The sequence below is a fragment of the Cupriavidus necator genome, from assembly GCF_016127575.1.
GTDB classification, from domain to species: Bacteria; Pseudomonadota; Gammaproteobacteria; order Burkholderiales; family Burkholderiaceae; genus Cupriavidus; species Cupriavidus necator_D.
In genome coordinates this window covers 2478843-2534124 of sequence record NZ_CP066018.1, presented here as the reverse complement: position 1 = coordinate 2534124, position 55282 = coordinate 2478843, and the positions used below count along the sequence as shown (strand labels likewise).

57 protein-coding genes, 1 tRNA gene, 1 pseudogene and 1 riboswitch (2 of these 60 only partly in view) are annotated in these 55282 nt (G+C 67.5%); of the genes and pseudogenes, 38 read left to right on the top strand and 21 right to left on the bottom strand.

What is annotated here, in order from left to right; translation table 11 throughout:
- The 4 genes and pseudogenes from pdxH to I6H87_RS11820 form a co-directional block, all read left to right on the top strand.
- Positions 1–159, top strand: the end of a protein-coding gene (pdxH, locus tag I6H87_RS11835) for a pyridoxamine 5'-phosphate oxidase (protein WP_010813711.1). 480 nt of this gene lie to the left of the window's left edge; 159 of the gene's 639 nt are visible here — the last part of the coding sequence; its start codon lies beyond the left edge, outside the window; its stop codon occupies positions 157–159.
- 232 nt (positions 160–391) lie between these two features.
- Positions 392–1633 (top strand): SAM-dependent methyltransferase, encoded by a 1242-nt coding sequence (locus I6H87_RS11830; RefSeq protein WP_010813712.1) that lies wholly within the window; start codon positions 392–394, stop codon positions 1631–1633.
- Positions 1634–1648: 15 nt separating this feature from the next.
- Positions 1649–2701: a DUF72 domain-containing protein gene (locus tag I6H87_RS11825; RefSeq protein ID WP_011615842.1), complete on the top strand. Its 1053-nt coding sequence runs from the start codon at positions 1649–1651 to the stop codon at positions 2699–2701.
- A 170-nt stretch (positions 2702–2871) separates the two neighbouring features.
- Positions 2872–3561, top strand: a pseudogene (locus I6H87_RS11820) (CoA-binding protein); the annotation flags it as partial.
- Positions 3562–3619: 58 nt separating this feature from the next.
- On the opposite strand, the gene msrA reads toward I6H87_RS11820, so the two are convergent.
- From msrA to I6H87_RS11795, 5 genes are all read right to left on the bottom strand, one after another.
- Entirely contained in the window at positions 3620–4162 is a 543-nt protein-coding gene (gene msrA, locus I6H87_RS11815) for a peptide-methionine (S)-S-oxide reductase MsrA (protein ID WP_010813715.1), read from the bottom strand.
- A 78-nt stretch (positions 4163–4240) separates the two neighbouring features.
- The gene (locus I6H87_RS11810; RefSeq protein ID WP_010813716.1) at positions 4241–5776 is read right to left on the bottom strand and encodes a class I adenylate-forming enzyme family protein; all 1536 of its coding nucleotides are present in this window, start codon (positions 5774–5776) and stop codon (positions 4241–4243) included.
- Complete coding sequence (locus I6H87_RS11805; RefSeq protein ID WP_011615843.1) at positions 5773–7026, bottom strand: acyl-CoA dehydrogenase family protein; 1254 nt, start codon at positions 7024–7026, stop codon at positions 5773–5775. Before I6H87_RS11805 ends, I6H87_RS11810 begins: the two co-directional genes overlap by 4 nt.
- Before the next feature lie 88 nt (positions 7027–7114).
- Positions 7115–7936, bottom strand: a complete 822-nt coding sequence (locus I6H87_RS11800; RefSeq protein ID WP_010813718.1) for an alpha/beta fold hydrolase — start codon at positions 7934–7936, stop codon at positions 7115–7117.
- Positions 7933–9003: a 2,5-dihydroxypyridine 5,6-dioxygenase NicX family protein gene (locus I6H87_RS11795; RefSeq protein WP_010813719.1), complete on the bottom strand. Its 1071-nt coding sequence runs from the start codon at positions 9001–9003 to the stop codon at positions 7933–7935. The genes I6H87_RS11800 and I6H87_RS11795 overlap by 4 nt, the downstream gene beginning before the upstream one ends.
- A gap of 156 nt (positions 9004–9159) precedes the next feature.
- Between I6H87_RS11795 and I6H87_RS11790 the strand changes: the two genes are divergently transcribed.
- Positions 9160–9717 (top strand): flavin reductase family protein, encoded by a 558-nt coding sequence (locus tag I6H87_RS11790; protein WP_011615844.1) that lies wholly within the window; start codon positions 9160–9162, stop codon positions 9715–9717.
- 17 nt (positions 9718–9734) lie between these two features.
- Positions 9735–10190, top strand: coding sequence for a MarR family winged helix-turn-helix transcriptional regulator (locus tag I6H87_RS11785; protein ID WP_010813721.1), 456 nt, complete (start codon positions 9735–9737; stop codon positions 10188–10190).
- Here I6H87_RS11785 and I6H87_RS11780 read toward each other — a convergent pair.
- Positions 10187–10669 (bottom strand): Lrp/AsnC family transcriptional regulator, encoded by a 483-nt coding sequence (locus I6H87_RS11780; RefSeq protein ID WP_010813722.1) that lies wholly within the window; start codon positions 10667–10669, stop codon positions 10187–10189. The two genes, I6H87_RS11785 and I6H87_RS11780, sit on opposite strands and share 4 nt — an antisense overlap.
- A 158-nt stretch (positions 10670–10827) precedes the next feature.
- Here I6H87_RS11780 and kynB point away from each other — a divergent pair, with 158 nt between their 5' ends.
- The 3 genes from kynB to kynA are packed head-to-tail and all read left to right on the top strand — an operon-like array spanning position 10828 to position 13668.
- Positions 10828–11478, top strand: a complete 651-nt coding sequence (kynB, locus tag I6H87_RS11775; protein WP_010813723.1) for an arylformamidase — start codon at positions 10828–10830, stop codon at positions 11476–11478.
- Positions 11479–11513: 35 nt separating this feature from the next.
- Positions 11514–12770 (top strand): kynureninase, encoded by a 1257-nt coding sequence (kynU, locus tag I6H87_RS11770; RefSeq protein WP_011615845.1) that lies wholly within the window; start codon positions 11514–11516, stop codon positions 12768–12770.
- A 13-nt stretch (positions 12771–12783) separates the two neighbouring features.
- The gene (gene kynA / locus I6H87_RS11765) at positions 12784–13668 is read left to right on the top strand and encodes a tryptophan 2,3-dioxygenase (protein ID WP_010813725.1); all 885 of its coding nucleotides are present in this window, start codon (positions 12784–12786) and stop codon (positions 13666–13668) included.
- A gap of 25 nt (positions 13669–13693) precedes the next feature.
- Here kynA and I6H87_RS11760 read toward each other — a convergent pair whose 3' ends face one another.
- Positions 13694–14503: an IclR family transcriptional regulator gene (locus tag I6H87_RS11760; RefSeq protein WP_010813726.1), complete on the bottom strand. Its 810-nt coding sequence runs from the start codon at positions 14501–14503 to the stop codon at positions 13694–13696.
- A 247-nt stretch (positions 14504–14750) separates the two neighbouring features.
- On the opposite strand from I6H87_RS11760, the gene I6H87_RS11755 reads away from it, so the two are divergent.
- Positions 14751–15944 carry an acyl-CoA dehydrogenase gene (locus I6H87_RS11755; protein ID WP_010813727.1) on the top strand — a complete coding sequence of 398 codons (1194 nt, stop codon included), beginning with the start codon at positions 14751–14753 and terminating at the stop codon, positions 15942–15944.
- A gap of 151 nt (positions 15945–16095) precedes the next feature.
- Here the strand turns inward: I6H87_RS11755 and I6H87_RS11750 are convergent, their stop codons facing one another.
- Complete coding sequence (locus I6H87_RS11750) at positions 16096–16734, bottom strand: peroxiredoxin (protein WP_010813728.1); 639 nt, start codon at positions 16732–16734, stop codon at positions 16096–16098.
- Between the two features lie 256 nt (positions 16735–16990).
- Here I6H87_RS11750 and I6H87_RS11745 point away from each other — a divergent pair, with 256 nt between their 5' ends.
- The 3 genes from I6H87_RS11745 to I6H87_RS11735 all read left to right on the top strand — a co-directional run bounded on the left by I6H87_RS11745 (position 16991) and on the right by I6H87_RS11735 (position 18369).
- Complete coding sequence (locus I6H87_RS11745) at positions 16991–17317, top strand: ElaB/YgaM/YqjD family protein (protein ID WP_010813729.1); 327 nt, start codon at positions 16991–16993, stop codon at positions 17315–17317.
- Between the two features lie 168 nt (positions 17318–17485).
- Positions 17486–17866 carry a phage holin family protein gene (locus I6H87_RS11740; RefSeq protein ID WP_010813730.1) on the top strand — a complete coding sequence of 127 codons (381 nt, stop codon included), beginning with the start codon at positions 17486–17488 and terminating at the stop codon, positions 17864–17866.
- Positions 17863–18369 (top strand): DUF3318 domain-containing protein, encoded by a 507-nt coding sequence (locus I6H87_RS11735; protein ID WP_011615846.1) that lies wholly within the window; start codon positions 17863–17865, stop codon positions 18367–18369. Before I6H87_RS11740 ends, I6H87_RS11735 begins: the two co-directional genes overlap by 4 nt.
- A gap of 21 nt (positions 18370–18390) precedes the next feature.
- Here the strand turns inward: I6H87_RS11735 and I6H87_RS11730 are convergent, their stop codons facing one another.
- The 11 genes from I6H87_RS11730 to ybgC form a co-directional block, all read right to left on the bottom strand.
- Complete coding sequence (locus I6H87_RS11730) at positions 18391–21291, bottom strand: EAL domain-containing protein (RefSeq protein WP_051398489.1); 2901 nt, start codon at positions 21289–21291, stop codon at positions 18391–18393.
- A 118-nt stretch (positions 21292–21409) separates the two neighbouring features.
- Positions 21410–21485 (bottom strand) — tRNA-Lys (locus I6H87_RS11725).
- 56 nt (positions 21486–21541) lie between these two features.
- On the bottom strand, positions 21542–22657 hold the full coding sequence (locus tag I6H87_RS11720; protein WP_011615848.1) for a YeeE/YedE family protein: 1116 nt from the start codon (positions 22655–22657) through the stop codon (positions 21542–21544).
- Positions 22658–22683: 26 nt separating this feature from the next.
- Positions 22684–23367 (bottom strand): 7-cyano-7-deazaguanine synthase QueC, encoded by a 684-nt coding sequence (gene queC / locus I6H87_RS11715; RefSeq protein ID WP_011615849.1) that lies wholly within the window; start codon positions 23365–23367, stop codon positions 22684–22686.
- Between the two features lie 127 nt (positions 23368–23494).
- On the bottom strand, positions 23495–24253 hold the full coding sequence (gene ybgF, locus I6H87_RS11710; protein ID WP_010813735.1) for a tol-pal system protein YbgF: 759 nt from the start codon (positions 24251–24253) through the stop codon (positions 23495–23497).
- A gap of 24 nt (positions 24254–24277) precedes the next feature.
- On the bottom strand, positions 24278–24784 hold the full coding sequence (gene pal, locus I6H87_RS11705) for a peptidoglycan-associated lipoprotein Pal (RefSeq protein WP_010813736.1): 507 nt from the start codon (positions 24782–24784) through the stop codon (positions 24278–24280).
- Positions 24785–24799: 15 nt separating this feature from the next.
- Entirely contained in the window at positions 24800–26173 is a 1374-nt protein-coding gene (gene tolB / locus I6H87_RS11700) for a Tol-Pal system beta propeller repeat protein TolB (protein ID WP_010813737.1), read from the bottom strand.
- A gap of 208 nt (positions 26174–26381) precedes the next feature.
- A complete protein-coding gene (gene tolA / locus I6H87_RS11695; protein WP_051398490.1) occupies positions 26382–27404 on the bottom strand; it encodes a cell envelope integrity protein TolA in 1023 nt (340 codons plus the stop codon).
- 36 nt (positions 27405–27440) lie between these two features.
- Entirely contained in the window at positions 27441–27884 is a 444-nt protein-coding gene (gene tolR, locus I6H87_RS11690) for a protein TolR (protein WP_010813739.1), read from the bottom strand.
- Between the two features lie 71 nt (positions 27885–27955).
- A complete protein-coding gene (gene tolQ, locus I6H87_RS11685) occupies positions 27956–28639 on the bottom strand; it encodes a protein TolQ (protein ID WP_011615851.1) in 684 nt (227 codons plus the stop codon).
- Positions 28636–29040 (bottom strand): tol-pal system-associated acyl-CoA thioesterase, encoded by a 405-nt coding sequence (gene ybgC / locus I6H87_RS11680; RefSeq protein WP_010813741.1) that lies wholly within the window; start codon positions 29038–29040, stop codon positions 28636–28638. Before ybgC ends, tolQ begins: the two co-directional genes overlap by 4 nt.
- Positions 29041–29195: 155 nt before the next feature.
- Positions 29196–29341, top strand: a riboswitch (ZMP/ZTP riboswitch).
- 124 nt (positions 29342–29465) lie between these two features.
- On the opposite strand from ybgC, the gene glyA reads away from it, so the two are divergent.
- The 16 genes from glyA (at position 29466) to I6H87_RS11600 (ending at position 45332) form a co-directional block, all read left to right on the top strand.
- On the top strand, positions 29466–30713 hold the full coding sequence (gene glyA / locus I6H87_RS11675; protein WP_010813742.1) for a serine hydroxymethyltransferase: 1248 nt from the start codon (positions 29466–29468) through the stop codon (positions 30711–30713).
- Between the two features lie 156 nt (positions 30714–30869).
- The gene (gene nrdR / locus I6H87_RS11670) at positions 30870–31337 is read left to right on the top strand and encodes a transcriptional regulator NrdR (protein WP_010813743.1); all 468 of its coding nucleotides are present in this window, start codon (positions 30870–30872) and stop codon (positions 31335–31337) included.
- A gap of 168 nt (positions 31338–31505) precedes the next feature.
- Complete coding sequence (gene pilV, locus I6H87_RS11665) at positions 31506–32099, top strand: type IV pilus modification protein PilV (RefSeq protein ID WP_010813744.1); 594 nt, start codon at positions 31506–31508, stop codon at positions 32097–32099.
- Between the two features lie 16 nt (positions 32100–32115).
- Positions 32116–33135, top strand: coding sequence for a PilW family protein (locus tag I6H87_RS11660; RefSeq protein WP_010813745.1), 1020 nt, complete (start codon positions 32116–32118; stop codon positions 33133–33135).
- Entirely contained in the window at positions 33132–33740 is a 609-nt protein-coding gene (locus I6H87_RS11655; protein WP_011615853.1) for a pilus assembly PilX family protein, read from the top strand. Before I6H87_RS11660 ends, I6H87_RS11655 begins: the two co-directional genes overlap by 4 nt.
- Positions 33741–33775: 35 nt before the next feature.
- Positions 33776–37618, top strand: a complete 3843-nt coding sequence (locus tag I6H87_RS11650; RefSeq protein WP_011615854.1) for a pilus assembly protein — start codon at positions 33776–33778, stop codon at positions 37616–37618.
- The gene (locus I6H87_RS11645) at positions 37615–38070 is read left to right on the top strand and encodes a type IV pilin protein (protein ID WP_011615855.1); all 456 of its coding nucleotides are present in this window, start codon (positions 37615–37617) and stop codon (positions 38068–38070) included. The genes I6H87_RS11650 and I6H87_RS11645 overlap by 4 nt, the downstream gene beginning before the upstream one ends.
- Complete coding sequence (locus I6H87_RS11640) at positions 38061–38603, top strand: GspH/FimT family pseudopilin (RefSeq protein ID WP_010813749.1); 543 nt, start codon at positions 38061–38063, stop codon at positions 38601–38603. Before I6H87_RS11645 ends, I6H87_RS11640 begins: the two co-directional genes overlap by 10 nt.
- Before the next feature lie 128 nt (positions 38604–38731).
- Positions 38732–39124: a type IV pilus modification PilV family protein gene (locus I6H87_RS11635; protein WP_011615857.1), complete on the top strand. Its 393-nt coding sequence runs from the start codon at positions 38732–38734 to the stop codon at positions 39122–39124.
- Positions 39121–40026 (top strand): PilW family protein, encoded by a 906-nt coding sequence (locus tag I6H87_RS11630; RefSeq protein WP_011615858.1) that lies wholly within the window; start codon positions 39121–39123, stop codon positions 40024–40026. The genes I6H87_RS11635 and I6H87_RS11630 overlap by 4 nt, the downstream gene beginning before the upstream one ends.
- The gene (locus tag I6H87_RS11625; RefSeq protein WP_011615859.1) at positions 40020–40625 is read left to right on the top strand and encodes a pilus assembly protein; all 606 of its coding nucleotides are present in this window, start codon (positions 40020–40022) and stop codon (positions 40623–40625) included. Before I6H87_RS11630 ends, I6H87_RS11625 begins: the two co-directional genes overlap by 7 nt.
- Entirely contained in the window at positions 40622–42472 is a 1851-nt protein-coding gene (locus I6H87_RS11620; RefSeq protein ID WP_011615860.1) for a pilus assembly protein, read from the top strand. The genes I6H87_RS11625 and I6H87_RS11620 overlap by 4 nt, the downstream gene beginning before the upstream one ends.
- On the top strand, positions 42469–42927 hold the full coding sequence (locus tag I6H87_RS11615) for a type IV pilin protein (RefSeq protein ID WP_010813754.1): 459 nt from the start codon (positions 42469–42471) through the stop codon (positions 42925–42927). The genes I6H87_RS11620 and I6H87_RS11615 overlap by 4 nt, the downstream gene beginning before the upstream one ends.
- 7 nt (positions 42928–42934) lie before the next feature.
- Complete coding sequence (locus tag I6H87_RS11610; protein ID WP_010813755.1) at positions 42935–43483, top strand: GspH/FimT family pseudopilin; 549 nt, start codon at positions 42935–42937, stop codon at positions 43481–43483.
- A 52-nt stretch (positions 43484–43535) separates the two neighbouring features.
- Positions 43536–44651, top strand: a complete 1116-nt coding sequence (gene ribD / locus I6H87_RS11605) for a bifunctional diaminohydroxyphosphoribosylaminopyrimidine deaminase/5-amino-6-(5-phosphoribosylamino)uracil reductase RibD (protein ID WP_011615861.1) — start codon at positions 43536–43538, stop codon at positions 44649–44651.
- Positions 44652–44711: 60 nt separating this feature from the next.
- Complete coding sequence (locus I6H87_RS11600) at positions 44712–45332, top strand: riboflavin synthase (RefSeq protein WP_010813757.1); 621 nt, start codon at positions 44712–44714, stop codon at positions 45330–45332.
- A gap of 9 nt (positions 45333–45341) precedes the next feature.
- Here the strand turns inward: I6H87_RS11600 and I6H87_RS11595 are convergent, their stop codons facing one another.
- A complete protein-coding gene (locus tag I6H87_RS11595) occupies positions 45342–45584 on the bottom strand; it encodes a hypothetical protein (RefSeq protein ID WP_010813758.1) in 243 nt (80 codons plus the stop codon).
- Between the two features lie 467 nt (positions 45585–46051).
- On the opposite strand from I6H87_RS11595, the gene I6H87_RS11590 reads away from it, so the two are divergent.
- The 7 genes from I6H87_RS11590 (at position 46052) to I6H87_RS11560 (ending at position 51013) form a co-directional block, all read left to right on the top strand.
- The gene (locus tag I6H87_RS11590) at positions 46052–46348 is read left to right on the top strand and encodes a hypothetical protein (protein WP_010813759.1); all 297 of its coding nucleotides are present in this window, start codon (positions 46052–46054) and stop codon (positions 46346–46348) included.
- 13 nt (positions 46349–46361) lie between these two features.
- Positions 46362–46955, top strand: a complete 594-nt coding sequence (locus I6H87_RS11585) for a hypothetical protein (protein WP_231881361.1) — start codon at positions 46362–46364, stop codon at positions 46953–46955.
- Entirely contained in the window at positions 46952–47197 is a 246-nt protein-coding gene (locus I6H87_RS11580) for a hypothetical protein (RefSeq protein WP_010813761.1), read from the top strand. The genes I6H87_RS11585 and I6H87_RS11580 overlap by 4 nt, the downstream gene beginning before the upstream one ends.
- 294 nt (positions 47198–47491) lie before the next feature.
- Positions 47492–48601: a bifunctional 3,4-dihydroxy-2-butanone-4-phosphate synthase/GTP cyclohydrolase II gene (gene ribBA, locus I6H87_RS11575; RefSeq protein WP_010813762.1), complete on the top strand. Its 1110-nt coding sequence runs from the start codon at positions 47492–47494 to the stop codon at positions 48599–48601.
- A 72-nt stretch (positions 48602–48673) separates the two neighbouring features.
- The gene (ribH, locus tag I6H87_RS11570) at positions 48674–49174 is read left to right on the top strand and encodes a 6,7-dimethyl-8-ribityllumazine synthase (protein WP_010813763.1); all 501 of its coding nucleotides are present in this window, start codon (positions 48674–48676) and stop codon (positions 49172–49174) included.
- Positions 49167–49685 (top strand): transcription antitermination factor NusB, encoded by a 519-nt coding sequence (gene nusB / locus I6H87_RS11565; protein WP_010813764.1) that lies wholly within the window; start codon positions 49167–49169, stop codon positions 49683–49685. The genes ribH and nusB overlap by 8 nt, the downstream gene beginning before the upstream one ends.
- 146 nt (positions 49686–49831) lie before the next feature.
- Positions 49832–51013 (top strand): pyridoxal phosphate-dependent aminotransferase, encoded by a 1182-nt coding sequence (locus I6H87_RS11560; RefSeq protein ID WP_010813765.1) that lies wholly within the window; start codon positions 49832–49834, stop codon positions 51011–51013.
- Positions 51014–51093: 80 nt separating this feature from the next.
- Here I6H87_RS11560 and I6H87_RS11555 read toward each other — a convergent pair whose 3' ends face one another.
- Positions 51094–52152 (bottom strand): lytic transglycosylase domain-containing protein, encoded by a 1059-nt coding sequence (locus I6H87_RS11555; RefSeq protein WP_011615864.1) that lies wholly within the window; start codon positions 52150–52152, stop codon positions 51094–51096.
- A 647-nt stretch (positions 52153–52799) separates the two neighbouring features.
- On the opposite strand from I6H87_RS11555, the gene ubiD reads away from it, so the two are divergent.
- Both ubiD and I6H87_RS11545 read left to right on the top strand, forming a co-directional pair.
- The gene (gene ubiD / locus I6H87_RS11550; protein ID WP_011615865.1) at positions 52800–54329 is read left to right on the top strand and encodes a 4-hydroxy-3-polyprenylbenzoate decarboxylase; all 1530 of its coding nucleotides are present in this window, start codon (positions 52800–52802) and stop codon (positions 54327–54329) included.
- 108 nt (positions 54330–54437) lie between these two features.
- A protein-coding gene (locus I6H87_RS11545; RefSeq protein ID WP_011615866.1) for an acetoacetate--CoA ligase crosses the window boundary here: on the top strand, positions 54438–55282 show its beginning. Its footprint extends 1186 nt past the window's final position; 845 of the gene's 2031 nt are visible here — the first part of the coding sequence; its start codon is at positions 54438–54440; its stop codon lies off the right edge, out of view.

Below are 55282 nucleotides of genomic sequence, written 5' to 3'. Positions count from 1 at the left end.
TTCGGCGAAAACCCGCCGCGCCCGCCGCACTGGGGCGGCTACCGCCTGGTGCCGACCGCGCTGGAGTTCTGGCAGGGCCGCCCGTCGCGGCTGCACGACCGCATTGCCTTCCGCCTGCAACCCGGCGGCGACTGGCAGATCGTGCGGCTGTCGCCCTGAAACGGTTGGCACGCGCCTGAACATGCGCCAACTACGCCGAACGGGTCGGTAGTGGGGTCTTCTGGGCGGTGCGCTGCACAAGCTGCGGAATTGGACTAAAGTGAGACCGGCGTCGCTTGGTTACTCTTTTCTTGCAGCGCTCGATACGGATTGGGCAAGGTTCCAGCTCAGTACCAACCTTGCCTGATGCGTCGGCCGCAGCGTGTGCCGCAACCATCGGGAGGTAAAGCGCATGTTTTTCAAGCAAGCCCTGGAAAAGCAACTCGACAACTGGATCGCCGACCTGCGAGAGAATGCCAATCTGCCGGTCAGCTTGCGGCTGTGGAATGGCATCGAATACCCGCTCGGGCACTTCGACAAGCCGGCTGTCACGCTGACCGTACGCGAAGCCGCGGCCCTGCCGCTGCTGCTGACGCCGAGCCTGGACAACCTGGGCGAAGCGTATGTGCAGGAGAAAATCGACTTCGAGGGCAGGCTGACGGACATCATCAAGGTCGCCTACGGCTTCTCGGCCGCGGCCACGCACCGCGCCGGCGGCGCGCTGTTCAAGGCGGCGCAGCACTTCGCGCATACCAAGCAGGAAGACAAGAACTCGATCCAGTACCACTACGACGTCTCCAACGACTTCTACCAGCTCTGGCTCGATCCCAACATGGTCTACTCCTGCGCCTACTTCGAGCACGGCGACGAAGACCTGGCCACGGCGCAAATCAAGAAGATCGACCACATCCTGACCAAGATCCGGCTGCAGCCTGACCAGACGCTGCTGGACATCGGCTGCGGCTGGGGCGCGCTGGTGCTGCGCGCCGCGCAGAAGTTCGGTGCGCGCTGCGTGGGCATCACGCTGTCGCAAAACCAGTTCGACCTGGCCACCGAACGTGTCAGGGCCGCGGGCCTGTCCGACCGCATCGAGATCCGGCTGCAGGACTACCGCGACACCGCCGGCACCTTCGACCGCATCACCAGCGTCGGCATGTTCGAGCATGTGGGCAAGGACAACCTGCCCGGCTACTTCAGCCGCATCCGCGAACTGCTGGCCGACGACGGCTATGTGATGAACCACGGCATCACCTCGCCCGACCCCGACAACGGCGCGACGCCGATGGACGGCGCCGAGTTCATGGACCGCTATGTGTTCCCGCAGGGCGAGCTGCCGCATATCGGGCTGGTGCTGCGCACGCTGCAGCAAGGCGGCCTGGAAGCCTTCGACGTCGAACTGCTGCGCCGCCACTACGCGCAGACGCTGCACTACTGGGCCGACAACTTCGAGGCCCGCGGCGACACCATCCGCAGCCTGGTCGGCGAGAAGAAATACCGCATCTGGCGGGTCTACCTGGCCGGCTGCGCACATGCCTTCGAGACCGAGAAGATGTCGATCTACCAGGTGCTCTGCCACAAGGCCGGGCTGCCGGCCGATACCCTGCCGTGGTCGCGCCGCTATATCTACGACCAACCCATTGGCCGCAACGACTGAAGGCAACGCCGGCGATTGACTGAAGACCTCTTTGGCGGGCTGCTCCAGCCCGCCCCACCTGCCCCTGCGGAGCCGCCCGCCGCCCCCTCCGGCAAACCTGCGCGTGGCAAGAGCGTGCAACCCGCACAGGCGGACGAAACCCTGTGCGCGCTCGCCGCGCAGCTGCCATCGAACCTGTACTTCGGCACATCCTCCTGGGCCTACCCCGGCTGGAACGGGCTGGTCTATGACGGCGAGTACGGCGACAGCCTGCTGTCACGCAAGGGCCTGGCCGCATATTCGCGCCATCCGCTGCTGCGTGCCGCCGGCATCGACCGCGGCTTCTACGGGCCGATCCCGCTGGCGGACTACCTGTCCTATGCCGCGCAGGTCCCCGACGGCTTCCGCTTCCTGGTCAAGGCGCCCGCCAGCGTCTGCGATGCCTGGCTGCGCGGCTCCGACGGCGCCGGCCGGCTGGCCAACGCTGCCTTCCTCGATGCCGAGATCGCGGTGCGCGACTTCATCGTGCCCGCCACCAGCGGGCTGGGCAGCAAATGCGGGCCGCTGCTGTTCCAGCTGTCGCCGATGGGTCCGCTGGCCGACAGCGCCGTGTTCCTGGAGCGGCTCGATGCCTTCCTGGGCGCGCTGCCGGCACTCGATCCGTCGATCACCCCGCATGCGTGCTACACGGTAGAGCTGCGCGACCCAGCACTGCTGACGCCACGCTATATCCGGCTGTTGCGCCGCCACGGGGTGCGCTTCTGCCTGTCGGCACGCGACCGCCTGCCGCCGGTGCCGCGCCAGGCCGCGGCGCAGGCGCTGATGGACGAGGAAGCGCCAGGCCCGCTGGTGCTGCGCTGGATGCTGCATGGGGGCCGGCCCTACGCCTACGCGGAAAAGCTGTACGCACCCTTCGACCGCATCGTCGACGACGACCCCGACACCCGCCATGCCATTGCCGATGTGGTGGTACGCACGCTGCGCGCGGGGCAGCCTGCCATCGTCATTGTCAGCAACAACGCCGAGGGCTGCGCGCCGCTGAGTTGCGTGCGGCTGGCCGAGTCGATCATTGCGAGGCTGGCGCGGTGAATCGCTTGCCGGCAGTGCACAGTGGCCGATAGGCCGCTCCCGCAGGCAACGGCCATCACCGCCTGAACACTTGTGCATAATATGCACAGCTGGAGGCCATGCGCTTGTCCCCACCCACGCGATCGGCTTGAATCGGGGCACCTTCCAACCGAGGAAGGATGGAGACGACGATGCCCCTTTCCACTACGGCGCGCACACCGGGCCGCGCCGCCCTGCCGCAGCTGCTTGATCCTGCCTCGATAGCCATTGTCGGCGCCTCGCGCGATACCAGCCGCATCGGCGGCGTGGCGCTGGACCACCTGCAGCGCCTTGGATACCAGGGTCAGGTGTATCCGGTCAATCCGCGCTATGCCGAGATCGCCGGCCTGGCGTGCTATCCCGATATCGAATCCGTGCCGCAGGTGCCTGACGTGGCGGTGCTGGAGCTCGGCGCGGACGAGGTGCTGCCGCAGTTGCAGCGCTGCCATGCCCGCGGCGTCCGTGCCGCCATCGTCTACGCCTCGGGCTTTGCCGAGGCCGGTGAAGCTGGTGCCGGGCGCCAGGCCGCACTTGCGGCCTTCGCCCGCGAGAGCGGCATGGCAATCGCCGGACCCAACTGCATGGGGCTGGCCAACCTGACCACGCGCGCCATCACCGCATTTGCCACCACGTTCCGCGCGTTCCCGCCGCAGGACGGCCCGGGTGCCGTGAGCCTGCTGACCCAGAGCGGCAACGTCTGCGCCATCGTCTACGCCACAGGAAGGCAGATGGACGTGGGCTTCCACCAGTTCATCAATACCGGCAACGAAGCCTGCCTGGACTATTCGGATTACCTCGACTACCTCGCGGACGATCCGCAAACCGCGGCCGTGGTCGGTTACGCGATGTTTGCGCAGGGAAACTAGGGTCGGCTTTTGGCGCCGACCCAGCGCCCGGTCCCTACTTCCTCAACTTGCCCCCAAACTGCTTTCGAAACTTGGCCAGTTTCGGCGAGATCACAAAGGCACAGTACCCCTGGCTCGGATGATCCTGGTAGTAGTTCTGGTGACTTGCCTCGGCGCGCCAGTACGGTTGCTCCGGCTCGACCTGCGTCACGATCGGCGCATCAAAGACCTTGGCGGCAGCCAACTCCCGCATCACGTATTCCGCCGTGGCCCGTTGCGCCTCCGAATGCGTAAAGATCGCCGACCGGTACTGCGGCCCCACGTCGTTGCCCTGCCGGTCCGGCGTGGTCGGGTCATGGATGGCGAAGAAGATTTCCAGGATCTGGCGATAGTTGATCACCGACGGATCGAAGGTGACACGGACCACCTCGACGTGCCCGGTATCCCCCTCGCAAACCTGCTGGTAAGTCGGGTGATCCACGTGCCCGCCGGTATAACCGGACTCCACCGCCACCACGCCATCGACCTGCTGGTAGACCGCTTCCAGGCACCAGAAGCACCCGCCCCCCAGCGTGGCCGTTTCAAGTCCATGTTCCATTTGCGCCGCCCCCTTGCGTTGTCGTCTGTGGTGTCACGGCCTCAAGCATAAGCGCAGATTGGCGCCCTTGCAGCAGATTCAGCCAGGCTGGCGCTGCGCCTCCAGCATCGCGCGCAGTTGCGGCTTGAGCACCTTGCCCAGCGCGCTGCGCGGCAGGTCCTCCAGCAGCACCACCTCGCGCGGCAACTTGAAGCGGGCAATGCGCGTGGCCAGCAGTTCGCGCAGCGGCTCCGCGCCCAGCGCGTCGCGCGGCGCGCCCGGCGCGGGCACGATCACCGCCACCGGCACCTCGCCCCAGCGCGCATCGGCCACGCCGACCACCGCGCACTCCTGCACGCCGGGCAGGCCGGCCAGCACGTTCTCGATCTCGGCGGGATAGATGTTCTCGCCACCCGAGATGATCATGTCCTTGCTGCGGCCGACGACTTCGATGCAGCCGCCGGCATCGCGGTGCGCGAGGTCGCCGGAATGGAACCAGCCGTCGGGCAGGCCGTTATCAGGCTGGTTCCAGTAGCCAGCCATCACGTTGGCGCCGCGCACCCACAGCTCGCCAACCTCGCCCGGCGCCACCTCGGCACCGTCCGGACCGGCCAGCCGGACTTGCGCCTCCGGCTGCGGCCAGCCGGCATAGCCAGGCCGGGCCATCGCATCCTGCAGCTTCAGCACCACCGACACCGGACCGGTCTCGGTCGCGCCATAGACCTGCCCCAGCGGCACCCCGCGCGCATGGAAGGCCTCGATATACGACAGCGGGATGGTCGACGAACCTGCCATCACGCCGCGCAGCGCCGACAGGTCGGCCCCGGGCCAGCCGGGATGCTCAAGCACCGCGCGCAGCGTGGCCGGCACCATCAGCGACAGGCTCGGCCGCGCCTGCGCGACCGCGCCGAGCCAGGCGTCCGGCGCAAAGCGGTCGTGCAGCGTGACCTGCGCCCCGGCCAGCAGCGCCGGCAGCGTCTGGATGCACAGCCCGCCGACATGGAACATCGGCAGCACCGACAGCACGTGGTCGTCCGCGGTCATGCCGTGCGCCCACCAGCTGGCGCGCGCATTGGCCAGCAACCCGGCCTGCGTATGCACCGCGCCCTTGGGCTTGCCGGTGGTGCCGGAGGTGTAGGCCAGCAGCAGCGGCGCATCGTCCGGCACCGGCGCATGGGCCACGCCGAACGGCGCGGGATGGTCGATCAGCCGGTCGAGATGCGCGACCTGGCAGCCGCTGCCAGCCTCCTGCGCCAGCCCTGCATGGCGCTCGTCATGGAACAGCGCGGCCAGTTGCGCGTGGCCGGCAATGGTACGCAGCTCCGCCGGCGCCAGCCGGTAGTTCAGCGGCACGAACATCGCCCCGACACGCGCACAGGCGAACAGCAGCACCAGCTGCAACTCGTGGTTCAGGCACAGCGTGCCGACGCGGTCGCCCGCGCGGATGCCCCACGTCGCTGCCAGGTGGGCGCTGGCACGCTCGACGCGCCGCCACAGCTTGCCGTAGGTGAAGGTGCGGCCCAGGTAGTGCAACGCCGGCCGCCCCGGCGCCGCGGCGGCATGGCCATGCAGCATGGCCGGCAGCGCGCCCAGCCCGGCGGCGCCCGCGCGCATGGCGCGGCTGGCGGCGCTCATTCGTCGCGCTCGCCGGATTCGTACAGGGTCTCGCGCCCCATGCGGTCCAGGATCAGCTCGGCGGTCCAGGGCAGCATCAGCGCACCGCAGCGCGAGTCGCGGTAGAGCCGCTCAAGCGGCAGGTCCTTGAGCATCGACTGGCCGCCGCAGGTGCGGATCGCCAGCCGGGCGATGTCGTTGGCGCCTTCCATCACGGTGTAGTGCGCGGCGTACAGGCGCAGGCGCTCGTCCTTGGTCGGATTGGGCCTGGCCTCATGGATCACGCGCCAGAAGATCGAGCGCATGGTTTCCAGCTGGATGCGCATCTGCGCCACCGCGATCTGCTTGGTCGGGTACATGCGGCGCTTGACCGGCGGCTGGCCCGGCACCTCGCCGCGCAGGTACTGCACGGTGAAATCGTAGGCAGCCTGGGCTACGCCCAGGTAGGTCGGCGACAGCGTGAAGAACATTGCCGGCCAGGTCTGCGCGGCACGGTAGTAGACGCCGCGCGGCATCAGCTGCTCATGGTCGGGCACGAACACGTCCTTGAGCAGCAGCGTGCGCGATACCGTCCCGCGCATGCCCATCGGGTCCCACTCACCGGTCACGGTCAGCCCTTCCGCCTTGCCGGGCACGGCGATATAGAGCGTGTCGCGCATGTCGGGATGCTGGTCGCCGCGGTCCTCGGTGCACAGGATGCCGTAGTAGTCGGCCGCGCCCGACAGCGAGGCGAAGATCTTGCGCCCGTTCAGCACCCAGCCGCCCTCGACCTTGCGCGCGGTGGTGCCGAACGGCGCCTTGCCCGCGGCAGCGGCGGAGCCTTCGGAGAACGGCTGCGCATAGACCGCGCCATCGCGCACCACGCGCGAGAAATGCAGCTCGCGCCGGGCTTCGTGCTCGGCGCGCTGCTCAGGCGTCATGTCGATGCCGTCGGACAGCACGCCGGTCCACATGGTCGAGCAGATATGCATGTTGTACGTCAGCGCCGTGGCCCCGCAGAAGCGGCCGATCTCGGCGCCGACCATGCAGTAGGTGGCAAAGTCCGCGCCCTCGCCGCCGAACGCCTGCGGCACGCACAGGGCCAGCAGGCCGGCCTCGCGCAGGTCGGCATAGTTGGCGAAGGGGAAGCTGGCCTCGCGGTCCCAGGTGGCTGCGCGCGCGGCGAAGCGCTCGCGGCCGAGGCGGTTGGCCAGCGCCAGCAGGCGCGCTTGTTGCGGGGTAAAGTCCGCCGTACCGATGGCGGGAATGAAGTCGAGCTGTCCGGATGGCATGTCGCGGTCTCCTGTTTTCCTGCTCGCGCCGGATGCGGTGGCGGCGCTGCGGCGGTTCTTGTGTTGCGTTGCCGGGAAGCGGCGTGGTTCAGTGCACGGGGAAGCGCCGCTGCAGGAAATCCAGCACCGCTTCGTTGAACAGCGCGGGCCGCTCCATACAGGCCAGGTGGCCGACATCCGGCAGGCAGCGGTATTCGGCGCCGGGAATGCGCTGCGCCATGCGCTCCATCACCTCGGGCGCGGCATTGGTGTCGTGCTGCCCGGCCAGCGCCAGCACCGGCACCGCGATGCGCGGCAGCGCGTCGCGCTGGTTGAAGCGCACCAGCGCGCCCAGCGCCGCGCGGTAGGTTGGCGCCGGCACCGCCGCCATCACCGCCGTGGCAAAGGCCACGGCTTGTGGCTCGGCATCGGGCGCGACCATGGTGCGCACCAGCCCGGCGGCCATCTCGGCCATGGTCCTGCCGGCGTCCAGCGGCGCGGTGCGCGCGGCGATGAAGTCGCGCTGCCAGGGCCCGTCGCCCTTGCCAAAGGCGGGCGAGGTGCCGGACAGCACCATGCCGTCGATCAGCGCGGGCGCGGCCGCGCAGGCCTGCTGCGCCACCATGCCGCCCATGCTGTGGCCCAGCAGCACCACGCGCCGGCCGGCGTCGCGCTCGGCCTGCAGCAGCGGCGCCAGCGCTTGCGCCAGCCCGTCGAAGTCATAGGGATCGATCAGGGCGCTGTCGCCGTAGCCGGGCATGTCCCAGGCCGCGGCGCGGTAGCCGGCCTGCGCCAGCGCCTCGCCCTGCGCGGGCCAGGCGGCCTTGCCGCCGCCGATGCCGTGCAGCATCACCACCGCCACCGGGCCATCGCCCCAGGCCAGCGTGGCGATGCCGTTGGCGTGGCGTTGCATCGTCGCGGTCGCGCTCATGCCGCCACCTCCACCAGCGTGCCCGCTTCCACCTCGTTGCGGCCATCCAGCGACACCGTGCAGTTGCGCAGCGGCAGGTCGAAATGGCCCAGCGTATGCCGCCCGGCGACCTCGTTGGCGCCGGTCGAGAACAGGAAGTTGCCGGCAAACGCGCGCAGCTCGGTGCCGTTGCAGTCGCGCTTGTCGTAGAAAGTCATCGCGTCCCAGCGCGCCAGCCGGTTCAGGCCCCAGCCCACGTGCGAGACCGCATACGCATCGCGCGTGCCTTCGCGATCGGCCCAGGCCTGGTAGTAGCCGCGCATCATGTCGGCGTCGACGCCCTGCCCCTCGACGCCGACGATGTAGTCGTCCTCGATATGGCAGACCACGGTATCGCGCAGGTAGGTCTTGAAGGTCAGGTTGACGTCGCCCGGCGCCAGCACCAGCGTGCCGTTGACCTGGCGGCTGGCCGGAAACGCCAGGCACAGCCCGCCGGGCCAGTGCGATACCTGGCCGGGCTTGTTGCAGAAGCCCCAGACCCCGCCCACGCGGGCGTCGGCCAGGCCGATGCGCAGCTCGGTGCCGGCCGGCGAATGCACGCGCATCTCGCGCGCGCCGCGCAGGCGCTTCATGGCGGCGCGCACGGTGCCTTCCAGCGCCGGGTCGGGCTGGCAGCGTTCCAGGATCTCGGGATGTTCGTTGCTGACCATCAGCATGCGCGGCACGATGCCGTCGGCACCGCGCAGGATCAGCGGCAGTTCCGGCGCGTGCAGCAGGCCTTCCACCGTGCAGTCCAGCACCAGGTGACAGCGCGACAAGGCCGCCACCACCGGCGCGAGGCCCTGCAAGGCATCGCTGGCGCCGGTGGAGCGCACCGGCGCGGGCGCGCCAAGTGCCGGTGTCGGCACCTGGATCCGCACCGGGGTGGCGCCCAGCGACTGCACGGCCAGTTCGGCCAAGGCCACGTTGACAGGGCGGGATTGCGACTCCGTTACAATTCCAACGACTTCCGCACCCTGCAGGGCACAGAGTTCCAGCGTGCGCCGGAACGCCGCCAGCCAGCGGTGTTCGATCTGCTCGATGAGCATGACTTGTCTCCGGTTGTTCTTGTATGGCGGCAGGGCTCGCCTGGTTTTGTGCGCCAGCCAACGCCCGCATCGCGGATTGGTGGTCGCCGGGCTTGTACTCGATGCCCATGGCGCGAATAATATATATGAAATTTCATGAACTCCAGCGGAGCCCCCATGGGCATGCCTGAGGCCCAGCCACAGATCACCAGCGCCGCCGCACCAGATTTCGATGCGCAGCACTTCCGCCGCACCCTGTCGCAGTTCGCAACCGGGGTGACGGTGATCACTACGCGCGCCAGCGCCGCGTCGGTCGCCGCCGGCGCGCCGCCGTTCATCGGCATCACCGCCAGTTCGTTCAATTCGGTGTCGCTGGATCCGCCGCTGGTGCTGTGGAGCATGGCCACGCGCGCCAACAGCCTGCCGATGTTCCGCGACGGCACCCACTACATCATCAACGTGCTGTCGGCCTCGCAGCTGGAGCTGTGCCAGCGCTTCGCCACCCTCAAGGGCGACCGTTTCGCCGGCGTCGACTACCGGCTCTCGGCCACCGGCCTGCCGATCCTGTCCAATGCGCTGGCCTGGTTCGAATGCCACAACCGCAGCCGCTACGACGAGGGCGACCACATCATCTTCGTGGGTGAAGTCGAGCGCTGCGGCGTGCTCGATGGCGGCGACGGCCCGCTGGTATTCCAGGGCGGCCAGTTCACCACCACCGCCCCCCTCGACCTCTGAACGGCACCGGGCCCATCATGGCGGACCTGCCCGCGCAATCCCCCCTGCCCTTTGTCGATGGCTACCTGGCCTACCTGCTGGCCCGCGCCAGCCACCTGATCTCGGGCGAATTCCACCGCGAAGTGGAGGCCAGCGGCCTGTCCGTGCAGGAATGGCGCGTGCTGGCCACGCTGGCCGACCGCCCCGACTGCACCATCGGCACGCTCGCCGAAATCACACTGACCAAGCAGCCGACGCTGACCAAGCTGGTCGACCGCATGGCCGCCGACGGGCTGGTGACGCGCCGCGCCGGCCAGGCCGACCGCCGCCAGGCGCTGATCTCGATCACCCCGCGCGGCCTCGCGCTGGCCCAGCCGCTGCTGGCACGCGCCGCCCAGCACGAGCGCGCAGTGCTGGACGACTTTGGCCCGCGCCAGGGCGCGCTGCTGAAAGAAGCCCTGCGGCAGCTGATTGCGCTGCATACGCAACGCTAGGCGCCCTCCGCCGCCTTCAGGATCGCCAGCGGCGAACTGTCCACCTTGATGCGCTGCAACACGATGTTCGAGCGGATATCCATCACGCCCTTGGTGCGGTACAGCCGGTTCACGATGAAGTCCGAGTAGTGCTTCAGGTTGCGCGCCTGCACCCGCAGGATGTAGTTGCTGTCGCCGGTGATGATGTACGCGGACAGCACTTCCGGCCACGACTGAACCGCGGCGATAAAGGTGTCGTGCCAGCCTTCCACATCATGGCGCATCGAGACCTGCACGATCGCCTCAAGCTCCAGCCCGAGCTGCTCGGCGTCGAACCAGGCGCGGTAGCCGCCGATCACCCCTGACTCTTCCAGCAGGCGCACCCGCCGCAGGCATGCCGAAGGCGACAGCGCCACGCGGTCGGCCAGGTCCTGGTTGCTGATGCGGCCGTTCTCCTGCAGGCAGGTCAGGATGCGCAGGTCGGTGGGATCGAGGTTCATTCGAATTTCCTTCGACTAATCATCAATTCTTCGCATTTTATGCGAAAGATGACCGCATCGACGGTCCATTTAGCAAGCCTCTTGCCGGCAATTTTGACTATGATTTCCGTCATCGAGGCAGACAACGACGGCGCCTTGCAAAGGCGCCGCGCACCCTTATGACCGCCCCCAATCAAGACCCGCGCCGGCTGTGGGACATCAGCCCGCCGCTCTCCCCCGCCACCCCGGTCTGGCCCGGCGACACGCCGTTCCAGCAGCAGCCGGCCTGGCAGATGGACGAGCACTGCCCGGTGAATGTCGGCCGCATCACGCTGTCGCCGCACACTGGCGCGCACGCCGATGCACCGCTGCACTACGCCGCCGACGGCGCGCCGATCGGCGCCGTGCCGCTCACGCCCTACCTCGGCACCTGCCGCGTGATCCATTGCATCGGCGCCTCGCCGGTGGTCGAGCCGCGCCATATCGAACACGCGCTGGCCGGCCTGCCGCCGCGCGTGCTGCTGCGCACCTACCGGCAGGCGCCGCTGGCGCAGTGGGACCCGCACTTCTGCGCAGTCGCGGCCGAGACCATCGCGCTGCTGGCCGCGCACGGCGTGCAGCTGGTGGGCATCGACACACCGTCGCTGGACCCGCAGGAATCCAAGACCATGGACGCGCACAACGCCGTGCGCAGGCACGGGCTCGCCATCCTGGAAGGCATCGTGCTGGATGAGGTCGATGCCGGCGACTACGAACTGATCGCGCTGCCGCTGCGCTTTGCCGGGCTCGACGCCAGCCCGGTGCGCGCGGTGCTGCGCAGCCTCGACTGAACCATTCCCGAACAACCCCTGGCCAATCCCACGACATGACGACATTTGACCGCGAGCACTGTATCCGGCTCGACCAGCAAGACCCGCTGCGCCCGCTGCGCGACCAGTTCGCTCTGCCCGAGGGCGTGACCTACCTCGACGGCAACTCGCTGGGCGCGCGCCCGCGCGCCGCCGCCGCTCGCGCCGCCCAGGTGGTGGCCGAGGAATGGGGCGAGGGCCTGATCCGCAGCTGGAACACCGCCGGCTGGTTCGAGCTGCCGCAGCGGCTGGGCAACAAGCTGGCCCCGCTGGTCGGCGCCGGCCAGGATGAGGTGGTGGTGACCGATACCACTTCGATCAACCTGTTCAAGGTGCTGGCCGCGGCGCTGCGCGTGCAGCAGACGCGCGACCCGGCGCGCAAGGTGATCGTGTCGGAGGCCAGCAACTTCCCCACCGACCTGTACATCGCGCAAGGCCTGGCCGACCTGCTGCAGCAGGGCTATTCGCTGCGCCTGGTCAATTCGCCGGCCGAGATCGACGCCGCCGTCGGCGCCGACACCGCCGTGCTGATGCTCACGCACGTCAACTACAAGACCGGCGAGATGCTGGACATGGCCTCGCTGACCGAACTCGCCCACGCCCGCGGCGCGCTCACGGTGTGGGACCTGTGCCACTCCGCCGGCGCGGTGCCGGTCAACCTGAAGGCGGCCGGGGCCGACTACGCCATCGGCTGCACCTACAAGTACCTGAACGGCGGCCCGGGTTCGCCCGCCTTCGTGTGGGTCGCGCCGGCGCTGCGCGATGCCTTCTGGCAGCCGCTGTCGGGTTGGTGGGGCCATGCCGCGCCGTTCGCGATGGATCCGCAGTATCGCCCGGTGGAAGGCGTGCGCCGCTTCCTGTGCGGCACGCAGCCTGTGACCTCGCTGGCGATGGTCGAATGCGGCCTGGACATCTTCGCCCAGACCAATATGCAGGTGCTGCGCGCCAAGTCACTGCTGCTGACCGACCTGTTCATCGAACTGGTGGAGGCGCGCTGCGGCCACCACCCGCTGACGCTGGTCACGCCGCGCGAGCACGCGCGCCGCGGCAGCCAGGTCAGCCTGGAGCACCCGGACGGCTATGCGCTGGTGCAGGCCCTGATCGAGCGCGGCGTGATCGGCGATTACCGCGAGCCGCGCATCGCCCGCTTCGGCTTCACGCCGCTGTACACCAGCTTCGCCGAGGTGTGGGATGCTGTGGAAATCCTGCGCGACGTGCTGGACAGCGGCGCCTATCGCGACGCGCGCTTCCAGACGCGCGGCCAGGTGACCTGATCGGGAGCGCATCATGAGTGAATTCAAGGGATGCCCCTTCTCCGGCGCTGCCAGCGAGGCAGGCACGAAAGCACAGGGCGAGGGCTGGCACGGCGCGCAGATGGACTTCGCCAAGGACATGAGCTATGGCGACTATCTCGGCCTGGACCAGATCCTGAGCGCGCAGCATCCGCTGTCGCCGGACCACAACGAGATGCTGTTTATCGTGCAGCACCAGACCACCGAGCTGTGGATGAAGCTGATGCTGCACGAGCTGCGCGCCGCGCGCGAGTCGGTCAAGGCCGACAGCCTGCCGCCGGCGTTCAAGATGCTGACGCGGGTGTCGCGCATCATGGACCAGCTGGTGCAGGCGTGGAACGTGCTGGCGACGATGACGCCGCCGGAGTATTCCGCGATGCGGCCTTACCTGGGGATGTCGTCGGGCTTCCAGTCGTTCCAGTATCGCGAGATCGAGTTCATTCTCGGCAACAAGAACGCGGCCATGCTGAAACCGCATGCGCACCGGCCGGAGCACCTGGCCTTGGTGGAGACCGCGCTGAAGACGCCGTCGCTTTATGACGAGGCGATCCGGCTGATGGCGCGGCGTGGTTTTGCGGTCGATGCGGATTGCGTGGAGCGCGACTGGACCCAGCCGACTGCGTACAACGCCTCGGTCGAGGCGGCGTGGCTGGAGGTCTATCGCAATCCGTCGGCGCACTGGGAACTGTACGAGCTCGGCGAGAAGTTCGTGGACCTGGAGGATTCGTTCCGCCAGTGGCGCTTCCGCCATGTGACCACGGTCGAACGCGTGATCGGCTTCAAGCGCGGCACCGGCGGCACCGAGGGCGTCAGCTACCTGCGCAAGATGCTGGACGTGGTGCTGTTCCCGGAACTGTGGAAGCTGCGCACGGACCTGTAACGCCTGCGCGCGTCGGACCTGGCCGTCACCCCGCCGGGTCCGACAACCTTGCCGCCAGCGCCCGCAACGCCGGCGCCAGCGTCTGGTGGAACACCGACTCATCCACCGCCCCATAGGAGGCACTGCAACTCAGCATGTGCAGCTCCTTCTCCCCCACCGGCCGGAACGCCACCGCACACGCATGGATGGCTGGATGCCAGTCGCGGAACGACGCCGCATAGCCGCGCTGCTGCGCCTCGGCCAGGGCCGCGCGCGTGGCCGTCTCCTGCTGCTTCCACTGCTCCGGAAAAGCCTGGCTGAACTCAGCCATGACCCGCTCGCGCCGCGCCGCCGGCAGCGCGGCCAGGTATGCCCGCCCCATCGAACTGGACACCAGCGACAGCCGCGAGCCCACGCCCAGCCCCAGCATCACGCCCGCATCGTTGCGGATCGATTCCAGGTAGATCACTTCCATGCGCTCGCGCTTGCCCAGCGAGACCGAGACCCCGTATGACTGCGCGAACGCCAACATATGCGGCCGCGCCAGCGACACCACGTCCGACGCCGACAGGTAGGCATAGCCCAGCGCCAGCACGCCGGCATCCAGCGCGTACTTGCCCAGGCTTTCGTCATAGCGCAGGTAACCGAGCTGCACCAGCGTGCCGGCCAGCCGGCTCACCGTGGCCTTGGGGAAGCCGGTGCGGCGCACGAAGTCCTGGTTGCCGAGCATTGCCTCGCCGGTGCGGAAGCAGCGCATCAGCTCCAGCCCGCGCGCCAGCGCGGTGACGAAGTTGGGATCGCTGTCGCGCACCGGCGCGGGCGGCGTGGCATCGGGAGAAAGTGGCGGACTGGTCAAGGCGGCTCCTCTCAGGTCGGCGGTTGTCCGCTCATCGCACAAAGGCATGGGTGTCGGGGGTTTTGCCTGTTGCACGGCAAAACCATTGCGATATACTAATTCAACGGAACACAGTTCCGCAATGCGGAACCACAAAAACCCTCCGCGAAGATCACCGAACCCGTCATGATTCCCGGAAGCGCCGGTGCGGCAAGCGACCATTCGCCCCGCCCCCGATGCTTCCCCCGCGCTACCGAAGGAGACCTGCATGGCTGCCAACGCCGAATTCCACTGGGCCGACCCCCTGCTGCTGGACCAGCAACTGACCGCCGACGAACGCATGGTGCGCGACGCCGCCGCGGCGTACTGCCAGGACAAGCTGATGCCGCGCGTGCTGCAGTCGTTCCGCAACGAGAAGACCGACGTGGAGATCTTCCGCGAGATGGGCGAACTGGGCCTGCTCGGCCCCACCATCCCGGAGCAATACGGCGGCCCGGGCCTGAACTACGTCAGCTACGGCCTGATCGCGCGTGAAGTCGAGCGCGTCGATTCGGGCTACCGCTCGATGATGAGCGTGCAGTCGTCGCTGGTGATGGTGCCGATCTTTGAATTCGGCACCGAAGCGCAGAAGCAGAAGTACCTGCCCAAGCTGGCCACCGGCGAATGGATCGGCTGCTTCGGCCTGACCGAGCCGAACCACGGCTCCGACCCGGGCTCGATGGTCACCCGTGCCAAGAAGGTCGACGGCGGCTATGAGCTGACCGGCGCCAAGATGTGGATCACCAACTCGCCGATCGCCGACGTGTTCGTGGTCTGGGCCAAGCTGCAAGGCGACGACGGCAAGGAAGCGATCCGCGGCTTTATCCTCGAAAAGGGCTGGAAGGGCCTGTCGGCACCTGCCATCCACGGCAAGGTCGGCCTGCGCACCTCGATCACCGGCGAAATCGTGCTGGACCAGGTGTTCGTGCCGGAAGAGAACATCATGCCGGGCGTGAGCGGCCTGAAGGGCCCGTTCACGTGCCTGAACTCGGCCCGCTACGGCATCGCCTGGGGCGCGCTGGGCGCCGCCGAATTCTGCTGGCACACCGCGCGCCAGTACACCCTGGACCGCAAGCAGTTCGGCCGCCCGCTGGCCGCCACGCAGCTGGTGCAGAAAAAGCTGGCCGACATGCAGACCGAGATCACGCTCGGCCTGCAAGGCTGCCTGCGCCTGGGCCGCATGAAGGACGAAGGCACCGCCGCGGTGGAAATCACCTCGATCATGAAGCGCAACTCGTGCGGCAAGTCGCTCGACATCGCCCGCGTGGCGCGCGACATGCTGGGCGGCAACGGCATCTCGGATGAGTTCGGCGTGATCCGCCACGTGGTGAACCTGGAGGTGGTCAACACCTATGAAGGCACCCACGACATCCACGCGCTGATCCTGGGCCGCGCCCAGACCGGCCTGCAGGCCTTCTTCTGATCGCCATCCGCGACTTGCGCACAGGCTCTCCGCAGTAAAAAGGCCCGGCTGTAAGGCCGGGCCAAGCACACTACCAAGGAGACGACGAGGCTGCCCCCGTCGATAAAACACCTGTCCTGCACGCCGGCCCCGCCTTCACGCGGGGCCGCGTTCATTTGTTGGGTTGGGGCGTCAGGCGCAGGTACGGCCGCACCGCCTGGTAGCCCTTGGGGAATTTCTCGCGGATCACCGCCTCGTCCTTCAGCGAGGGCACGATCACCACGTCGTCGCCGTCCTGCCAGTTGCCCGGCGTGGCCACGCTGTGGTTGTCGGTCAGCTGCAGCGAGTCGATCACGCGCAGGATCTCGTTGAAATTGCGCCCGGTGCTGGCCGGATAGGTGATGATCAGCCGCACCTTCTTCTTCGGGTCGATGATGAACAGCGAGCGCACCGTCAGGGTCTCGTTCGCGTTCGGGTGGATCATGTCGTAGAGTTGCGACACCTTGCGGTCGCCATCGGCCAGGATCGGGAAGTTGACCGTGGTCGACTGAGTCTCGTTGATATCCTGGATCCAGCCGCGGTGCGAGTCCACGTTGTCCACCGACAACGCGATCGCCTTGACGCCGCGGCGTGCGAATTCATCCTTCAGCTTCGCGGTCAGGCCCAGCTCGGTGGTGCACACCGGGGTGTAGTCGGCCGGGTGCGAGAACAGCACGCCCCAGCTGTCGCCAAGCCACGCATGGAAGCGGATGCGGCCTTCGCTCGAATCCTGCTCGAAGTCCGGGGCGATATCGCCAAGACGCAAAGCCATGTTCTGTTCTCCTGATTTCGGGGTGGAACCAGAGTATCCGGATTGATATCCAACCCAAACGAATATAAAGTCACTACAAAATCACTCGAAGTCATAAAGACATTTTGTGACATTGATCACGCGTGCTTTCCGGCATGCTTGCGATACCAGGCACTGCAGAGTCGCGCTTGCTGGCGTGTAGCCTTGAAACCACCGCCGCCCGCCACATATGCTAAGTATCAGACCGACAAATGCCGTTAGCCTCGGAGCGTAGAAAATGTCAGAATCCGCACAAACCGAACCAACCGCCCGCAAACAGGAGAAACTGATGAGCGATGTCAAGACCGTTCTGTCCGACGCCGAGGAACTGCTGAAGCAAGCCGCCTCGACCACCGGGGAAAAGGCCGCCGAACTGCGCGAGCGTGGCATGGGCCTGCTCAAGCAAGCCAAGGAAAAGGCCCAGGACCTGCAAGACGCCGTCGTGACCAAGAGCAAGGCCGCGGCACGCGCCACCGACGACTACGTGCATGACCACCCGTGGCGCGCCGTGGGCGTGGCGGCCGGCGTAGGCCTGCTGATCGGTCTGCTGCTGAACCGCAAGTAAGCGATTCCAACCCGGCGCGGCATGCTGGTGCCGCGCCTGAGCGGCAACCCGGTCATCGGGTTGCCAGTGGCCGGGGCTGGCGGCACGCCATGGCGCCAAACCCGGCCCCGCCTGCTGGAAAGGCGCGTACGGCCTCGCCGTCGCGCCGCTCTTTCACGCCGGAGCCGCATGAGCGAATCCCCCCCTTCCCCCAAGTTCCTCGAATCCGTGCGCAACCTGGCCGGCTCGCTGGTGGCAATGATCCAGACCCGCCTCGAACTCGCCAGCGTGGAGCTTGCCGAGGAACGCACGCGCCTGATGAAGGTCGCGCTGCTGGCCTGCTTCGGCCTGGTGTTCTTTGGCATCGGGCTGGTCACCCTGACCGGGCTGATCGCCATCCTGTTCTGGGACACCTACCGCTGGCAGGCACTGGGCGCACTGACGGTCCTTTATCTCGTGCTGTGCGCGATTTGCCTCGCGTACGCACGCAACCTGGTGCGCAACGCCCCGCCGATGCTGGAGGCCACGCTCGCCGAAATCGACAAAGACCGGGAGATCCTGCGCCGATGAGCCCCCTGGAACCCGACCACAGCGCTGCCGGACACGACCGCCGCAATCACCCGCGGCGGGCCCGGTTCACGCAAGAGGTGCGCCTGCCGCTGGCGGTGCGCAAGGAACTGCTGCTGACCCGCGCCGCGCTGGAACGCTACGACTGCCTGCAGGCCCTGCATGAGGTGCGGGGTGGCGCGCACCGCCTGGGCACTATTGGCCATTGGCTGCCGCGCATCGCCCGTCCGGGGTCGTGGATGAAAGTGGTCGGCATGACCAAGGACTACCCGCTGCTGAGCACCGTATTGACGCTGGCGCTGCCGCTGGTCAAGCGCACGCCGGTGCTGCGCTGGACCTGGAAGCTGTCCAAGGTCGGCCTGGCAGCCGGCGCCGCCTACTGGGTGTACAACACCTGGCGCGAGGCCAGGCACCAGGCCGTGCCACCCGCAACCGCGCCGACGCCCGCGCCGGCCGGCACCCCGCCCGGCGCCGATACCGGCTTCCGCGATCCGCTCGTTCCCTGACCCGCCGCCGCGCCTGGCGGCTCAGCCCGCCAGCGCCAGCGCCGGCCGGTCACCGGCCTTGGGATCCGCCGGGGCAAACGGCACCGGCGAAGCAATGTGGTAGCCCTGCACCAGGTCCACGCCCAGCTCGCGCAGCCGTTCGAGCATGGCCTCGCCCTCGACGAATTCCGCAATGGTCTGCTTGCCCATGGCGTGGCCGATGCGCTGGATCACCTCCACCATCACCAGGTTGACCGGGTCGGCTAGCATGTCGCGCACGAAGCTGCCGTCGATCTTCAGGTAGGCCGCCGGCAGATGCTTGAGATAGGTGAACGACGACATGCCCGCGCCGAAGTCATCCAGCGCAAACTTGCAGCCCAGCTGCTGCAACTGCAGGATGAACGCGCCGGCCTGTGCCAGGTTGGAGATCGCCGCGGTTTCCGTGATCTCGAAGCAGATGCCGTCCAGCGCGATGCCGAAGCGCTGCGCCTGCTCGCGCACGAAATCGGGAAACTGGAGGTCCGCCAGCGACGAGCCTGACAGGTTGATCGCGCAGGTGGCAATCTCCGCCTGCCGTCCCGCCAGGGTGCCAAACGCGGTCTCGACCACCCAGCGGTCGATCATCGGCATCAGGTTGTAGCGCTCGCAGGCCGGCACGAAGGCCATCGGCGGCACCAGCCGGCCGCGTTCATCGACCATGCGCAGCAGCAGTTCCACATGACGGCCCGTCTGCGGCAGTGCGCCATCGTGCGCCGGCACGATCTCCTGCGAGTACAGGCAGAAGCGGCCAGCCGCCAGCGCCGCATGCACGCGGCTGACCCACTCCATCTCGCCGTGGCGCGCCTGCACCACGCTGTCCAGCGGATGGTAGACCTGCACACGGTTGCGCCCGCCCTCCTTGGCCACATAGCAGGCCGCGTCGGCCGCGCTCAGCGCCTCGGCGACGTTGACGGTCTGGCGATCCAGCGTCACCAGGCCGATGCTGACACCCAGCGTGAAGGTGCGCTGGCGATGCGCAAAGCGGAAACAGGCAATGGCGTGGCGCAAGGCCTCGGCCACGCGTTCGCCGTCGGCGTGGCCGCATTGCTCCAGCAGCACGCCGAACTCGTCGCCGCCCAGCCGGGCCAGCGTGTCGCTGAGGCGCAGCTGGCTGCGCATGACCTCAGCCATCTGCCGGATCAGTTCGTCGCCGGCGGCATGGCCGCAAGTGTCGTTGACCACCTTGAACTGGTCCAGGTCCAGGTACATCAGCGTATGGGTAGTGCCCTGCACCCGTGCCCGCGTGATCGCCGCGTCCAGCCGGCGCTCGAACTCGGCGCGGTTGACCAGGCCGGTCAGCGCATCGTGGCTGGCCTCGTACGCGAGCCGCGCCGCATGGGCGCGTTCCTGGCTGATATCGTGCAGCACCACCACCACGCCGATGGCCTGCGCGGCACGGTCGCGGATCAGCGCCACCGATGGCTTGACCGCCAGCGCCTGTCCGGGCAGCCCGGACACATCGCGCTGCACCAGCTGCGCCGACCGGCTGCGCCAGCGCTGCCGCAACGCCAGCGTGACAATATCGGGCAGCGGCGCCAGGCTTTCCTCGTCACGCAGCACGCACACGCTGCTCAGCGGCAGGCCGCGGGCGTCGGCTTCGCGCCAGCCGGTCAGGGCCTCGGCCGCGGGATTGAGCGATTCCACGCGCCCCCACACATCGGCTGTCACCACCGCGTCGCCGATGGCCTGCAGCGTGACCTGGGCGCGCTCCTTCTCGGCAAAGAGCTGGGTCTCGTAGCGCTTGTGGTCGGAAATATCCGTGAGCGACCCCGCCATGCGCGCGCGCCGGCGCCCCGCCCCGCGCACCAGCCGGCCGCGGGCGCGCACCCACAGGTAATCGCCGGCGCGGTTGCGCAGGCGGAATTCGGCGTCGTAGGGATCGCCGCTGCGCAGGTGGTGGGCCAGCTTGGCCTCGAAGGCTGCCAGCTCGGAAGGATGCAGCAGGCCCAGCACGGTTTCGCGCGCATGCGGCAGTTCGGCGTCCTGGTAGCCCAGCATCTGCGCGCAGCGCGGCGAGAAGTACAGTTCGCCGCGGCCGAGATGCCAGTCCCACAGGCCGTCGTTGCTGCCCTCCACCGCCAGCTGCAGCTGCTCTTCGCGCTGCGCCAGCGCCTCGCGCAGCCGGCGCTCGCGCCGCAGCGGCGCCACCGACAGCAGGATCGCCGACATCAGCAGCGCGGCCGCCATCACCGCGCTGCCGGTGGTCAGCAGCCGCGTCACGCGGCGCGAGGCCTGGCCCAGATGGCCCGAAAAGGCCCGCTCCAGCGGCGTCAGCCTGGCGTCGATCTGCGCAATATTGCGCAGCACCGGCGCCACGCACTCATCCCCGCAGCCGGGCTGGCTGGTCAGCCGGCGCAGGGTCAGTGCCTGTTCGTGCAGCGCAGAGATCTCGATGTCGCCCGCGGCCCACACGCGGATCGCGGCATCGACCTCCTGGATATGGCGGAAATTCCGGTAGAGCCGCACCATCCGCGCAATGTCTTCGGGGTGGTTGCCGCCGGCAAGCAGCCCTTCATGGATGCGCTCCAGGTCAGGCTCGTCGCGGTCGAGCTCCAGGCGCGCGCGGTGGTCGCCCAGCGGGATCGCGATCGACTCCAGGTATGCCTCGAAATCCGCCGGATCGCGATCCTCGCCGTAGCGCAGCAGGTGCAGCACGGCGTTCTTCTGGCCCCTGGACCACTGGCTCTCGCCCGCGACAAAGGCGCGCGCGGCCGACAACAGGTCCAGGCTGGCGATGCTGAACAACGCCAGCGCAACGACCACCGGTACGAACGGCCAGATAATGCGCAGCACGTGCCCGCTGGCCGGCAAGGAAACGCCTGCTTGCCGCATAGGGTCTTGTTGGTGGGCCGTGTCTCGCGGCCGTTCTGATGGACCGCGGTCAACACGCCGCGGCTGACCCATTGTGCTGCGCAGGCAGGCCTAAGTCTCTACCTCGAACTAGTTAAAGGCCTCCCCCGTTAGCGGGGCATGCCAGACGCAAAAAGGGCCTGTGGCTTGCGCCACAGGCCCTTCGTAATACTGGTGGGTCGTGCGTGACTCGAACACGCGACCAACGGATTAAAAGTCCGCTGCTCTACCGACTGAGCTAACGACCCGAAAAAACAGAACCGCGATTATAGGGATGCGGTTCTCGATGTGTCAAGCACGCTCCTCAGGCCATGCGCTCCAGACGCCATATCTGGTAGCGGAATGCCAGCACTGCACCGGCCAGGATACCCGCCAGCGCGATAAACGAGCCAAGCGCCAGGGTCGACACACCCGACAGGCCCTGCCCGACCGTGCAGCCCAGCGCGGTCACGCCGCCCGCACCCATCAGGATGCCGCCGACCATATGGTTGGCGACGTCCTCGGCATTGCCGAAGCCTTCCCAGCGGAACGTGCGCGTGGCCAGGGCATAGGCCGCCGCGCCGGCGATCACGCCGAACACGCTGACGATGCCGACCGTCACCACCTTGCTCTTGTCGCTGAACATCATCAGCCAGTCGAGCGTGTAGGCATAGGGTGCGACAAAGCTCAGGCTTTCCATGCGGCCGCTGTTGGTCGAGACGAACAGTTCCTCAAGCGTATTGGGGTCTTCGGCTACATAGCCGAGGTGGCCCGAGACATACCACATTGCCACGATGATCAGCCCGACGCCGATGCCGCCAAGCAGGTTGTCGAACGAGCGGAAGCCGCGGCCCGCCAGCGCCCACAGCACCAGCACGCCGCCCAGCGCCAGGCCCAGGCCCAGCTGCAGTGCGCCGCGCGCGAGCCCCGTGCCCTGCGCCAGCAAGGACGGCAGGTCTTGCGTGGTGGGCAGCGTCAGCGCCACCGCATCGACGGTATTCACTCGCACCACGCCGAACAACCCGCGCAGCGTCATGTAGGCCGACAGGCCCAGGAAGACAAAGACCACCAGCGACTTCAGGTTGCCTGCGCCGATACGCACCAGCGTCTTGCTGCCGCAGCCCGACGCCAGCACCATGCCGAAGCCGAACATCAGCCCGCCGGCCAGCGCCGACAGCCAGCCCAGCTTGCTGGCGGTGTAGATGGTCTTGGTAGGGTCGATCGCGCCGGTCCAGGCCAGCACGCCGGTGCCGATCATGGCCACGCCGATCGCCAGCACCCACATGCGCATGCGGCTCCAGTCGCCCATGTTGACGATGTCAGAGACCGCGCCCATGGTGCAGAAGTGCGTGCGCTGCAGCACGGCGCCAAACAGGAAGGTCAGGATGAACGTGCTCAGCAGCACGGTGCGCGAGAGCGCGGCGAGGTCGATTTCAGGCATGTAGGGGCGTGGACGTCGGCTTGTGATCAGGCAGCGGCCTGGTAGCGGGTGGGATCGGGCACACCGGCGGCTTCAAAGCCGGCCCGGCGGATGCGGCACGAATCGCACACGCCGCAGGCGCGGCCGTCGTCGTCGGCCTGGTAGCACGACACCGTCAGGCTGTAGTCCACCCCCAGCGCGATGCCGGCACGGATGATCTCGCCCTTGGTCATGTCGATGATGGGCGCATGCACGCGGAAGCGGTCGCCCTCGACCCCGGCCTTGGTGGCGAGGTTGGCCAGCGTCTCATAGGCCGCAACGTATTCCGGGCGGCAGTCCGGGTAACCGGAGTAGTCGACCGCGTTGGCGCCGAAGAACAGGTCGCGCCCGCCGACGGCCTCGGCCCAGCCGAGCGCCAGCGACAGCATGATGGTGTTGCGCGCCGGCACGTAGGTGACCGGGATGCCGTCGGAAGCGCCGTCGGTCGGCACCGCCAGCGCGTCGTCGGTCAGCGCCGAGCCGCCGAAGCGGCGCAGGTCCAGGTCGATGATCTCGTGGCGGGTGGCGCCCAGCGCAGCCGCCACGCGCCTGGCGGCTTCCAGCTCAGAGGAGTGGCGCTGGCCATAGCGCATCGACAGCGCATAGGTCTCGAAGCCCTGGGCGCGGGCCATGGCGAGTACGGTGGCGGAGTCTAGTCCGCCGGACAGCAGGACGATGGCGCGTTTGGTCATGATGGGAAGCGCGCCGCCTCGGCGCGCAAAAGATTCAGGCGAATCGGGTATTTTAGCGCGACCCAAGAAAAAGGCCCGCCGAAGCGGGCCTTGCAGACAGGACCGGGCAAGCCGGCCGCTTCCGGTGTTACTTCAACGTCTTCAGCCGGTTGCTGGCCGCCTGCGCGCCTTCGGTGCCCGGATACTTGGCCACCACCTGTTCCAGCGTCTTGCGCGCGGCCGCCTTCTGGCCGGACTCGAGCTGGTTGTTGGCGACCGCGATCATCGCGTCCGGCACCTTGGGATGCGTCGGGTTGTTATTGATCATCGTCTGCAGCACCGAGGTGGAGCCCTTGTAGTCGCGCTGCGCATACAGCGAGTTGCCGAGCCAGTACTGCGCCAGCGGCACGTACGGGCTCTGCGGGTACTTCTTGACGAAAGCCGAGAACGAACTCCCGGCGCTCTTGAAGTCGCCCGCCTGGAACTGCTTGAGCGCGGCATCGTATTCGGGCTTTTCGCCCGGCTGCGACAGGCCTTCGCGGCCTTCGACCGTAACCTGCTGCGGCTCGAATTTCTTCAGGCGCGCGTCCAGGTCGGCGTAGTAGTCCTTCTGCTGCTTCTGCAGCGTGTCCACCGTGTTCTGCAGCACTTCGTTCTGGCCGCGCAGCCGCGCCACTTCCTGGCGCAGGCCCTCGAGCTGGTTCTGCATGTCGAGCGTGGTACGGCTGTTCTGCTCGATGCGCTGCGTCGCGGTTGCCTGGAAACCGTTGAACTGGTCGCGCAGGCTGATGACCGCCTTGCGCGCCTCGTCATCATCGAACACTCCGGCATGCGCCTGCGACAGCGGCAGCATGCCGCCGCCGGCGACGGCGGCGAGCCACAACAGGGTGGAAACGCGTGCTTTCATGAAAGGCAGTCCAGAGATCAGAGATCAGTAGTTGATGTCCGCGCGGCGGTTTTCGGCCCACGAGGCTTCATCATGGCCGGTGGCCTTGGGCTTTTCCTTGCCCAGGCTGACGGCCTCCATCTGGCCGTCGGGCACGCCCATCGAAGCCAGCGAGCGGCGCACGGCTTCGGCGCGCTTCTGGCCCAGCGCCAGGTTGTACTCGCTGGTGCCGCGTTCGTCGGTGTTGCCCTGGATCAGGATCTTGCGGCCCTTGTTCGAGCCCAGGTACTTGGCGTGCTCGCCCAGCATGCCCTGGTAGTCGGACTTGACCGTGTAGCTGTCGAAGTCGAAGTACACGCTGCGCTTGGCCAGCGGGCTGTTCGGATCGTTGAGCGGATCGGCGGCCGTGACCGGGGTCACTGCGCGCGGATCGGCACCGGTGCCCGCGCCGGCACCGGCTTTGGCGGTGTCGTCCAGCTTGACGCCGGAGCTGCAGGCGCCAAGGGCCAGCAGTGCGGCAACGGCAAGGGTTTTGCTCATCAGTTGGGGCATGGTGAATGACTCCTGTTATTGCATGAAAGGACCCCAGGACGGCTCGCGAACATCGCCGGACTGGAGGGACAGAACCTGCCGGGTACGCCCGTCAGTGGAAACCGCCGCCAGCACCGCGCGACCGCCCACGCGGGTGGCATAGAGAATGTACTTGCCGTTGGCGGCAAAGCTGGGCGCTTCGTCGTTGGCCGTATCGGTCAGCGACGTCACGTCGCCGTTGCTCAGGTCCTGCAGCTGCAGCTTGAAGCCGCCCGCGCGCGAGATGTACGCCAGGTACTTGCCGTCCGGCGAAACCCGCGGGCTGACGTTGTAGCTGCCCTTGAAGGTGACACGTTGCGCACCGCCACCTTCCTCGCCGGAAGCGGGCATGCGGTAGACCTGCGGCGCACCGCCGCGGTCGCTGGTGAAGTAGATGCTCTTGCCGTCCGGAGAATACTGCGGCTCGGTGTCGATGGCGCTGCTGCGCGAGAGGCGGCGGATGCCGGAACCGTCGGCATTGACCTGGTAGACCTGGGTATTGCCGTCTCGCGACAGCGCCAGCGCCAGGTGCCGGCCATCAGGCGACCACGACGGCGCGCTGTTGTTGCCCTTCTGGTTCGACACCAGGGTGCGCTTGCCGCTGGCCAGGTCGTGCACATACACCACCGGCTTCTTGGCCTCGAACGAAACATAGGCCACGCGCGCGCCGTCCGGCGACCACGACGGCGAGATGATCGGCTCGTTGCTGGTCAGCGCCACCTGCGCGTTCTGGCCATCGGAGTCGGAAATCAGCAGCTGGTAGCGGCCGCCGACCTTCGACACGTAGGACAGGCGCGTGGCAAACACGCCGCGCTCGCCGAGCAGCTTTTCATAGATGTAGTCGGCGATCTTGTGCGCGGTCACGCGCAGCTGGGACTGGTTGACGGTAAAGGCCAGCCCGCCCAGGCTCTGGCCCTTGACGGTGTCGTACAGGCGGAAGCGGACCTCATACTTGCCGCCGGCGGCCGGGGTCACGCTGCCGGCGACGAAGGCATCTGCGCCGCGCGACTTCCAGCTGCCCAGGTCGACATTGGCGGATTCCGCCACCGTGGCGCCGCCCGGATCGACATTGCGCAAGCGCCCGCTGCGCGCCAGGTCGGCGCGGATGATCGCGGTCAGGTTCTGCGGGGCCTGGGCCTCGCCCTGGAAGTTGGCGGTCGCAACCGGGATCTGGCTGGAGCCGACCCCGGAGATCTCAACGTTGAGTTGCGCGTGCGCGGCGCCGGCTGCCATCGTCATCGCCGCGGCCAGCCAGGCCATCAGCGCGCGGCGGCCGGCCAGCGGATGCCGGCCGATGGCGCGTTGGGATTCGGGTTGGGTTGCGTTGTGCCGCCTCGCGGACAGCCAGTTGGGGGCCCAAAGCTTTCGCATGCTGCTCCTCAGTCGATTTCAAGTTTCGTCGGGCACGGCAGGCAATCGGCAACACGGGCAAATGCGGCATTGCAGCGCGTGGCGCATGCCCCGTCTGCGTGCGTATCGCACACTGCCGGCCGCGTCAGGCAACCTGTCATGCTAGCGCTGGGACCAAGACCCGGCGATGAAGGTTGCATTATGTTGCAAATCATGCCGCCCAGGCCACTCAGTCCTTCGGACGGAAGGTAATGGTGAAGCTGGCCGGCGCCTTGCCGTTCTCATCACGCGGCAGCGGGTCGGAACGTTCCACCGCGCGCAGCACGGCATTATCCCAGCCCGAGTTGCCGCTGGACTTGGACAGCCGCGCCGACAGCAGCGAACCATCCGGCGCCAGCTGCACCGACACCACCGCGGTCGGGTTGCCCGGCACGTCCTCGCCAAAGACGATATTCGGCTTGACGCGGCGGCGCACGCGGTCCGCATAGCCCGGCGACGCCTTGCCACCGCCGCCGGCACCCGCGCCGGCCGTACTGCCCACGCCGCCGCCGCCCGCGCCGGAGCCGCCGGCCAGCGCCTGCAGGCGCGCCAGCTCGCTCTTGCGCTGGGCATTGGCCGCAGCCTCGCGCTTGGCCTTGGCGTCGGCATCCGCCTTGGCCTTGGCCTTGTTCTCGGCGTCAGCCTTGGCCTTGGCGTCCGCCTGGGCCTTGGCCCTGGCGTCCGCTTCCTTGCGTTCTGCTTCCTTGCGCTCGGCCTGTTCCTTGCGCTGCTGTTCCTGCTGCGCTGCCTTCTTCTTCGCGTCGTCCTTGCGCTGGGCTTCCTTGCGCTCGGCCTCGCGCTGCTCCGCTTCCTTGCGCGCGGCTTCCTTGCGTTCCGCCTCTTTGCGCTCAGCTTCCTTGCGGGCAGCCGCCTGCTTGCGCTCGGCCTCTTCACGCGCCGCCGCCTCGGCACGGCGCTTCTGGCGTTCCAGCGCGATGTCGGCGTCGTCCTCGACCTTGCTCTTCACCTCGGGCAGCGGCGGGGCCGGGCGCGGCTGCACCACCGGCTCCGGCGGCGGCGGCGGGGGCGCGGTGGCGGCCGGAATCTCTTCCCACAGCTCGGCCTCGGCGCCGACGGGGGTGCTGCTCTGCAAGCGCACGCCGTAGTACAGCACGACAGCCAGCAGCATGTGCATGAAGAGCGCGAACAGGAAGGAACGCAGGGTTCCCCGCTCCTTGACCGGCTGGTAGGGATAGGCGGCGACGGTCTTCATCAGGCGCAACGGCAATCAGATAGGCGCTTCAATGCGTCAGGAGGTCTTGGACTTGACCATCAGGCCGACGCGCTTGACGCCGTCGGCTTTCAGGATCGACATCACGTCCAGCACCGCCTCATACTTGACCGCGCGGTCGGCGGCAATCACCACCGGCTGGTCGGGATTCTCGTTCTGGCGCTGGTGCACGAAGTCGAGCAGGCCCTGCTTGTCGAGCTTGCGCTCGAAGGCATTGCCGGCGCTGTCCTTGCCGCGCGCGGTCAGCTGGCCACTCTCGTGCACGGTGACTACGATCGGCGGCGCCTTCTGCTGCGGCGTGGCGTTGGCCACGGTGGGCAGGTCGACGGTGGCGGGGCTCACGATCGGCGCCGCCACCATGAAGATGACCAGCAGCACGAGCATGACGTCGATGTACGGCACGACATTGATGTCGGCGCTGGCCCGGCGGCGCGAGCCGCCACGGCGCTGAATGGCTGCCATTGCAGGACTCCTGGAAACGCCGGCCCGGGCTTGCGCCCGGACCGTCTGGATTAGATTCGATACGTGTGCGGTTAGCGTGCCTGCCGTTGCAGGATGTTCAGGAACTCTTCCATGAAGCTCTCGAACCGGATCGCCAGGCGGTCGATCTCCGTGGCATAGCGGTTGTAGGCGATCACAGCGGGAATGGCAGCGAACAGGCCGATCGCGGTCGCCACCAGCGCCTCGGCAATACCAGGGGCCACCGATGCGAGCGTCGCCTGCTGCACATTCGACAGGCCGCGGAAAGCGTTCATGATCCCCCAGACCGTGCCGAACAGGCCGATATACGGGCTCACCGAACCCACCGACGCCAGGAACGGCAGATGCGATTCCAGCACATCCATCTCGCGCTGGTAGGCCGCGCGCATCGCGCGCCGGGCCGCATCGAGCAGCGCGCCGGCTTCGTTGCCGCGCTCGCGCGCCTTCAGGAACTCGCCCATGCCGGATTCAAAGATCCGCTCCAGCGCGCCGGTGTTGTGGCGGTTGTTGACGGCACTGTTATATAGCGCCTGCAGGTCGCCGCCGGCCCAGAAGTCGCGTTCGAACCCCTCGGTCTGGGTGCGCGCCGAGCGCAGCGCCAGGTGCTTGCGGAAGATATAGGTCCACGAAAACAGCGACATGACGAGCAACAGCGCCATGACGGCCTGTGCCAGCAGGCTGGCGTGGAGCACCAGCGTTACGATCGACATGTCTTGCGTGACGGTCACGGGATTCATCGTGCGGACTTGATGGTAGCTAGAACGGGGTCGGGAATCGGGGCGGGACGGAAAGTGCTTCGATCGACACACCCAACACGGATCGCGCCAGAGGCCAGCATCAGCTCGCCACGCCAGGCTTCCTGGGTGAACTGGACCGACGCCGGGCCGACCCGGTCGATGCGCGTGCGGATCTCGAGCTGGTCATCCAGCCGGGCGGGCGCATTGTAGTCCACTGCCGTGCTGCGGACGATAAAGACCACGCCCGCCTCGTCGGCGAGCGATTGCTGCTCGATGCCGAGCGCACGCAGCCACTCGGTGCGGGCGCGCTCGAAGAACTTCAGGTAGTTGGCGTAGAACACTACGCCGCCCGCGTCGGTGTCTTCCCAGTACACCCGCAGGGTCCAGACAAAGTTTGTCATGGCCGCAATTGTAACGGAGAGCGATAGCGGTTTCGTGTAAACCCGCATGACGACTTTGCAACAGCAAGTTGCTGGCCAGCCCTTGCCAGCGCTTGCCTGGCGGGGCCGACGGCTTGCGGCGGGCGCCCGCCTCGCGCTACACTGCGCGCAACCATTCCATCTTGCGCGACTGGCGAAGTCAGTGGGCACTACCACGAGGAAGCGCAAGTTCTCTGGCGTGACGTTCATTGCGCGTTCGCGTAGCGTTCAGCACGCCTAGGCGTGAAGTTGCTTGCGCCTGCCGCTCGCCTGGGCAGCGAATGGGAAGCAGGGTGCGCCCTGCACCGACGGTTACAAGCCGCCGGTGCTGGTCGCCGCTAGCCTTCCCCGCGCGCCCTACCCCCGATGCGTGAATCGGATTCCCTATTTTTCAGACGAGTTTCGCCATGTTCGAACGCAGCCGTTTTACGATCGACCAGATCGACCCCGAGGTCTTTGCCGCCATCCAGCAGGAGAACCAGCGTCAGGAAGACCACATCGAGCTGATCGCCTCCGAGAACTACACCTCGCCGGCCGTGATGGCCGCCCAGGGTTCGCAGCTGACCAACAAGTACGCCGAGGGCTATCCCGGCAAGCGCTACTACGGCGGTTGCGAGTACGTCGACGTCGTCGAGCAGCTGGCCATTGACCGCGTCAAGCAGCTGTTCGGCGCCGAAGCCGCCAACGTGCAACCCAACTCGGGCTCGCAGGCCAACCAGGGCGTGTACTTCGCCGTGCTCAAGCCGGGCGACACCATCATGGGCATGAGCCTGGCCGAAGGCGGCCACCTGACCCACGGCATGGCCCTGAACATGAGCGGCAAGTGGTTCAACGTGGTCAGCTACGGCCTGAACGCCCAGGAAGACATCGACTACGACGCGCTGGAAAAGCTGGCCCAGGAGAAGAAGCCCAAGCTGATCATCGCCGGCGCCTCGGCCTTCGCGCTGCGCATCGACTTCGAGCGCATCAGCAAGGTTGCCAAGTCGATCGGCGCTTACTTCATGGTCGACATGGCCCACTACGCCGGCCTGATCGCCGCGGGTGTCTACCCGAACCCGGTGCCGCACGCCGACTTCGTCACCACCACCACGCACAAGAGCCTGCGCGGCCCGCGCGGCGGCGTGATCCTGATGAAGGCCGAGCACGAGAAGGCCATCAACTCGGCGATCTTCCCCGGCATCCAGGGCGGCCCGCTGATGCACGTAATCGCCGGCAAGGCCGTCGCCTTCAAGGAAGCGCTGACGCCTGAGTTCAAGGAATACCAGCAGCAAGTGGTGAAGAACGCCGCCGTGCTGGCCGAGACCCTGATCGCGCGCGGCCTGCGCATCGTCTCGGGCCGCACCGAAAGCCACGTGATGCTGGTTGACCTGCGCGCCAAGAACATCACCGGCAAGGAAGCCGAGCGCATCCTGGGCGAGGCGCATATCACCGTCAACAAGAACGCCATCCCCAACGATCCGGAAAAGCCGTTCGTGACCTCGGGCATCCGCCTGGGCTCGCCGGCCATGACCACGCGCGGCTTCAAGGAAGAAGAAGCCCGCATCGTCGGCAACCTGATCGCCGATGTGCTGGACAACCCGCACGACGCCGCCAATATCGCCAGCGTGCGCGAGCAGGCGGCAGCCCTGACCAAGCGTTTCCCGGTCTACGGCTGATGCATCGAGGCCGCCCATGCGGATTCCGCATGAGCGGCCGGCAGCTCCGCAAGCCGGCGTCCTCGGGCACCGGCTTGCGGGCCTCGCCAACCCGCCCCGCCTCCGCAGAACGACAACACGGACAAGGCGACGGGGTTCAACTGAAGGTGGTCCGGCATGAAATGCCCCTTTTGCGGTCATTCCAATACCCAGGTACTCGACACGCGCATGTCGGAAGACGGCGATGCCGTGCGCCGGCGCCGCCGCTGCGAAGCCTGCGACCGCCGCTTCACCACCTATGAGCGGATCGAGCTGTTCTTCCCCGCCATCGTCAAGAAAAACGGCTCGCGCGTGGACTACACGCGCGCCAAGCTGAAGGATTCCATGCGCCTGGCGCTGCGCAAGCGCCCGGTCTCGGCCGAAGCCATCGACGAAGCCATCACCCGCATCGAAGAAAAACTGCTGGCACTGGGAGAGAAAGAAATCCCCAGCAGCCAGGTCGGCGAACTGGTGATGCGCGAATTGCGCAAGCTCGACAAGATCGCGTATATCCGCTTTGCTTCGGTGTACCGGAGCTTTGAGGACGTGTCGGAATTCCGCGACGTGCTGGATGAGTTTGCGGCGTCCACCCCCCGGAAGGGGTAGCAAAAGTAACAAAATCGTTGTTTAATCCCCGTTGCATTTCCGCAAGGCCCGCTGTCGCATATTAAAAGGGCCCGGGATTGCAGACCAAAAAAAGAAGTTAACGAAGTCGGACGTCTTTTGACGGGGGTCAGAATGGGTCAACGCTGCCGCGGGGCAGCCGGCTTTGCCATGCTCGAAGCATTGGTGGCAATTGTCGTTCTGGCGGTTGGCGTGCTCGGCGTCGCCAGCCTGCTGCTGAATTCATCCCGCTTCACGCAACAAGCTTCCTACGACACCACTGCCATGCAGCTGGCCACCGAGATGGCCGAGCGCATGCGTGCCAATCCGGCCGTCTCGCAAACCGGCGCGGCGGCGGAAGCCATCATCCCGAACCGCTACTTCATCGACACTGCCACCGGGCAGCCGCCCGCGCTCACGGCAGCAAACAGCCCGTACGCGATCGCCTGCCCGGGCACGGCGGCCGGGTGCGCGCAGCAACTGGCGGATTTCGATGTCGCCGAGTTCTGGGAGCGTGTCAGCACAGGCCTGCCTGGCGGACGCGCCGTGATTTGCCGGGACATGGTCGCCTACGACCAGGCCACCGGCTTCTCATGGGGATGCACGCCATCGGCCACTGGCCGCGCGGACGACGCACCGATTGTCATCAAGATCGGCTGGATCTCCCGGCTTGCCGCCAGAACCGTCGCGGCACGGGTCGACATGTCCGACATGGGCACGCGCCCCCAGGTGGTCATCGTGGCCACGCAGGGCACGGTTAACTGACATGCGGAACGCCAGGATGTATCTCAACGCCGGCCGGCATCGTCAACTGGGGCTGTCGCTGGTGGAGCTGATGGTGGCGATGACGCTGAGCCTGCTCCTGATCATGGCTGCCGCGGCGCTCTACCTGACCGGACGAGCCAACTACAACAGCATCGATGACACCACTGCGCTGGATGAGAAAGGCCGTTTTGCGGTGGATACCGTGGTTCGGATCGTGCGCCAGGCCGCGTGGAGCAACTATGCGGGCAACAGCGCCGCGGCCTCTCCCGGCGCCAGCGGGCCTCCCGCGCCCAGCCCCGGAGGCGTCATGCTCACCACCACGAGCCTGTCGCCGACCATCAGCGGCCTCGACAGCTGCGGCGCCCCCGCGCAAGATCTCGGCAATCCGGCGCAAAACCTCGCGTGTCCGGCCCAAGCGGGTGCCGTGAACAAGAGCGATGTGCTGCAGGTCCGCTTCTTCGGCTCCGGCACGCAGCAGGACCGCACCGTCCCGGACAACAGCATGATCGACTGCTCCGGCAATGGCGTCGCCGAGCCGCAGGCCTGGGAAGACGCAGACCTAGCGCGCGGCATGGCGGTCTTCTATGTCAGCAACGATGCCGGCGGCATGCCTCAGCTGATGTGCGGCTATCGTCCACGGGACGCCGCCAACAAGGAAATCCTCACGGCCGGCACGGCGTACCAGGCTGTTTCGCTGATCTCAGGCGTTGAAGTCTTCCAGGTGCTTTACGGCATGGATACGAATTTCGACCAGACCCCGGACCGCTTCCTGTCGGCCACCGAGGTGCTGGCCCTGCCCACCACCTGGCAGAACGTCGTCGCCATAAAGATTGCCATGGTGCTGATGGGCGATACCGCCAGCGCATCGCCTCAGGATCCGCCAACCTTGCGCCTGTTCGGGCGCCTGTTCCCGGGCTCGCCGGGCAACGACACATCCTTCACGCCGGCCACGCAACTGCAGCGCATGCGACGCCTGTACACCGTCACCGTACAGCTCCGGAACATGGCCACCTGCACCACCTGCTCGCCGACATGAACACCCGCACCGCGCACCCCAACCCGCGTGGCATCGCGCTGATCACCGCCCTGGTGATGCTGCTGATCATCAGCGTCATCGCCATCGCCGGTGCCCGGCTGGCCATTGGCAGCAAGCGCATGGCATCGAACCAGCGCGACCGGGACCTGGCTCAGCAAGCGGCCGAGGCAGCCTTGCTGGATGCGGAAATCGACATCCAGGGTGTTTCCGCCCCAACCAGCCGGTCGGCCATCTTCTCCGGCACCACGATGAATGTGCTGCCGTTCGTGGCGGGTTGCAATACCGGCGTGACAGGCGCCTCACCCTTCCAGGGATTGTGCGACCCGGTGCTCGACGGCACGCCGAACTGGCTTGCCGTTGACTTCAGCCAGACGGGCGCCAACGCACGCACCACCGCCTACGGCACCTTCACCGGCCGCAGGTTCCCGACCGCGACAGGCGGGCTGCTGCCTGCCGCCCTGCCGCGCTACATCATCGAGCCGATCAGCGACATGTCGCCAGGCGCGAGCGAGGGCGCATACATCTTCCGCGTCACGGCCGTCGGCTTTGGCGCTAACCCGGCGACCCGGGTCATGTTGCAGTCGTACTACCGGAAGGGGGAATGAATGGGAACGTCCATGCCTGTCGCGGAGCACGGCAAATGAGCCGGATCCGGAAATTCATTTTCGCGGCAATGGCTGCGCTTCTCAGCCTGCCCGCCGGCCTGCTGCTTGCCGCAACGGAACAGAGCAGCCTCGCGACCGTCAAGCTCGCGCAGGCGCCGCTGTACGGCCGCAACCAGAATATCCATCCCAACCTGCTGCTGACGCTCTCGGTGGAGTTCCCCACGGTGGGGGCAGCCTATCGCTCCGGCACGTATTCGCCGACCACGGAATACATTGGCTACTTCAATCCGCGCAAGTGCTACAACTACAGCGGAAGCGCCAGCAATGGCTATTTTGTCATTGCCGGCGACGCCAACACGGCCGATCACACATGCACGGGCCAGTTCAGCGGCAACTTCATGAACTGGGCCACGGCCTCGGCCATCGATATGCTGCGCTACGCGCTGACCGGGGGTGACCGCGTCGTCGACTCCGCCACACAGACCATCCTGCAACGTGCCGTGCTGCAGGAGAGTTTTTTCAACAGCAACTCCTACTTCCCCCGCAAGACCTACGACAAGGCGTCCTCGGTCACGCCTTTCAGCAGCAGGACCTTGTACATCACCTCATGTGGCAACAAGGTGTTCTTTGGGGACAGCACCGAGTCCGGCGCCAGCTGCTCGAGCCCCGGCAAGTACAGGAACCAGGGCACCTACCTGGTACGGGTGCAAGTCTGCGATGCAAGCGAAGCGAGGTCCCGCACCGATCTCTGCAAGCTGTATCGCACCGGGTACAAGCCGGTTGGCGAAATGCAGCGCAATGCAGACAAGGTCCGCTTTGGCGCGTTTGGCTACCTGAACGACAGCGCCAATACCCGTTATGGCGGTGTCTTGCGGGCGCCCCTGAAGTATGTGGGGCCGAACACCGTCGACAGCAATTTCAACCAAGCCAGCAACCTGCGCCGGGAATGGGATGACGACGGCGTATTCATCCAGAACCCCGAGAGCGCGTCAGAGAACATCAGCGGCGTCATCAATTACCTGAATCAGTTCGGGCGTTCCGGCGCCTACAAGTCATTGGATCCGGTCGGCGAACTCTACTACGAGAGCATCCGCTACCTGCAAGGCCGGCAACCAACGCCCGAAGCCATCGACAACGCCAGCGCCTACAAGGATGGATTTCCGGTCTACACACAATGGACAGACCCCATCCTTGCCAGTTGCCAGAAGAACTACGTCCTTGCCATTGCCGATATCAATACGCACTGGGACCGCTACATTCCCGGCAACACCAGGACGACCTACCTCTCCGGTGGCAAGCCGGTCTCTGCCAACGACTCGGCCCGGCCGGCGGACGCGATATCGAAATACAGCAAGTACAGCTTCGATGTCACGACCTGGACGCAGGCGGTGGCCGATCTCGAGAGTTCGGGAACATCCGGCAACAGCCGCCCCGACACCTCGCTCGCCAACCTGGCTGGCGCCGACACCGGCTCCAGCGGCCACGGCACCTACTATATGGCCGGCGTCGCGTATTGGGCCCATACCTACGGCTTCCGCCCGGATATGCCGGAATTGCGCGTCACCACGTTCAGCATCGACGTCAATGAGAACGGGAACGGCAGCGTCGGCGACGAACAGCGCCGCAGCCAGATGTACCTGGCGGCAAAATACGGCGGCTTTGACGACCAGAATGGTGATGGCAATCCGTTCCGCACCAAGGGGGCCAGCGGCGCCACCGTCACCAGCAATGCCGAATGGGAATCGTCGGGCGGATCCGACGTCCCCGCCAACTGGTTCCTGGCCGGGCAGCCGGCCGCCATGATCGCTTCCATCAAGAAGGTCTTCGCGCAAATCGTCAACGCGGCCGGCACATTGTCTGGCGTGGCACTGACCTCTTCCCAGGTGGCGAGCGACACCCTCTTGTTCACTCCCGGATTCGACCAGCGATGGAACGGGCGCCTTTCGGCACTGGCGGTGACCAATGATCCCGACACCGGCGTTCAGATCTCCAGTACCGAAACCTGGGAGGCCGGCAAGGTGCTGACTGCCCGCACCGCTGCCCGCAATCTGCTGACCTGGGTCCCGTCGGGCACGGCCGACAATGCAGGAACCGGCGCGGGTGCGGGCGCCACCTTCGAATGGAAATCCCTCAACGCCGCGCAGAAGGCCGCACTGAAGCTCGCGCCGACAGAGACTGACACCGTGGCCCAGAGCCGGCTCAGCTATCTGCGTGGCGAGCGCAGCCAGGAGCAATCCACCGGCAGCACGGGGACCATGCGCTTGCGCGACTCACTGCTGGGCGACATCGTCAACTCGGGCCCCGTCTACATGGCGGCCCCGTCCAGCACCATCGCCGAAAGCGACTACACCGCCTTCTACAAGGCCCACAGCCAGCGTACCGCCGCAGTTTACATCGGCGCCAACGATGGCATGCTCCACGCCTTCAATGCGGCCAATGGCTCTGAACTGTTTGCCTACGTGCCAAACGCAGTGTTCGCCAACCTGGTCCAGCTGACCTCGCCGAGCTATATCCATCGGCCGTACGTGGACGCCACGCCTGCCGTGGCGGAAGCCCGGGTCGGCAACGCCTGGCAGACCGTGCTGGTCTCTGGCATGGGTGGCGGCGCGCAAGGCCTCTTTGCGCTGAATGTCAGCGATCCCGCCAGCGTCGGATCCGGCAATGTCTTGTGGGAGTTCACGGACAAGGATGATGCCGACATGGGCAACGTCATGTCGCCGCCCCAGATCGTCAAGCTGTTTGCCGGCAAGGACTCCGACAACAAGCCTGTGTACAGGTGGTTTGCCATGACGGGCAACGGCCTGAATGCCAACGATGCGGATGGCGCGAGCAATCCGGCCGCGCCTTCGGTGCTGTTCATCGTGGCACTGGACAAGCCGGCCGGGACGCCGTGGCAACTGGGCGTCAATTACTGGAAGATCTCGATGGCGGCGGACGTCACCGCCGGCATTGCCAACGGGCTGAGCTCGCCGGCGCTGGTGCGGCTTACCGACGGGCAGACCGTCGCCGCCTACGCCGGCGACCTCCAGGGCCGCCTCTGGAAGTTCATCCTGAATGGCGGCCCATCCACCTGGAACGCTGCCGGGGCCCTGCCCTACTACGGCGGCGGCAACTACGGCCGGCCGCTGTTCCAGGCCCGCGATGCCAGCGGAAAGCCGCAACCGATCACGGTCCAGCCCAAATGGGTCTACGCGCCCGGCGGCTACATGGTGGTGTTCGGCACCGGGAAGTACCTGGAGCCTGCCGACACCATCACCACCGGCACGCTGACCCGGAACGCCATGTACGGCATCTACGATGCGGGAGGCTCCCAGTCGATCGCAGACCGCAGCATGCTGAACCCGGTCACCCTGACCCGTAACAGCAAGGGCGCTTACGAATATTCGTCACGCAGCTATAGCCTCGGCTCAAAGACTGGGCAGAAGGCGGGGTGGTACTTTGATTTCCCGGGCAACGGAGAACGCCAGGTCACCGCACTCGTGCCAGCCTACGGAAAGATCTGGTTCAACTCGCTGATGACCGGCGAAGATCTTTGCGGCGCCTCCAGCAACAGCGGCCGCTATCAGATCAATGCGCTGACCGGCATGCCCGCCACGGGGACATCGACCGGCGATCTCTCCACCTTCGGCATCCTGGGTGCGCCAGTGCTGATCCAGACCAAGACCACGGTCGATCCACAACGCAATGCCGTCGGCCAGATCACTACGCTGAAGTTCATCGACGTGTTCTCGTTCGGCGCATCGGGTGGCGGCCGCAGCGCAGGCGCGTCGTTGTCCAGCAGGCCGCTTGTGTCCGGCAACACAGCCACCGACGGGGGGCACCCCACCACCGGGCGCCTTGGCTGGCGCGAGATTCGCAATTTCGGAGCCGCAAAATGAAGCGCTGCCACCGTGACTGGCGTCGCCACGCCAGCGGCTTCACGCTGATGGAGATGCTGATTGCCATCGCCATCCTTGGCATCCTCGCCGGCATTGCGTATCCCAACTACGCCGAACATGTTGCCCGCGGGCGCCGCACCGAAGCCAAGGCTGCATTGATGACGGCCATGCAAGCGCTGGAGCGTCGTTACGCACAGGCCAACTCCTACGTCGACCCCGCCGACAGCACGCGCGCCTGGCGCGGCTTCCCGCAAGCCTCGGAAAGCGGCAACTACGCGATTGCATCCGGCGCGTGCGCAGGGCTGGCATTCAACGAATGCGTGCAGGTCAGCGCCACGCCCACGATCGCCGACAACCGCTGTGGCACGCTGCTGCTGCGCAGCACCGGCGAGCGCGGCGTGCTGATCAACCATGTCGCCGCCTTCGCGAACCTGCCCCAGGGATGCTGGTGATGCGCCCTCAAGCCCCCCGACCCCAGACCGGATTCACGCTGATCGAACTGCTGGTCACGCTGGTCGTGCTGGTCATCCTCGCCGGCATGGCGGCACCCGCCTACACCTCCTTCATTCAGCGCAACACGCTTGCCACTGAAGCAGACGCGCTGGCTTCGTCGCTTTCCCTGGCACGGGCCAGTGCGCTATCGCGCAATAGCTGGGTCACCGTGGCGCCCGTCAGCAATGACTGGCGCAACGGCTGGACTGTCTGCCTGAACCCAAATCGAAACGCGGACTGCACGGGCCAAGCCGTGCTGGTTCAGCATGTCCCCTCCGCCCAGGGATTGACCGTAGCATTCTCCAGCACGCCGCAGTCGGGGGTCCTCTCCTACTCGCCCGTAGGCTATACCCGCACGCTGGCAGATGCGATGCAGTCTGCCCAGGTGCTGATGGGACTGGGCACCGGCAACCAGAAGCTCATCGATATCAGCCAGTTGGGCAGGGTCCGCGTATGCGCGCCCGTGCCGACACAAGCCACGGTGTGTCAGTAGGCGAGGCTGCCTGGTCGCTGTTCCCGGGAAGACCGAAACAACATTCTGCAAATCCTCCACGCTTAGGCACGTATTCGCCTGCTCGCGACAGCTAGTCTGACGGTCCCTGCCAGTCTCGGTGACCGCCCATGCCGGATCTTCGCAAGCCAGCACATCCACCTGCCCGCCCGCGCCGCAGACCGCGTTGCGCCGGCCGCCCCGCGGGATTCGCGCTGCATGAAACGCTGTGCGCGCTGATCGTCCTTGGTGCCGGGCTGATGCCAATGATGGGGCTGGCGCCGAAGGCGCTGGCCCAGCTGCGCGAACTCGACGCGCTGGCCCGGTCCGCCCGCCTTGCCGTGGAGATGGCTGAGCTGGATACAGCGCAGCCGGCACTGCAAAGCGGGCGACCAGACCTCTGGTCGAGCCGGTGCGGGAGCAACCCGGCGTTTCCGTGCCCGGAAGATTCGCCACTGATCATGGCCGGACGGCTTGGCGGGCAGGCCGGCATACCCGCGATCGCCTTGTGGATGCACCCATGAGGCGGGACGCATCCAGGGCATTCTCGCTGGTCGAGCTGCTGGTCGGACTGATACTCGGCCTGATCGTCACCGCGGCAGCCGTTGCGGCATTCCATGCCACTCGTACCGCCTACCTCACCGCCACCGACCGCATCCTGCTCGAAGAGCGCGGCCAGCGCGCCCTGACGATCATCGCCGCGCTGCTGCGCCAGTCCGGCTGGCCGGGCGAGCCCCTTCCCGCCACCTCCTACCCTGCGCCGCCGGCCGTCAGCGGCGCCGACGACTGCGGTCAGCCTGCCATCGGTGCGGTGCCGTCCTGCGGCAGGGCTGGCGTCGGCCGCAGCGATGCGCTGCTGGTCCGCTTCAGCGGCAGCGGCCTGCCGGCTGCGCCGTCGCAGCCGGATGAAGCCATGACCGACTGCAGCGGCTACGCCGTCGCCGCGCGCGTGGCCGGTGCTGACGCGCACAGTGGCTACGTCGCAGCCAACCTGATCTATGTCGCGGCGGGCAGCGATGGCGTGCCGCAACTGCTGTGCCGCTACCCGGCACGCCGCGGTGGCGTGATCGACGGCACTGGCTGGACCTCCGGCGCGCTGGTCCGCGGCGTTGAATCACTGCAAGTGCGCTACGGCCTGGATACGGACGGCGACGGCCGGGCCGACCGCTTCGAGACGGCATCCGCGATCCACTCGCTGGATGAATCCGCCTGGCATCGCGTGGTGGCCGTGCAGATTGCCATTGCCGTGCGCGGCGAGCGCCCGGGTTCGGCAGCGGCAAGCCCGGGCAAAGACGCCGACCCACCCGGCACCGCCGCCGGCGATCTGGCGCCGGTGCCGCCGTCGCAGGCCGGCACCGCCCGCCGCGTCTTCGCCACCACGGTGCGGCTGCGCAATGCGCCACGCTGCCAGGAAACGCTGTGCTAGCCCGCCGCCTTCCATGTCGCCACAATGCAGGCGCCGTCACGCTGCTGCTCTGCGCCACGATGCTGCTGCTGGTAGTGCTGACCGCTACCGGCACGCTGCACATGCTGCTGTCCGCGCGGCAACTTGCCGTCATGCAGCTCGAACGCGAAATCGCATTCCGGGCCGCCGAGGTCGCGTTGCTTGATGCCGAGTCGGACCTGCTTGCGGCCGCCATATCGCAAGACATGATGGGGCGGCTCGGCATCTGGCCGGCACCGGGACACTGCGGCAGCGGCCAGCAGGCTGGCGTGTGCCGGCCAGCGGTGACGGGCCCACCCGTGTGGCAGCCCTGGCTGCTGGCCGACACCAGCGCGGACGCCGTCGGCGTGCCATTCGGCCGCTTCTCGGGTGCGACGCTGCCGGTGCTGCCCGCGGGTGCCGCCGGCACGCGCGAACTGCCGCGGTATGTCGCCGAGATCCTGGACGAAGCACCGTCCGGCTACAGCACTCCGGATGCCCCTTCCGCCACCACACCGGCACCACGGATCCGGATCACGGCCATCGGCTTCGGCCGCAGCCGTGCCGTACGTGCCGTGCTACAGAGCGTGATCCAGCCGTGAATCGCCTCGTTGCCGTTGCCTTCGCCTGCCTGGCCATCGCCATTGCACCAGCGTCTGCCGCCACCGGATCCGAAGCAGGCCGATTGCCGCTGGCTTACCGGACCACGGCGGGCGCGTATCCGTGGACCGGGCGCTTGTTCGCTGTCGGCTGGCAAGGACCGGCGCCAGTGCTGTCGCCTTATCTATGGGAAGCCGGCACGAGCCTCGACCATCGGCCGGTTGGATCGCGTCGCATATTCACGTCGTCAGCGCCGCCGCAGCGCGTCATCGCGCTGCAATGGGCTGCCATCGATGCCGCCTTCCGGAATACGGATAGCGCGGACATGCTGGGCCGCCTTGACCGCGCTCACCTCGAATGGCTGCGCGGCGACCGCACCGAGGCCGGCCTGCGCCAGCGCGACACGCGACTCGGCAATGCCGCAGGCGCGCGCGTGCGGGTGGTTGCGCCTCCGGCCTGGGCGCCTGGCAAACCCGGGCATGCCGGCTTTCGCGCGCGCTACAGCCTGCGCCCGCACGTCGTCTGGCTGGGCACCAACGACGGTCTGCTGCATGCGTTCAATGCCGTGACCGGCGAGGAACGCGCCGCCTATCTGCCCGGCGTGCTGTTGCCCTATGCCGCCGCCACGCCGGCGAACGACGCGCCGCTGGCGCCCGCGCCCTGCCCTCGCCCCGAAGCGCAGGATGTGACGATCCATGGCGAGTGGCGCACGGTCGTGCTGTGTGGCATCCCTGGCAGCGCCAGGACCGGCAACCCCGCAGCGGCATTCGCGCTCGACGTCTCGGATCCCGACGGTCCGATGCCCTTTGCATTGCTGTGGGAGATCGCCGCCACGGACACATTGCCACTATCCGCACGCGGCCCGGTGCGTGCCGCCGGCATTCCTGGCCAGGACGGATTGCGCTGGTACGCAGTCGTGACGCTGGCTGCCGCGACCCATGACAAGTCGGAGGCAGCGCGCTCCGGCCTTGCGCTGCTGCCATTGGACAAGCCCGCCGGGGCGGCATGGGCCGGGCAGTACGCCGTCCGCACCTTGCCATTGCCGGAACGCGACTGCCTGGGCCGGCCGGCAACCGGCAACCTGGTGGCGGCCAGCGTGCTGTCCGACATGACAGGCACGGCACGCGCTGCCTATGCGACAGACGATGCCGGCCAGCTATGGCGCTTCCCGCTCGCGGAAGCGCCTCAGCCGGGCGGTGCGCCCGCCGTGTCATGCCTCCACCGGATGCAGACGTCGGCGCAGCCGCTCATGCCCGAAGCGCCCGTGCTGCTCGGAGCGCCGACTGCGCCGGTCGTGGTCTATGGCACGGGCAACGAACTTGCAGCGGTGCCCGACCTGTCGTCCTCGCGCGGCGCCACTGCAGTCCCATTGGTGCAAGTTGTGGCGCAGGCCGTAGATGGCGGGCACATCCTGCGCGCGCAGCCAGCCGGCGCCGGCGATGCCGGCTGGCATCTGACCCTGCCCCATGCCGGCGAACAGGTGGTGGAGGTCCAGCCGGTCTTCCCCGGCCATCTGCTGTTCGTGACGCGCACGCCCGATGGCGCGCAACGCAGCTACCTGGTGCTGGCGGCGACCGGGGAATCGGTCAGCCAGAGCGGAACCGGCGAACGCCTGCACATGGCCACCGGCCAGTTGCTGGCTCCAGGCGCCAGCGTGTTCGTGACCGTTGCCGAATTGCCCGCCGCACCGGCGCAGCCGGGACGCACCGCGCGCCAGGCTTACGAGCTGTCGCTATGGGCTGTCGATGGCAACACGGTCACGCGGGTGTCGCAAACCATGGCCAGCCGGCGCACCGGGCGCCTGCGCTGGCGCGAGATCGCCGGACCGGTACGGGAGGATTTGCCATGACTACCGCGGCGCCTGCCTCCCGGCCCCGGGCCGGGTTCAGCCTGGTCGAGCTTGCGGTTGCGCTGGCCGTCCTCGCGATCCTCGCGGCCATCGCCGTGCCCGCATGGCACGGCCACCTGATGCGGGGATGGCGGGCGCAGGCGCGTACCGCGCTGACCGAGGGAATGCTGCAACTGGAGCGCCACGCCGTCGGCGCCATGACGTTTGCCACCGAACCCGGTGCCGAAGTGGCCGCCGGGGAATGGCCACTACCCGTACCGGCCACCGGCACCGTGCGTCATGTCGTGACAGCCGCGGCATGCCCGCAGGCCGGCCTGGATACCTGTGTTGAATTGCGAGCCGTCCCGCAGCGGCCCGACCCGGAGTGCGGCGTGCTGATCCTGCGCAGCACCGGACAGTGGCTGACGCTACCCGAAGGTGAAGCCGTGCCGCGGCCGCTTCCGTCCCATTGCTGAAGGCGCGATGAACAGCCACGCTCCCCGCCGCCACCATGGCCTGACTCTGGCCGAGCTGCTCGCCGGCCTGGCCATCCTGGCACTGCTGGCGGCGGCATCCTATCCGGTGTTCGGCGGCCTGCTCGCCCGGCAACAGGTCACACTGGCGGCCGACCGGCTGGCGGCATCGCTGGCGCTGGCGCGGGCCACCGCACTGGCGCGCCGCCTCGAGGTGACGCTGCAGCCGCTGCCGGGCGAGGCGACGCTGGGCCCTGGCTGGCAACTGGTCGCGGCAGACGGCGACCCGGATCGCCGCGCGGTGCTGGCCGTGGTCGAACCGGGCATGCCCTGCCTGTGGGTGACGCTGCGCCAGACCGCCCGCGGCACGAATGTGCTGAAATTCCTGCCTGTGGGATACTCTCGTTCTGAGCAGGGCGGTTTCCAGGCCGCCACTTTCACGCTCGGCTGCCGTGGCGAGCAGCGGCAAGTCAGACTGGGCGCGCAGGGACGTATCCGACTCTGCACCCCCGGCCGCGACGCTGACTGCGATGCGACGGAGTCCTCCGGACCACCATAACCCGGCAGCCCTGTATTCCAGATCGCTGCGCCAAGGCAAACGCAACCGCCGAATGTTTTCCGATACCGACCACGCCGCCATGCAACAGGCCCTCGCGCTCGCCGCGCGGGGCATGTTCATCACCACGCCCAACCCGCGCGTCGGCTGCGTGCTCGTCAAGGATGGCCAGGTCATCGGCCAGGGGTTTACCCAGCCGGCCGGACAGGACCATGCCGAGATCCAGGCGATGAAGGACGCGCTGGCGCGCGGGCTGGACCCGGCCGGCTCCACCGCCTATGTCACGCTGGAGCCGTGCAGCCATTTCGGACGCACGCCGCCGTGCGCCGATGCGCTGGTGCGCGCGGGCGTAGCGCGCGTGGTAGCGGCCATGGAGGATCCCAACCCGTCGGTATCCGGGCGCGGCCTGCAGCGGTTGCGCGAGGCCGGCGTGGACGTGCGCTGCGGCCTGCTGGAGAAGGAAGCGCGCGACCTGAATATCGGCTTCGTCTCGCGCATGACGCGCGGGCTGCCGTGGGTGCGCATCAAGGTGGCGGCATCGATGGATGGTGGCACCGCGCTGCATGACGGCACCAGCCAGTGGATCACCGGCCAGGCCGCGCGCGACGACGGCCATGCCTGGCGCGCACGTGCGTGCGCGATCCTCACCGGCATCGGCACCGTGCGCGACGACAACCCCGCGCTGACGGTGCGGGCCATCGCCACGCCGCGCCAGCCCCAGCGGGTGCTGGTCGATTCGCGGCTGGAGGTCCCGCTGGACGCGCAGATCCTGACGCCGGACACCGGCCAGTTCGCCAAGCCGGTGCTGGTGTTCTGCGCGGTGGAGGACCGCGAACGCCAGCGCGCACTGGAAGGCCGCGGCGCCGAAGTCGTGGTCCTGTCCAACCCGCACGGCAAGGTCGAGTTGCGCCGAATGCTGGAAGAACTCGGCCGGCGCGGCATCAATGAGCTGCACGTGGAAGCCGGCTTCAAGCTCAACGGTTCGCTGGTGCGCGAGCATTGCGCCGACGAACTGCTGATCTACCTCGCACCCAAGCTGCTGGGCGATGCCCAGGGCATGTTCAACCTGCCGCCGCTGGCGCGGCTGCAGGACGCCGCACAGTTCCGCTGGCATGAGATCCGGCAGATCGGCGACGACCTGCGCCTGATTGCCCGGCGCAACGACGCGTAGCGCGCCACCCATCGGCACCGCGTATCCAGATTCCAAATACCCAAAGCAGAAGACACCACCATGTTTACAGGCATTGTCGCGGCAGTCGGCCGCATTGATTCCGTAACCCCGCTGGGCGCCGCCGATGCCGGCGTGCGCTTGCATATCGCCGCGGGCGGGCTGGACCTGTCGGACGTCATCATCGGCGACAGCATTGCCATCCAGGGCGCCTGCATGACCGTGATCGCCATGGCGCCCGACAGTTTCGACGTCGAGGTCTCGCGCGAGTCGCTGGACAAGACCGTGGGGCTGGAGAGCACCGGCCGCGTCAACCTGGAAAAGGCACTGCGCCTGGCCGACCGCCTGGGCGGCCACCTGGTGTCCGGGCACGTCGACGGCCTGGGCGAAGTCGTGCACTTCGCGCCGGTGGGCGAATCGCATGAACTGCGCATCCGCGCTCCGCGCGAGCTGGCACGCTACCTGGCCTACAAGGGCTCGGTCGTGGTCAACGGGGTGTCGCTGACCGTCAACCGCGTCAATGACGAAGCCGACGGCTGCGTGTTCTCCATCAACCTGATCCCCCACACCGTGGAAGTCACCACGCTGCAGGAACTCAAGCCGGGCGCGCGCGTGAACCTGGAGATCGACCTGATCGCCCGCTATGTGGAGCGGATGCTGTCGACCGCGCAGGCCCCCGCGTAATCCCGCGGGCTACCTGCCCTCGTCAGGCACGTTATAGGTCTCGCGCAGCTTGTCGGTGAAGGGACGCAGCGCTTCCACGCATGCGCTGCTGTTGCCGCCCTCCATCGTGGACAGGCTCCAGTTGCAGCCGCCGGCGTCCGGCGCGTGCCAGACCACATCGCCAAAGCATGCGCCTTCGCAGGCGGCGAACTTCGACTGCTCGGCGCGTACCAGGGCACGCAGTTCAGCCTTGTTCTTGATCTGCCTCGACATGGTTGTCTCCCTTTGTTGTACAAAGTCCGCGGGCGCGATCGGGCTGCCGCCCTGATTTGAAGTCCGAACCGCCGCTTGCCAGCGCGGCGGCATTCAGGGCGGGGCGTGCCCTTTTGTCCCGAGCATACGCTGACAAACCCCTCCTGTGGCAATTTGCTTGTACCGCCGGCCCCCTGGGAGGCGCGCCGCGCGGGGCCTGGCAGCTTTGTTGTAAGTCAGCTGGTGCCTGCAGCGCCCGAGGCCTAGAATGGTTAAGCAGCGCTTGCAGTCCATGTATGCCCACAGGCGCTCGCCACTCGTTCCCGGGCCTCCCCCCTCGACAACGTCTAGCACCGGTGACTGCTGAAGTCACTCACGGGGACCACCTGGACCTTCATGCTCCCCTGCCCGCCGCGCCGCGCGCTCGTCCGCGAGCTGGCGCTCCCGCCGTTTCTTTCAACTGCCGGCCGGATTGTTGCCCGGCGCCCATGAAGGAACTCACTGTGCCCGACCCCACCGCCAGAATCCTGTATCAGCGACTTCCGGCCACGCGCCTGCTGCGTGACCGGCATCCCACTGCGCCGATGCGCGCGCGCCTGGGCTTTGTGCGCCTGGCCGCGACCCACCTGCACCGTGCCGCCACGCTGCTGATCGACTGGGACCAGGCCGTGGGCAACGGATGGCCGCGGCTGCAGCCGCCGTCCTCCCCCCTGGCGAAGACATTCCGGCGCCCAGGCGCCCGGCGTTTCGCAGGCTTTCCGTGGTCCAGCGGCAAATGGACCTGACACCAAGCGAGGCATGACCATGCTCACCCTGTTGTATTTCCGGCTGAACGACATTGCCGCGGCAAGGCGCGCGCACGCGCAGCTTGGCGAGCTGGCCGCGACTCCCGCACGCATCGACGGGCCATGGTTCTTCCAGCGCGACGACCAGCCGGCCGAAGGCCTGCCCTCGCCCCACGCGGCACAGGTCACCTATCGCAATGAAGTCGCGGCAGCCGGCATGGCCGCCGGCGCAGTGCTGGTGGCCTGGCTCGTGTTCCGCTACGGCACGCCGGTCAACGCGGCCACGGGCTTCATGGCCTACCTCGGCGGCATGGCGCTGGGCGCCGTGATCGGCCGGTGGCTGGGCAGCGTGATCGGCGCCGGGATCATGCGCGCCGGCCTGAGGCGGCAGAAGCGGCAAATGACCGCAGGCCAGCTGATGATGATCTGCGCGTGCGACCCGCACGCAAAGGGGCGGCTCTGCGAGATCGCCCAGGATGCCGGCGCCGCCGCCATCGACCCACGGGATGGCCGGCTGCCCCTGCGCGGCTGGCTGACAGACCGCCACTGGCCCGCATGGCTTGCAGGCCATGGCCAGCGCGCTGTCCCACACAGGAAACAAGCATGAGCGAGAGTTTTTTCTATCAGCATTGCCACGTTGTCGTGACACTGGCCGAGGTCACCTTCGGCAAGTGGGAATGGACCTATGCGCTGGATGCGCATGCCAGGTTCACCAAACCCAACGCCGGCTTCCTCACGCGCGAGCTCGCGCTGGCTGACGCGACCCGCGCGGCCAGGGCGCGCATCGCCAGGACCTCGCGGCTGCGCGCCGCAGGCCACGACCGCACCGCGCTGGCCGCCGCCGCATAGCCCCGGCCGAGCCAGGCGCCGGCACCCTGCCGGCAACGGGGCGGCCCATGCAGCACCGCGCTCCCCACCCGCTTCAGGCAGGCGCCGCACTTTCCGGCGCCGTCGCCTCACGCCTTGCCTGCCTTGGCGTACAATACCCGGCTTGACTGGGCAACCTGCCGGGCGTATATGGCCTGGCCGGCCCGGCCCGACGCCCCGCCTCAGTCCGGCCGCTTTCAACCGCGGCCATGTTTCCTGCCCCAGCTATTCGCCGGTTTTTCGCTCGATTCGCCCCAATTTGCCGTTCAGCACGCCATGAAAATCGCCCGTACCGAAGACATCATTGCCGACATCCGCGCCGGCCGCATGGTCATCCTCGTCGATGAGGAAGACCGCGAGAATGAAGGCGATCTGGTGCTGGCTGCCGATTTCGTCACACCGGAAGCGATCAACTTCATGGCCAAGCACGGCCGCGGGCTGATCTGCCTGACCCTGACCGCCGAGCGCTGCCGCCAGCTGGACCTGCACCCGATGGTCAGCCGCAACGGCACCCAGCACGGCACCAACTTCACCGTGTCGATCGAGGCTGCCGAGGGCGTGACCACCGGCATTTCCGCCGCCGACCGCGCCCGCACCGTGCAGGCCGCCGTCGCCCGCGACGCCAGGCCGGCCGACCTGGTCCAGCCCGGCCATATCTTCCCGCTGACGGCCCAGCCCGGCGGCGTGCTGATCCGCGCCGGCCATACCGAGGCCGGCTGCGACCTGGGCGCGCTGGCAGGCCTGACGCCGGCGGCCGTGATCTGCGAGATCATGAAGGACGACGGCACCATGGCGCGCCTGCCGGACCTGATCGAGTTCGCGCAGGAACATGACCTGAAGATCGGCACCATTGCCGACCTGATCCACTACCGCAGCCGCACCGAGAGCATTATCGAGCGTGTGGGCGAGCGCGCCATGCAGACGCCCTACGGCACCTTCCACAGCATCGCCTACCGCGACAAGCCCACCGGCCAGGCGCACCTGGCGCTGGTCAAGGGTTCGCCCGCGCCGGACCAGGAAACGCTGGTGCGCGTGCACGAGCCCTTCTCGGTGCTGGACCTGCTGGAAGTGAAGTGCACCACGCATTCCTGGAGCATTCCGGCGGCAATGAAAGCCATCGCCGAGGCCGACAGCGGCGTGATCGTGCTGCTTAACTGCGGCGACTCGGCCGACCAGCTGTTCACGCAGTTCAGCGCGCTGGACGCGCCGCAGTCGCGCCCGCGCCGCAAGCCGGACCTGCGCACCTACGGCATGGGCGCGCAGATCCTGAAGGATGTTGGCGTGGGCAGGATGCGCGTGCTGGCGTCGCCGCAGCGCATGCCCAGCATGACCGGCTTCGACCTCGAGGTCACCGGCTACCAACCCATGAACGGCCAGGCCGACTGAGCCTGCGCCACCCGGACACCCCGGCAGCGCGCACCAGCGCCGTTGCCGCCCCGAAAACTGGAGAACTGAACAATGGATCACGGCTTCTACCCCAGCAACCTCGACGGTGAAGGCCTGCGTATCGGCATCGTGCAGGCCCGCTTCAACGAGCCGGTCTGCGCCGAACTGCTCGAAGCCTGCGTGGCCGAGCTGGAAAAGCTCGGCGTCGAGGGCGAAGACACCCTGGTGGTGACCGTCCCCGGCGCGCTGGAAATCCCGCTGGCGCTGCAGAAGATGTGCGAGAGCGGCCAGTTCGACGCCCTGGTCGCCCTGGGCGCCGTGGTGCGCGGCGAGACCTACCACTTCGAGCTGGTCTCGAACGAGTCGGGCGCCGGCATCACCCGCGTCGGCCTGGACTTCAATGTGCCGATCGCCAATGGCATCCTGACCGTGGATACTGACGAGCAGGCCCACGCCCGCACGCGCGAGAAGGGCCGCGACTGCGCCCGCGCCGCGGTGGAGATGGCCAACCTGGTCGCCGCGCTCGATTCGCTGCGCGGCCAGGAAGATGAAGACGAGGACGACGATGAGTGATACGTCGAACACCCCCGACAACGACGGCGGCAAGACAGCCGGCGGCAAGCCCGCCGCGGCCCGCACCGAGGCCAAGGCACCGCCCAAGAGCGCGCGCCGCCGCTCGCGCGAGCTGGCTCTGCAAGGGCTGTATCAGTGGCTGCTGAACCGTAATGACATCGGGGCGATCCAGGCTCACCTGCATGATGCGCAAGGTTTCAACAAGGCCGACCGCGAGCACTTCGACGCGCTCCTCAACGGCGCCGTACGCGAGGAAGCCCGCCTGACCGCCGCCTTCGAGCCGTTCCTGGACCGCAAGGTCGAAGAACTGTCGCCGGTCGAGCGCGCCGCCCTGCTGGTCGGCAGCTATGAGCTGGTGCACTGCCTCGACATCCCGTACAAGGTCGTGATCAACGAAGCCGTCGAGCTGACCAAGACCTTTGGCGGCGTCGAGGGCTACAAGTACGTCAACGGCGTACTGGACAAGCTTGCCGCCCAGGTGCGCGCGGCCGAGGTCGCGGCGCGCCGCTGAGTTGCCAGCTGAGCCGCCCGCGGGCCGGCCCACGCCATCACGGCTGGCTTGCGCCGGCAGTGATGAAGACGACACCCGCCCCGGCGGGTGTTTTCATTCCTACCTATCCTCTTGCTGAACGGGCCCCGGGCCCGTCCCGGACCACCATGGACATGCAGCACCTGGCCACCGCCTCCCGCCTCGCCAATATCGAAGCCTTCCACGTGATGGAACTGGCCAAGCAGGCCGCCGCGCTGGAACGCGCCGGCCGCCATATCGTGCACATGGGTATCGGCGAGCCGGACTTTACCGCCGCCGAGCCGGTGGTGCGCGCGGCCGAAGCCGCCATGCGCCGCGGCGTGACCCAGTACACCGGTGCGCTCGGCATCCATCCGCTGCGCGAGGCCATCGCGGGCTATTACAAGACGGCCTACGGGCTGGATATCCCGGCCCGGCGCGTGATCGTCACGGCCGGCGCCTCGGGCGCGCTGCTGCTGGCGTGCGCGGTGCTGGTCGAGATCGGCGCCGAGGTGCTGATGCCCGACCCCAGCTACCCCTGCAACCGGCACTTCGTCGCCGCCTTCGACGGCGCCGCGCGCATGATCCCGAGCGGCCCGGCCGAGCGCTTCCAGCTGACCGCCGCGCAGGTCGAGGCCAACTGGGGCGAGCAGACCCGCGGCGTGCTGCTGGCATCGCCTTCCAACCCCACCGGCACCTCGATCCTGCCCGACGAGCTCGCCCGCATCCTGCAGGCCGTGCGCGCGCGCAACGGCTTTGCCATCCTCGACGAGATCTACCAGGGCCTGTCCTATGACGCGCCGCCGGTCTCGGCACTGAGCCTGGACGAGAACGTGGTCACGGTGAACAGCTTCTCCAAGTACTTCAACATGACGGGCTGGCGCCTGGGCTGGCTGGTGGTGCCGGAGGCGCTGGTGGAAGCCTTCGAGAAGGTCGCGCAGAACCTGTTCATCTGCGCGTCGGCCGTGGCGCAGTACGCCGCGCTGGCCTGCTTCACCCCCGAGGCCCTGGCGATCTACGACGAACGCAAGGCCGAGTTCCGCCGCCGCCGCGACCTGATCGTGCCGGCACTGGAGTCCCTTGGCCTGCGCGTGCCGGTGCGCCCCGACGGCGCCTTCTATGTCTACGCCGACTGCCGCGGCGTCAACCACCCCGCCGCCGGCGATGCCGACCGGCTGACGCAGGCGATGCTGCACGATGCGGGCGTGGTCATGGTGCCGGGGCAGGATTTCGGCCCGCATACGGCGAAGGACTACATCCGGATCTCGTACGCGACCTCGCGCGAGAATATCGAGGAGGCGATGGCGCGCCTCGGCAAGCTGTTCCGCTGACCGTCCTCTGCCGCGGCTGAAGCAGGCAAAAGAAAAGCACCCCGCGGGGTGCTTTTCTGATTGGCGGTACCGTTGCGCGCTCAGGCGTTGTGCGGACCGTTGTTCGCTTCCAGTTTCTCGGTCGGGGCCAGCTGCTCGGCCGGGGCCTTGACCTCGACCGGCTTGTCGGCGTTGGCGGGCGCGTTGCGCACGCCCAGCAGCTGGCGCAGGCGGGCACGCTCGGCCAGCACCTTGGCGCCGTAGCCGCCATCGGTAGCCGTGGTGGCACCGACGTAGTACTTCAGGCCGCCTTCGATCGAGCCGGCGCGGGCGATGCAGTCCTTGAGCACCAGCGCGCCGATCTTGATATTGGCATACGGGTTCAGTGCCGCGGCAACGCCGCCGACGGCCTCGTACTTGTCCTGGTGGACCTTGGTCATGACCTGCATCAGGCCCTGCGCGCCCACGCCGCTTTCGGCGTACGGGTTGAAGCTGGACTCGATCGCGATCACGCCCAGGATCAGCAGCGGGTCGATGCCGACCTCGCGGCCGGTCAGGTAGGCCGCCTTCACCAGCTGCGCGGTGGCCTGCGCCGCCACGCGGTACTTGCGGGCGATATAGTCGGCGACGGCCGCCTGCTCGCGCGCGCTGCCCAGCGTGGCGGTGCTGCGGGCGTCTTGCGCCACGCGCGTGACCGGGATCCGCGCGGCGAGGTGCGCGACCGACGGCACCTTGGCGGATGCCGCCAGGGTCCATTCGTCCACGCCCGACACCGTCGGCAGGCCGGCCTTGCCAAAGGCAAGCTTGGCCGCGGCGACGTCCGCCGAATGCGGCGGCACGGCAGTGCTGGCCACGGCAGGCGCGGCCGGCATGGCGGCGCCAACCAGCACCGCGGGTGCCTCGTCACCCGCCAGCAGCGCGGCCAGCGTGGTGCGCCATTCCTGGCTCAGCGACAGCGACACGGCCGAAACGACCGCGACCACGCCCAGGCTGTTCAGCGCGTACTTCAGCGTTGTGCGGCCACCGCGCAACGCGCGGCCCGCGACCGGATGCGCAAGACGGACCTGCAATGCCCGACTCACTCCGGGTACCGGCTGTCGGAGACGGACCTGCAAGGCCCGCCCGATGCCGGGAAGATGAAGGGTTTTCCAACCGCTCATGCTTACCTCCATCCGTTGCCCGCTTCGCGCGCCCGACTGCGGCACGCGCCCGATCTCAACGTACTCAAGTAAGGATGCCGCGCCGTCCAGCAGTGACGACCAAGCATCTGTTGGCAGGCGCTCCCCGTGCGCCCAACTGGAAACAGGCTACGCTCTGGGGGAGCGCACCCTGCCACGACTAAACTCACTACGCTCCGGCAAGTCGCCGGAGGCGACCGGTCGGCCCGCCTTGCTTCGGGTCCATACATCGGTCCTTGCTGGAGGGACTTTCTGGCACATTTTCTTTATGTGCACCCCTTGACACAGGGGGAAAATCCATGTTGCGACGCAACACTCCAGGAGCAAGACCGGATTGTAGGAACGGTGTTATATCCCGTCAAGAATAATAACTTCGGTTTCTACTACTTACAGTTATTTGTAACAATGATTGCCATGTCGCCACCGGATCACCCGATTGCCCGCAAACGCAGGCCTGGCCTTGGCTGGTCGCTCGGAAAAGTACGCTGTCAGCGACAAAAAACTTACAATTTGCGCGGCTTGGCTTTGATGATTTTTTTGCCGCGGCGCCGGTGAATGTGTATCGTCACCGACTTCGACGCCGCCTTGCAGAGGCTTTCCCCCAGCCCCGCACCACAACAGAATTCACTATGCAATACAAAGACTTGCGCGATTTCATCGGCCAACTCGAAGGCATGGGCGAGCTGCGGCGCATCGCCCGGCCGGTTGCGCCCAACCTGGAAATGACCGAAGTCTGCGACCGGCTGCTGCGCGCTGGAGGCCCCGCGGTCCTTTTTGAGAAACCTTCCGGAGCCAGCACCGATGGAGGTATCTATAGCGTCCCCGTACTGGCCAATCTGTTCGGCACGACACACAGAGTCGCACTTGGCATGGGCGCCGAATCGATGGAGGACCTGCGCGACATCGGCCGGGTCTTGTCAGCATTGAAGGAACCGGAACCGCCGCGCGGCCTGCGCGAGGCCGGCAAGCTGTTCACGCTGGCCAAATCTGTGTGGGATATGGCACCAAAGCGCGTCAGCAGCCCGGCCTGCCAGGAGGTGGTGTGGGAAGGCAACGACGTCGACCTGGCGCGCCTGCCGATCCAGACCTGCTGGCCCGGCGACGCCGCGCCGCTGATCACCTGGGGCCTGGTGGTGACCAAGGGCCCGCACAAGAAGCGCCAGAACCTTGGCATCTACCGCCAGCAGGTGATCGGCCGCAACCAGGTCATCATGCGCTGGCTGGCGCACCGCGGCGGCGCGCTGGATTTCCGCGAGCATGCGCTGGCCAATCCCGGCAAGCCCTTCCCGATCGCGGTGGCGCTGGGCGCGGACCCCGCCACCATCCTGGGCGCGGTGACGCCGGTGCCCGATACGCTGTCCGAGTACCAGTTCGCCGGCCTGCTGCGCGGCAGCCGCACCGCGCTGGCCGGCTGCCTCACGCCGACGCTGTCCGAGCTGAGCGTGCCCGCGTCGGCCGAGATCGTGCTCGAAGGCCATATCCAGCCCGACCCGAACCACCCGTCCGGCTACCAGCATGCGCTGGAAGGCCCGTTCGGCGACCACACCGGCTATTACAACGAGCAGGACTGGTTCCCGGTGTTCACCATCGACCGCATCACCATGCGGCGCGACCCGATCTACCACTCCACCTACACCGGCAAGCCGCCCGATGAGCCGGCGGTGCTGGGCGTGGCGCTGAACGAGGTGTTCGTGCCGCTGCTGCAGAAGCAGTTCCCGGAGATCACCGACTTCTACCTGCCGCCCGAGGGCTGCAGCTACCGCATGGCGCTGGTGCGCATGAAGAAGCAGTACGCCGGCCATGCCAAGCGCGTGATGTTCGGCGTGTGGAGCTTCCTGCGGCAGTTCATGTATACGAAGTTCATCGTGGTGGTCGATGACGATGTCGACGTGCGCGACTGGAAGGAAGTGATCTGGGCCATCACCACACGGGTCGACCCCAGCCGCGACACGGTGCTGGTCGACAACACGCCGATCGATTACCTGGACTTCGCCTCGCCGGTGTCGGGCCTGGGCTCCAAGATGGGCATCGACGCGACCGACAAGTGGCCGGGCGAGACCACGCGCGAATGGGGCACGCCGATCTCCATGGATGCCGCGGTCAAGGCGAAGGTCGACACCATGTGGGAAAGCCTGTTCGAGCGTCCGGCCGGCAACTGAATCTAAGGGCCGTTATCATTGCAGGCTGATGCCGGCTGCCGCCACACGAGCCCGGCATACCCATCGCCACCATCCGATGCCCGCGACAGACGGGCCCGAGGAGGAGACATGAGCACCCCCGCCCCTCTGACCGAAGGGAATCTGATGTGGACGCCGTCCGCGGCGTTCCGCGACAGCAGCCAGATCGCCGCCTTCATGCGCTGGCTGCGCGCCGAGCGCAGCCTGGCCTTTGACGACTACGACAGCCTGTGGCAGTGGTCGGTCACCGAGCTGGAAGCCTTCTGGGATGCCGTGCGCGCGTATTTCGACGTGCATTTCGACACGCCCGCCACGCAGGTGCTGGACCGCCACACCATGCCGGGCGCGCGCTGGTTCGAAGGCGCGACGCTGAACTACGTGCAGCAGGTATTCCGCCATGCCGGCACCAGCACCGGCACCGCCCGCCAGCGCGCCGCGATCCGTTACGCCGGCGAAGCGCAGCTGCTGGCCGAAGTGAGCTGGGACACCCTCGAAGCCCAGGTCGCGTCGCTGGCGCATGCGCTGCGCCAGATGGGTGTGCAGCGCGGCGACCGTGTCGCCGGCTACCTGCCCAATATCCCCGCCACCATCGTCGCCTTCCTCGCCACCGCCAGCCTCGGCGCGGTGTGGTCGGGCTGCGCGCCCGACATGGGCCAGGTGGCAGTGATCGACCGCTTCCGCCAGATCGAGCCCAAGGTGCTGATAGCAGTCGATGGCTACCGCTATGGCGGCAAGGTCTACGACCGCGCCCCGGTGGTGGCAGACCTGGTCGCCACCCTGTCCTCGCTGACCGATCTCGTGCTCGTGCCACAGGTCGGCAGCAATGCGGCGCCGCCCGCCGGCGTGCGCACCCATGCCTGGCAGGAGGTGCTGGCGCACGACGTGCCGCTGGCGATCGAGCCGGTGCCGTTCGACCACCCGCTGTGGATCGTCTA

Bases quoted from the DNA above. Each gene is read 5' to 3' on its own strand.
- I6H87_RS11830 (WP_010813712.1), top strand. From the start codon at position 392: ATGTTTTTCAAGCAAGCCCTGGAAAAGCAACTCGACAACTGGATCGCC.
- msrA (WP_010813715.1), bottom strand. From the start codon at position 4,162: ATGGAACATGGACTTGAAACGGCCACGCTGGGGGGCGGGTGCTTCTGG.
- I6H87_RS11810 (WP_010813716.1), bottom strand. From the start codon at position 5,776: ATGAGCGCCGCCAGCCGCGCCATGCGCGCGGGCGCCGCCGGGCTGGGC.
- I6H87_RS11805 (WP_011615843.1), bottom strand. From the start codon at position 7,026: ATGCCATCCGGACAGCTCGACTTCATTCCCGCCATCGGTACGGCGGAC.
- I6H87_RS11800 (WP_010813718.1), bottom strand. From the start codon at position 7,936: ATGAGCGCGACCGCGACGATGCAACGCCACGCCAACGGCATCGCCACG.
- I6H87_RS11795 (WP_010813719.1), bottom strand. From the start codon at position 9,003: ATGCTCATCGAGCAGATCGAACACCGCTGGCTGGCGGCGTTCCGGCGC.
- I6H87_RS11790 (WP_011615844.1), top strand. From the start codon at position 9,160: ATGGGCATGCCTGAGGCCCAGCCACAGATCACCAGCGCCGCCGCACCA.
- I6H87_RS11785 (WP_010813721.1), top strand. From the start codon at position 9,735: ATGGCGGACCTGCCCGCGCAATCCCCCCTGCCCTTTGTCGATGGCTAC.
- I6H87_RS11780 (WP_010813722.1), bottom strand. From the start codon at position 10,669: ATGAACCTCGATCCCACCGACCTGCGCATCCTGACCTGCCTGCAGGAG.
- kynB (WP_010813723.1), top strand. From the start codon at position 10,828: ATGACCGCCCCCAATCAAGACCCGCGCCGGCTGTGGGACATCAGCCCG.
- kynU (WP_011615845.1), top strand. From the start codon at position 11,514: ATGACGACATTTGACCGCGAGCACTGTATCCGGCTCGACCAGCAAGAC.
- kynA (WP_010813725.1), top strand. From the start codon at position 12,784: ATGAGTGAATTCAAGGGATGCCCCTTCTCCGGCGCTGCCAGCGAGGCA.
- I6H87_RS11755 (WP_010813727.1), top strand. From the start codon at position 14,751: ATGGCTGCCAACGCCGAATTCCACTGGGCCGACCCCCTGCTGCTGGAC.
- I6H87_RS11750 (WP_010813728.1), bottom strand. From the start codon at position 16,734: ATGGCTTTGCGTCTTGGCGATATCGCCCCGGACTTCGAGCAGGATTCG.
- I6H87_RS11745 (WP_010813729.1), top strand. From the start codon at position 16,991: ATGTCAGAATCCGCACAAACCGAACCAACCGCCCGCAAACAGGAGAAA.
- I6H87_RS11740 (WP_010813730.1), top strand. From the start codon at position 17,486: ATGAGCGAATCCCCCCCTTCCCCCAAGTTCCTCGAATCCGTGCGCAAC.
- I6H87_RS11735 (WP_011615846.1), top strand. From the start codon at position 17,863: ATGAGCCCCCTGGAACCCGACCACAGCGCTGCCGGACACGACCGCCGC.
- I6H87_RS11730 (WP_051398489.1), bottom strand. From the start codon at position 21,291: ATGGGTCAGCCGCGGCGTGTTGACCGCGGTCCATCAGAACGGCCGCGA.
- I6H87_RS11720 (WP_011615848.1), bottom strand. From the start codon at position 22,657: ATGCCTGAAATCGACCTCGCCGCGCTCTCGCGCACCGTGCTGCTGAGC.
- queC (WP_011615849.1), bottom strand. From the start codon at position 23,367: ATGACCAAACGCGCCATCGTCCTGCTGTCCGGCGGACTAGACTCCGCC.
- ybgF (WP_010813735.1), bottom strand. From the start codon at position 24,253: ATGAAAGCACGCGTTTCCACCCTGTTGTGGCTCGCCGCCGTCGCCGGC.
- pal (WP_010813736.1), bottom strand. From the start codon at position 24,784: ATGCCCCAACTGATGAGCAAAACCCTTGCCGTTGCCGCACTGCTGGCC.
- tolB (WP_010813737.1), bottom strand. From the start codon at position 26,173: ATGCGAAAGCTTTGGGCCCCCAACTGGCTGTCCGCGAGGCGGCACAAC.
- tolA (WP_051398490.1), bottom strand. From the start codon at position 27,404: ATGAAGACCGTCGCCGCCTATCCCTACCAGCCGGTCAAGGAGCGGGGA.
- tolR (WP_010813739.1), bottom strand. From the start codon at position 27,884: ATGGCAGCCATTCAGCGCCGTGGCGGCTCGCGCCGCCGGGCCAGCGCC.
- tolQ (WP_011615851.1), bottom strand. From the start codon at position 28,639: ATGAATCCCGTGACCGTCACGCAAGACATGTCGATCGTAACGCTGGTG.
- ybgC (WP_010813741.1), bottom strand. From the start codon at position 29,040: ATGACAAACTTTGTCTGGACCCTGCGGGTGTACTGGGAAGACACCGAC.
- glyA (WP_010813742.1), top strand. From the start codon at position 29,466: ATGTTCGAACGCAGCCGTTTTACGATCGACCAGATCGACCCCGAGGTC.
- nrdR (WP_010813743.1), top strand. From the start codon at position 30,870: ATGAAATGCCCCTTTTGCGGTCATTCCAATACCCAGGTACTCGACACG.
- pilV (WP_010813744.1), top strand. From the start codon at position 31,506: ATGCTCGAAGCATTGGTGGCAATTGTCGTTCTGGCGGTTGGCGTGCTC.
- I6H87_RS11660 (WP_010813745.1), top strand. From the start codon at position 32,116: ATGTATCTCAACGCCGGCCGGCATCGTCAACTGGGGCTGTCGCTGGTG.
- I6H87_RS11655 (WP_011615853.1), top strand. From the start codon at position 33,132: ATGAACACCCGCACCGCGCACCCCAACCCGCGTGGCATCGCGCTGATC.
- I6H87_RS11650 (WP_011615854.1), top strand. From the start codon at position 33,776: ATGAGCCGGATCCGGAAATTCATTTTCGCGGCAATGGCTGCGCTTCTC.
- I6H87_RS11645 (WP_011615855.1), top strand. From the start codon at position 37,615: ATGAAGCGCTGCCACCGTGACTGGCGTCGCCACGCCAGCGGCTTCACG.
- I6H87_RS11640 (WP_010813749.1), top strand. From the start codon at position 38,061: ATGCTGGTGATGCGCCCTCAAGCCCCCCGACCCCAGACCGGATTCACG.
- I6H87_RS11635 (WP_011615857.1), top strand. From the start codon at position 38,732: ATGCCGGATCTTCGCAAGCCAGCACATCCACCTGCCCGCCCGCGCCGC.
- I6H87_RS11630 (WP_011615858.1), top strand. From the start codon at position 39,121: ATGAGGCGGGACGCATCCAGGGCATTCTCGCTGGTCGAGCTGCTGGTC.
- I6H87_RS11615 (WP_010813754.1), top strand. From the start codon at position 42,469: ATGACTACCGCGGCGCCTGCCTCCCGGCCCCGGGCCGGGTTCAGCCTG.
- I6H87_RS11610 (WP_010813755.1), top strand. From the start codon at position 42,935: ATGAACAGCCACGCTCCCCGCCGCCACCATGGCCTGACTCTGGCCGAG.
- ribD (WP_011615861.1), top strand. From the start codon at position 43,536: ATGTTTTCCGATACCGACCACGCCGCCATGCAACAGGCCCTCGCGCTC.
- I6H87_RS11600 (WP_010813757.1), top strand. From the start codon at position 44,712: ATGTTTACAGGCATTGTCGCGGCAGTCGGCCGCATTGATTCCGTAACC.
- I6H87_RS11595 (WP_010813758.1), bottom strand. From the start codon at position 45,584: ATGTCGAGGCAGATCAAGAACAAGGCTGAACTGCGTGCCCTGGTACGC.
- I6H87_RS11590 (WP_010813759.1), top strand. From the start codon at position 46,052: ATGAAGGAACTCACTGTGCCCGACCCCACCGCCAGAATCCTGTATCAG.
- I6H87_RS11585 (WP_231881361.1), top strand. From the start codon at position 46,362: ATGACCATGCTCACCCTGTTGTATTTCCGGCTGAACGACATTGCCGCG.
- I6H87_RS11580 (WP_010813761.1), top strand. From the start codon at position 46,952: ATGAGCGAGAGTTTTTTCTATCAGCATTGCCACGTTGTCGTGACACTG.
- ribBA (WP_010813762.1), top strand. From the start codon at position 47,492: ATGAAAATCGCCCGTACCGAAGACATCATTGCCGACATCCGCGCCGGC.
- ribH (WP_010813763.1), top strand. From the start codon at position 48,674: ATGGATCACGGCTTCTACCCCAGCAACCTCGACGGTGAAGGCCTGCGT.
- nusB (WP_010813764.1), top strand. From the start codon at position 49,167: ATGAGTGATACGTCGAACACCCCCGACAACGACGGCGGCAAGACAGCC.
- I6H87_RS11560 (WP_010813765.1), top strand. From the start codon at position 49,832: ATGGACATGCAGCACCTGGCCACCGCCTCCCGCCTCGCCAATATCGAA.
- I6H87_RS11555 (WP_011615864.1), bottom strand. From the start codon at position 52,152: ATGAGCGGTTGGAAAACCCTTCATCTTCCCGGCATCGGGCGGGCCTTG.
- ubiD (WP_011615865.1), top strand. From the start codon at position 52,800: ATGCAATACAAAGACTTGCGCGATTTCATCGGCCAACTCGAAGGCATG.